We start from the raw sequence: 57671 nt of genomic DNA on the forward strand, positions 1-57671 counted from the left end.
GGCTGTTTGAGCTCAGCAGCGGAAACAACGTCACGAGTCTGCAGTTCGTTGATGAAGCGCTTGCCGTCCTGGTTGACAAGGATAGCGCCGTTACCGCGAACCGCTTCAGTGATCATTTCGCCGTTGTTGGGAACTACGGTCGGATGAGTCTGAATCTGAGTCATATCGACTGTATCGGCACCGGCTTTTTCACCGAGGATGATACCGTCACCGGTAGCGCCCGGCTGGTTGGTTGTACCAAAGCCATTGAGCTTGGGATTGATCTTTGTCAGCAGTTCCTGATTAGCGCCGAAACCGCCGGAAGCAAGAACAACAGCCTTAGCGTCAATGGTCTTAACACCATTCTTGTCCTTGTACTGAACTCCGACAACCTGGCCGTTCTTAACGATCAGCTTCTCAGCCTTAGCGTTGGTTCTGACGTCAATGCCTTTGTCCTTAGCGGCAGTAGCAAGAGTCTTAACAACGTTGGCTCCGACGAAGCCACCGCCCGCAGGACGGTGAGAACGCTTGTTAGTGGCACCGGCCATCATACCGACATCAGTCAGGTCTCCGCCGGGCAGAGAGTTGATGAAGTCAACAGAGTATCTGGCGTTGTCGGTAAGAACATGAACGAGGTCAGGATTGTTCAGGTACTTGCCGCCCTTCATCGTGTCATTGAAATGGGTTTCGATGGTGTCTTTAATACCGGCCTTTCCCTGCGGTTTGGTTTCAGCAGCGTTCAGACCGCCGGCTGCGCGGTTTGTATTGCCGCCGACAAAGGCCATTTTTTCAAGAACGATGACCTTTTTACCCAGATCATGAGCGGTCACTGCGGCGGAGAGACCGGCACCGCCGGCACCGATAACGACCACATCAGCGTGATCTGCGGCAGCTGCAGGAACAGCAAAAGCGGCAGAAACCACGGAAGCCAGAAGGATTTTTTTCATTTAGATTCACCTCGTTAATGATGTTTTTAGAAAAACAAGCTGATTTTACTCAAAATAACAGTCTGTTACTAGTATTAGCCAGGATCAGCTAACAAATATTATTCATAGATTGACTATTTTTTAGTAATATTTTTCATGCAAAAGAAAATTAATTTCAAATTATCCCTCCAAATCAAAATGTTATGACTAACAAGCAATTTGCTGGAATTTTGAGATATAGGTATAAATCCCTAGAATTATTTCATGATCCTTCTGCATCACGAGTTCTTATAAACATTAACCTTCCGCATTGCCGGGGTGTTCCGGATGACAGTGCTTTATCGGGCCTATACTACGGACATCACACTCCTAGAACACTTATCTATGCGTAAACGTTTAAAGATCGATTCTGAACTGGTGCACCTCGGCAGAGACCTTGATAAGAGTTCAGGTTATGTGAACATTCCGCCGTATGAAGGCTCAACAATCCTGCATCATGACATCGCGGATATGAAGAACCGAGTCCGTCTTCAGATGAACGGAGAACCGAGCTTCACATACGGCACAGAAGGCGGCCCGGCTCATCAGGCGTTTTATGAAGCAATGAATCAGCTCGAGGGCGGAGCCGGAACTTGGGCCTACGGCACCGGATTAGCGGGCTGCGTTACTCCGTTCTTTGCCTTCGTCCAGGCCGGCGACCACGTTCTCGTTACCGATTCGGTCTACGGCCCGACCCGAGATTTTTGTGAAACTCTTCTCAAGCGCCTCGGCGTCGAAGTGGAGTTCTATGACCCGCTGATCGGCTCGGGAATTGAAAGGCTCATCCGGCAGAACACTCGGCTCATTTACATGGAGAGCCCGGGCAGTCACACGTTGGAAATGCAGGACGTTCCTGCCATTATTGCCGCCGCGAAGAAAAAAGATGTCATCACAATGATTGACAATACGTACGCCACACCGCTGAACTTCAACCCGCTCAGGCTCGGCGCGGACGTGGTCATTCATGCGGCCACTAAATACATTTGCGGTCACTCCGACGTTCTGATGTCAACCGTCACCTGCAGTGAGAGAACCTGGCCGGAAGTTAAACGTGTGAGCAAAATACTTGGACAGTACGCGTCCGCTCAAAGCTGCTATCTCGGATTACGCGGCCTGCGCACACTGAAAGTTCGAATGGATGCGATCGGCGCGCATACGCAGGCTGTCGTCGACTGGCTCAGCCAAAGAAAAGAAGTGGAAAGCATTCTTTGGCCCGCCTACCCGAAAGATCCGGGATATGCGATCTATAAGCGCGACTTCTCCGGTCCTATCGGACTCTTTTGCTTTACGTTCAAACCCAATTTCACCGATGAGCAAATCGACAAGTTTCTCGATTCACTGACATTATTCGGTCTCGGCTATTCCTGGGGCGGTTTTGAAAGTCTGATCCTTCGATGCTACGGCAAACGCACTGTAAGAAACCGCACGGATCTGGATCGAATGGTTCGTGTTTATATTGGCCTGGAGGATCCCTCAGATCTGATCACAGATTTGGAACATGCATTCAGCGCAATTCAGTAGCTGCAGAATGTAAGGCAAAAAACTGAGAAATTTCATTCAGCACAACGTCTCGGATGGGAGAAAGCACCAACGGATTCCACGCCATTGAAAGCGGCAGAGTCGCAGGAGCATTTTTCAGAGTATGCGCGCTGACATTCGGCGGCATCCACGGATAAAAAGATTCCGGAAGGAATGCGATGCCCTGTCCGCAGCTCACAAATGCCATTTGCCGCGGCGAGGAATCCACTTCGTGCACAATGCGCGGCGTAAATCCGCCCTGCGACTCACAGAAATGAACCAGCCCGTCAAACAGCCGAGGCGCGATTGAGCGGCGGGAGAAGACAAAACTTTCGCCGCTCAGATCCTTGGCTTCAATTTCCCGATGCCGCGCAAGTCGATGCTCCTTTCCGAGTACAACAATCGGTTTTTCCATCCGCAGGACCCGCATCTTTAACCTTCGGTCGCTAAGCGAATCAAAAAAAGAAATGCCAATACTGATCGAACCTTCTGTCAGCTCAGTTTCCGTCTGAAACGAATCGATCTCCTTCACAAAAAGGGATATTTTCGGATAGTTGGCTGCCAGCTGACGCTTTAATTTTGGGATAAAGAAAATCATGGCTTCAGCGTTGGCGCCGATGGTCAACACACCGCTTGCGGCTTTTGTCATCTGATTCACGGAGTAGCTTAGAGCCTCCGCCTGGCGCAGAAACTGTTCAACCAGAGGCACCAATACAGCACCCTCCGGCGTGACCCGTACACCTCGAGGCGTGCGCTCAAGCAGCTGTACCTGAAGCCGGTCTTCCAATTCATCGAGCTGAGCGAGCAAAGGCGGCACCGACATATTCGAACGCTTCGCCGCTTTACGGATACTCTTTTCCTGAGTCACAACCGCAAACAGCATCAGCTGACGCATTGTCCTGTAATCAAAGCGTGTCTGCATAAAATTCAAAAATTCTGTGTTAAATATTTAGTATCACTCTTGAGTTTTAAGAAATCATTTCTTTTTACACTTTTCAAATAATAAATTAAAGGAAAAGAAATGGATTCAACAAACCTGATGCTTTATTTTCTGGTTGTTTTAGTCACCTGCATCACTCCCGGAGCAGGCGTTCTCTATACCCTTCAGAACGCTGTAATGTACGGAAAAAGCAGAGTATTCTGCTCTCCCACGGGTGTCGCCTTGGGCAACTTGATCATGAGCATTATCGCGGCGACCGGTTTAGGCGCGGTAATTACCAGTTCTCCCAAGCTCTTTGCCGGCCTGCAGATCGCGGGCTGCCTTCTCATGATCTATTTTGGTTATAAAAGCTGGGTTGCACCGCCCCTCAGTCTCTCTCAACGGATTGAAAGCTTTAAAGACCCCAGTCCCTCCAAAGCACGCTTTAAGATTTTCTCGAGCGCAGCGCTGCTGCAGCTCACGAACCCGATGCTGATTATTTTCCTGCTGTCTCTGATGCCGCAGTTTGTCAGTCATACGAGCTCCTATGCCTTGCAACTGACGGTACTGATCAGCATCTTTGTTGTTACCTGCTGGCTGGTTCATATTATTTACAGCTACAGCGCGGCGTATGCGGCTGGCCGCTGGATGAATGAAAAGTTTTCCAAAATCGTAAATAGAACTGGAGCCGTACTTTTCTGGCTGATTTCCGCCTCAGTGCTGGTAAAGCTTTACGCTGTCTAGCAACAAATAGAAACTCAAAATGAGTGCCGTATCGATACGGTAGTAGAAATACCTAGTTGTTTGTGCTAATATTTGTTCGTGGCAATTAAATATTGTCACTTCTCCTTGGGATTTGAGGTTGGTGATGGAATCTCCGGGGGATCTCCGAAGTTCGTTCAGAACGACCGATCCTCCACCATCACATTTAGACTGGCGCTTGAATTTATTTTTCAAGCGCTTTTTTTTTTGCCTGAAAACAGCAGACTCAGTTTCCGAATTGAGCCGTATCGGCATGTCTCTCAGCGCCTCTTTAGTATCATTGGCAAAAACCTGTTAAATCTAATATACCTGTCAGAGATCAAATGCCGAGCGCACTTCCCGGTTTGAAGGAACCATTTATTCAAAAACTCGATGAACAACGCATCCGAGTACGCAAGCTGCCGGCAATTCTGATGCCCGCATACTTTGCCTCAGGTTCTTCTCCGTACTCTGCACAGGCGGCAGCGCAGGATACTCAGACGAGTCTTGAGCGCTCGCTCTCAGAAGTCCTCTCTCTTTGTGACAGTGATGAAGTCAAGGACCATGAATCGTATTTGACCGTAAGTGCTCGAGGCGACCCGGTACTTCTCAATCATAAAAGTGACGGCACGCTCAGCCATATGCATCTGCGGCTTGCTCACCTGAGAAAAAAGTATGCCGCATCACTCAGCACGCAAGATGCGGAAGACTTTATCCGTGAGATAGTCGGAATCCAGGAAGAGTTTGCGGCCCTAGATCTGCAGCTGATCCTGAAACGGATCAATGAACAGAGAAAAAGCACCGGTTTTGAGGAACTGACCCGTAAGGATCTGGATACCGTTCTTCCTCTTGTCCCGTATTTTCAGACGTCTTTTGTTGAACATATCCTCCAAAACTACTCTTCTGAAACCATTAGGAGTTTTTATCGGATGCTCTCGGCCGCATGTCCTCATCAGCGCAGCTCAGAACGATTAACCGACATTCTGCTCAGACGCTATGACAAATTCTTCTCAAGCCGCATGAGGCAGGCGCTTAGACAGTTTAAGGCTCTCATCAAATATATCGGCCGGGAATCTCGGCTTGGCAGCACAGAAACCGTCTCCGAAGGATTTCAGCTGGCCGCCAAAACCGCATCTTCCTTCTCGCAGTTCAAAGCCTTTTGTCTTGACGACAGTTTCACGCTCAACCCTCTTGATGAATGCTTTTTTATTTGGCAGCAGGAAAAACACAAGATTCTTCCCTCATTCTTAAAAGCCTATGCAGGCGAACTGACAGAGATCATCTCCCGTTCCGAGATCGCACGGGAAAACGTCAACCTTGGCGCCGAAACTGCCTTTGAAGAAGCGAGCTTTACTACTCGCGGCGGCTCTGAAATTAAGTTGTCCGAGACAGAACTCTCCTATGACGGGAAAAACTATCTCTTAGCGGAAATAGATTCTCTCTTTTACTGTGCCTCAAACTTCAAAGCCGATCAAAACACCCCCTCCTGCAGGTTCAGACATTGGGGATTTCGCATGTCTAACGGAGAGGAAGTCCGCTTTGCTTTCGATGAGGAAAGCGAATGGCAGAGCTTCATTTATGTCTTCAGGAACATTGCGATGCTTGCCCGCATAAAAAAGTTTAGCGAGCTTCTTAAGGAAGGCGGTACCTTAAAATTCATGCAGTGCCGAATTTCTGATTTAGGCGTTGAATTCCCTCAGAAGGAACAGTTCTGGGGGCGGAAGTCTTTTAATTTCTATCCCTGGAAAGATATCCTGATCGAATTTTTCTCTCAGGAATGTATCCTTCACGGAGGCCCTCAGAAAGCCTACATCAATCTATGGAACGAACCATACATTACCGACATTGCTTCGATGCTTCGCGCCCAAAAGACGTCGCATTTTGATCGCCTGTCAGCGCAAAATCCGATTTTTCTGATCAAGAGAGATACCTCATGGAGTTAAAACCTCAGAATCGCAGCGGCTTTCAGGAAATAGCCGACATGATCCCCAATCTCTCCTTTCATCAGTCGGAGCTCGAGGTGCGCTCGGAAGAGACCCTGCCTCCTATAACCGGGAACGCGCCGGTTATGGGTCTGCCGGTAAGAAGTCAAACGCTGTCCAAAGCATTTATTTGGGATTCATTCGAACTGGAGTATTACGTTCGACCCATACAGGAAAAGCCCTTCAAAGAGTCTTTGGATTACCGCAGCGCCCTTTTTGTCTTTTCACGCGACCGCAAGAGCCATCCCGGTGATCCGATTTTAATTTCTGCGGTATTCGAAGACCCGGAGACGGAGATCCCATGTCTTGTCACTTTCACCGCTGAAGCCGCGATATTCAATAAGAGCGTCAAAGGTCTTTTTAAGGAAGAAGATGCACTTGCCGCGCTTTTTAGTGAAGTGACTAAGGCGCTTAATCCGGAAGGTCTTCCGGAAACTGCCGGCGAAACATACATTCGGCATCCTTTGTCATTTCATCGCACACCTCAGGGCGCCGAACCAATAAAAAACAAATCCGGGAAAAAATCCTCTGCGGCCTTTTGGATGGCCGTCCTAATCGGATTATTCATTATCCTTGCCACTGCTCTTTCTTTAAACGACTAATCGAGTTTTAACAATTTAATAAAAAAGAATCGCTGGATTAATTGCTCATAATGAGTCAGTGGTAAACAGACATAATTAGTGGGATTCTGTCGCGCATCCTCCCGATTTTTCTATTCAGACGAATTCGGAGTCGCTCGTCGAAAAGCAAATGCTTATCCGTAATTTTGCTTAATAATTAACGAAATAGGACAACAAAGCAATATTGGTATAGAATCCTCCTTTCGTTTAACCCAAAATTAGAAGATCATGGAAGAACTTCCAAAACAAGCTGTTAAAGAACAGCAGAAAGAAGAAACAACAATGGTTCTGTGCAGCCTGCTGAAGGAAGGCGACACATTAACCAAGAGCCATCTTTCTGATGTGATTTATGAACAATTCGGGCTGCCTAAAAAATTCTGTAAAGAAATCGTTGAGCTCTTCTTTCAGGAGTCTCTCGAATGCCTAGCTCGAGGCGAGGACTTAAAGCTTTCAAATTTTGGCGTGTTCTCAATTAAGAAGAAGAACGAGCGTCCGGGCCGCAATCCTAAGTCCGGTGAGGCTGCCGTTATCAAAGCTCGTCAAGTCGTTTCCTTCCACCCGAGCGGTCAGCTTCGTAATGAAGTCGTAGAAGGCCGTAAACATGACGCCATTCTTCAGTCCTCGATAGAAAAAGTGCTTTAATCTTTACTGTTAAAGTCTCAAGACCGACATCGTTCGGTCTTTTTTTGTCTTTAAGTTTTAACTAAGCTAAATAAATCTCATTCTCAATTTGATGAAGTAATCCATTACTCGTATCAATCGATCAAAAAACAGCTTTCGTTATTCGTTAATGATAATAATTATAATTTTCAATATTGTTTATTCTCGATCTACATATCAGTTAGTTCAAGGAATTCATATGAAAATTAAATCACTAACTGCCTCAATCCTCATTCTTGCGGCTTCTGCCGCCTCGGCAGCCGCGCCTCAGATTAAAGAACTCAACATCTCCTACGTTAAACCTCCTTTTGTACTTCAGCTTCTCGTCATGAAAGACCGTCAGATGCTTGAAAAAGAATTTGAAAAGGAAGGGATCAAAGTCAACTGGCACAACATGGGGACGAGTCCGGAAGCGGCCCGCACAATGGGTGCCGGAAGTCTTGATATCGCCGGCAATATGAACACTGCGGCTGTACTCATGCTGAATTCAGAGGGTCTGCCTGTGCGCATTCTGACAGGCACTGCTCATCCAGCCTCAAACTTTGCCATTGTGTCCAAACCCGGTACGCATCTGACAATTAAAGATCTAAAAGGTAAACAGGTAGTCGGCCCCAAAGGAACTTTCCTGCATCAGCTTCTTATCGCCGCGTTAGAGAAAGAAGGACTCAAAGAAAGTGACGTGCAGTTTGTCAACATGGGAATTCCAAAAGCTTTAAGCGCCATTATGGCCGGTCGGGCTGACGCAGCGCTTGTCGCAAGCAGCGCGCTTATCAAAGCGAACAAGTCCGGAGCCGAGACAATCGTAAACGCCGACGGACTGGTTGAGCCCACGCTTGTCATGACCACCACTCAGAAATTTGCCGAAGAACACCAGGATATCGTCAAACGCGTCAGCAAAGTCTATAAGGAAGCGCTTCAGTGGATGAAAAATAACCCGGATCAAACCGCAGAAATGGGCGCTAAAGAGCACGGAATTTCTGTTGAGAACGCTAAGACTCTCATTGAACGAAGCCACTACTTTGACAAGATGACTCAGAAAGATGTGAACGATCTCAGAGTCAACGAGAAATTTCTCAAGGATAACGGGATGATGAGAAAGCCTGTAAAAGTCGAAGAATTAGTCCTTCCGCTTGCTTTCGAATAACAGTTCTACTTTAGGAGTTTTAAATGACCAATGCTGAAGAAATTCGCGTGACAGAAAATGGCGGAAAGACCATCACCGTTATCACGCTTAACGACTGTGAAACCTATCATGGACTGAAGCGCTGCGGTGGTCTTGCCCTTTGCTTTCGCATGATGAAATATGCGCTTGATCGACTGGTGCCTGAAGGTGAAGTGGCTCAGCGCAAACTTATCACTCTAAAAACAGCTTTCCCCGGCCCCGGAATTACCGATTCAGCAGAACTTATCGGGCGCTGTGTAACCCGAAACCGTTTCATGGCTTTACCCTCAGAAGACATCTGTGCACCGGAATGCATCTTTGGAAAGCTGTATTTCGAAATCGGTTACGGAAATAAAGTCATGAAGCTGACTGCTGTCGACGGCATTGTGTCTCCGGATTTCTTAGCCGCCGGCCGTAAATTCTATACAGGCACTGCCAATGAGAAAGAAACCGAGACTTGGATCGATTTTAAGGGCAGGCTCTATGACGCGGTACTCTCATCCAACATAGAGAATCTGTTCAAGATCGAGTACTGATCAGACAGCAAAACCGCCGGCATCTGAAAGCGGTACTCTTATTCAAGCTCCTGCAGCTACAGGGGCTTTACTACTTTTACCGCTCGAATTATCAGTGATACCGTTCGAATCATTGAAAAGACTCAAGAGATCAGATCCTCCTAAGTATGAAGAAAAGACCACAAGAACCTCTTCGACTTGTGGTCTTTTTCGCAGATTTTCTTTTCTACGGTACAGCGTTGAGCATCAGACCGAAGAATTTGTGGTCAAAAGCACATATTTTTTAGATACTCCTTTAAATGGGATGGTAGCACAGCCATTATCCCTAAATAAATCCTGCTTCCAGCATAAAATTACCCTTTTTATATCTTCTTGTAGCTCTGTTCTGACACCGATACCCCATACGAAAATATTTGTGGTCTTTTTCGCATATTAAACATTAGCCCGATTTAAATAATCGATGACCCATAATGTACCAATCCTTTGATCTTTAGGCTGCAACGCTCGTGGAGTCTCTATTTCTGTGTCTTCAATCAATGTGCTTTTGACCACAAAATTTTCCTTATCTGTGTGAAAAAGACCACAGCTAATTCTTGCTATTACCGAAAGAAATATCCCAAAAAGAGCATCAGATTTTGCCCGTGACACTGTTCTTAAACAAACGCCTTCAGTCGGTGACGCAGCATAAGGCTTAGGCAGATCTGCGAACCGATGCGAGACTTCTGCTTTAAAAAATCGCTGACCGCCGCAGATGAGAACCTAATCGTCCTCTATATAATGATCTCTCTCGTCGGAGAAGAAAATGGAATCTGATCAGAAAACATCGACAAAGAAAACGCGCGGCGGTGTTCGGCCCGGCGCAGGCAGAAAAAAACTTATCGGCGCAAAAACGACCACAATTATCCTGACCGAGGAGCTGCTGACTAAATTCAAAAAACTCGGCGGCTCTAAATGGGTCAGAACGCAGATTCGACTAGCCCCGGATGAAGGCACGCCTCCTCCGGCAATTGATCGATTCTCCTCTTCGAAAATTAATCTGAATGAAATGCTGATAGATCCTCAGGAAGACACACAGCTTTACTATGCGCCTGACAACTCTATGGACAGAGCCGGAATCCATCAGCGCGATTTAATCCTCGTGAAACACGGATTCTTTCCTCGCCCCGGGCAAATTGTCCTTTTACAGCATGATGGGAAACTCACGCTAAGAAGATACTTTACGGATATTCAGCCGGAACGTCTTATCTCAGAAAGTTATGATCATTCCCTGTACCCGACTATCCCGCTGCCGCATCCGATCCTCGGCACGGTCTCATACGTTATACGGCGTCTTGAATAAAAAATTAAGGCTATGCTGAGCCTCCTAAAGGGCAAAACATAACCTTAATTCTCCAAAAACGGAACGAGCCTACGAATTATTCGTTCACAGCAACCATAACATTGGAAGCTTTAATCACAGCGAAAGCTGTCTTGCCAACTTCAAGACCAAGATTTTCTGCGCTGGTTGTGGTGATAGAAGAAACAAGCTTCCGTCCGCACTTAGTTTCGATGGTGACTTCGGTGCTGACAGGACCTTTCTTGATTTCAACAATTTTGTCTTCGATACAGTTGCGAGCGGATAATTTCATGCTTAACTCCATTTGATATAAAAGTATTAAGAGCCATCATCTTTTCGGCATTCAAAAAATCTCACGCTTCTTTCTCTGGCTATTCTCCAGGTGTAAAACACTTTGTTATGAAAGGTATTAAAGCGTTATTCAAAAACAGAACTTTTTGTTATTGTTAGATTTTTTCTAAGTCACTGCAGCAATCGAAATTCCAACAAGTCCGTACGATGTATAAATAGCGGCTCAACGGCCCCTTCTCGTTACAAATAGAAAAAATATCAGCAAATTTTAGGTGTAATTACTTAAAAAATAGAAACTACGTAAGGCTGGGACGTTTCACTTCGCTATTCCGCACATGCATTCCCACGGTTAAAGAAGATCATTACTCGTTCCTGACTTGTGGTCTTTTTCACATATTTTGAAATTCGATCCCTGATAAAGCAAAAGCGCCCGAAGGCGCCTTTGCTAAATTAAGCCGGGGAATTAATTAGGAACTTTTCCAATAACACCATCCACGTAATAATTCATCGTGGACAGATCTTTGTCGTTCATAACATCTCCGGACTTGAGCGTTTCTTTGCCTTCATTGTCTTTAATCGGACCGGTAAAGGGATGGAACTCTCCTTTAACAAGTTTTGCCTTCACTTCTTCCATCTTCTTTACGACATCTGCCGGGACTTTGTCCGTAATGCCTTCTAAAGACAATGCTCCGTCACTGTAGTGCATCCAAACCGGTGTCTTATCCCATTTACCGTCCACCGCCTGCTGCATCTTCTTCGCATAGTACGGTCCCCAGTTCAGGACCAGAGCCGCAATCTGCGCATTCGGCGCGACAGACTTCATATTGCTGTTGTAAGGGATCACCATCTTGCCGGCAGACTCCGCTGCGCTAGCGACCGCAGAAGTATTGGTGTGCTGTGTTAACACGTCCGCACCCTGTCCGATCAGAGTCTTGGCAGAGTCTGTATCCTTGGGAGGATCGTACCAGGCATTCGTCCAAATCACTTTCACCTGAATGTTCGGATTGATCGACTTGGCGCCTAACGTAAACGCATTGATGCCCTGAAGAACTTCAGGAATCGGGAAAGGAGCGACATATCCGATAATGTTGCTCTTAGTAGCACCTCCGGCGAGCATACCAGCTAAATAACGGCCTTCATAAAAACGAATGTTGTAGGTTGTCATGTTCGGAGCTGTCTTATAGCCTGTTGCATGCTCAAACTTAACGTCCGGATATTCTTTGGCAAGCTTCTGCATGTAGTTCATATAGCCGAAACTTGTGCCGAAAATCAGCTTGTTCCCGTCATTGACCATCTGACGGATCACTCGCTCGGCATCAGCCGTCTCAGGAACATTCTCAACGAAAGTAGTCGTCACCTTATCCTTGCCGACCTGTTCAATCGCATAAAGACGGCCAAGATCATGCTGCTTGGTATAACCAACATCCGCAATAGGAGCAACATATACAAAACCTACTTTCAAAGGTTCCTTGGCGTCTGCCTTCTGAGCTGCCGCAGGTTTTGCCGCGTCCGCAGGCTTAGAAGCGTCACCTTTCTTGTCGTCACAGCCGCTCAGTGCAAAAACAGAAGCGAGTGCCGCAACAGCTGCCACAAGTTTCAATGAAGTTCTCACGTTTATCTCCACCGTTATGAATGTAAGGCCGCACGTTAATGCGGAATAAAAGGTTTTCCAAGAGAAGCCGGCATATTCAGTCGAATCCATCTCGGATTTCTCGAAATCAGTGCTAAGACAATAATCGTCGCTAAGTAAGGCGCCATCGAAATAAACTGCGTCGGAATTGAAATTCCCATACTCTGCAGATTCATCTGCAGCATGGTCATACCGCCGAACAGATAGGCACCAAGGAACACACGGAACGGACGCCATGTTCCAAATGTCACTAAAGCTAGCGCAATCCATCCTCGTCCGGCAACCATCCCTTCAACCCATAAGGGTGTGTAAATAAGGGAAAGGTAGGCACCGGATAAACCAATGCAGGCTCCGCTAAACGCTAATGCGCAGCAGCGAATCAAGGGGACATCGTATCCAAGAGCATTAGCGCTGAACGGCGACTCTCCAACCGCTCGGACCACCAATCCGGCTCGAGTCTTGTAGAGGAAGAACCAAACCGCAGGGATCATCAGAAGCGACAAATAGACAATCCAATGCTGGCTAAAGAACGCTTCTCCGATAAAAGGAATCTTGTCGAGGAACATAATTCCGTCAGGGCCCCTTTCCGGGAGCACTGCTCCCTGATACGGAATGCCTATATAGGCCGAAAGTCCTGCTCCGAAGATCGCGACGCCCAAACCAGACGCCTGCTGATTTGCTCTCAGTCCGACTGCGAAAATCGCAAAAAACAGAGCAAAAGCGATGCCGATCAAAATCGCCGCTAAAAAGCCAACCGCAAAACTGCCGCTCTCCACTGCACCCATGTAGGCGACAATCGCCGCCATGAGCATAATACCTTCAACACCAAGGTTTAGAACCCCGGAGCGCTCAGCAACTAAGATCCCGAGCGCCGCTAACAAAAGCGGTGTGCTCGCATTCATCGTGGTCGCAATTAACGAGGCCGCTACACTCATGCCGCCTCCTTTTTCCAGTTACCGAAACCAACCCAGCGGAAACGACAGAAGATCATCGAGTCACACACCATAATGCAGAAAAGCAGCAAGCCTTGGAAAACCCCTGTTAAGGCGGCCGGAGTCCCCAAACGAGACTGAGCAAGTTCTCCGCCAAGATAAAAAAGCGCCATCACAAAAGCAGCTGGCACAGTTCCAACCGGCTTGAGCCGCGCGACAAAGGCCACAATAATCGCGGCGAATCCGTATCCCGGAGAAATCTTCGGAGTTAGCTGACCGATCGGCCCGCACACTTCAATCACACCGGCCAACCCCGCAAGCGCACCGGACAAAAGCAGTGCGAAATAGATCATCGCTCGATTCGAAAAACCCGCATAACTTGACGCTTTCGGCGCAAGACCCGCGACACGAACCTGGAAACCGATAAACATCTTGGACATGATCAGCCAGATTAAAAAGAGCGATATCACAACAAGTCCGCCGCCCCAATGCATACGTGTACCCGGGATCATGATCGGAAGCGTTGCTGCGGTTTCAAACATCGGACTCTGAGGGAAGCCAAGTCCTTGCGGGTCCCTAAGCGGAGATTGTACCGCCCAGGAAAGCAGAAGCTCAGCGACATAGACCAGCATCAAAGAAACCAGGATCTCGTTCACGTTGCACTTATCTCTCAGCCATGCCGTAATGCTCGCGTACAAAGCACCGCCGACAATCGACGCAAGTATCACCCAAATCATGAAGAGCCCGCTCTGATCGGGACTCGCCTGAAGCGCGACGTAGCCGCCGCAAAGCGCTCCGATAATGAGCTGACCTTCTGCTCCGATATTCCAAATATTGGCGCGGTAACAAACCACTAAACCCAACGCGCAGAGAATAAGCGGCGTCATCTTCACGCCGAGTTCGCCCCAGCCGCGAAGCGTTAAAAGTGGTTCAACACAGAATACATACAGAGAGTAAAGCGGTTCTTTGCCAACCATCGCAAAGATTGCGCCGCCTAAAGCTAAAGTGAGAATCACCGCGAGAATCGGAGAAACCGCTGCTAAGAACCGGTTCGGACGCTCGCGATTGTAAATAGCGATCGGAAAGTTCATTATGCGTCCTCCGTTTTCGGCCAAAGACCGGACATCCAGCGTCCGATCTCTTCAACCGAGATAGCCTGAGCTTTCACCTGAGGCGATATTTTGCCCTCGCTCATAACAACCAGCTCATCGCATATCTCGAATAATTCATCCAATTCTTCACTCACCACCAGTAAAGCGCTGCCGCCGCTTCGCTGCCGAATCAGGGCGTTGCGAATCAGCGCTGCCGCTCCGGCGTCTACACCCCATGTCGGCTGGTTAAGGACCAGGACCTTGGGATTATGCAGAAGCTCTCGGCCGACAATGTATTTCTGAAGATTCCCTCCGGAAAGACTATCTGCCGGAGCCTTGGAACCGCCGCATTTCACCTTGAATTTTTCAATCACCGAGTTTGTAAATCGATGAATCATCTTATTGCGCATGAAGCCCTTTGCCAAGAAGAGATTGCTTGTGAGAAGCGTGTTGGCTTCAAGACTCATCTCCGGAACCGTCGCTTCTCCAAGCCTTTCCTCAGGAATGTAGCGAAGCCCGAGCGCGCGTCTGTGCTGAACGCGAAGATCTCCGGCGGCAGAGCCGCAAATCTTCACCGCCTGTTTGGAAAGAAGAACTTCTCCCGAAATTGCCTTCATCAAATCACTCTGGCCGTTTCCTGAAATTCCCGCCACACCGACGATCTTGCCGCGCGGAACAGAGATCTTTCCAACCAACGGATACTGGCTCTTAAAGGTGACGCGTTCACCGTTAAAGGAAACCTCCAGCCCGGGCAAAGGCTTAATATCCGGTTTCGGAAGGATTTCCGGCAAATCATTTCCGATCATAAGCTTGGCAAGCTGTTCTTCAGTGTGTTCCTTAGGGTTCACGTTAGCCGCCACTTCGCCGGCGCGAATCACCGTGCAATGATCTGAAAGCTCTCGGATTTCGTTTAATTTGTGCGTAATAAAAATAATTGAGACGCCCTCGGATGACAATTGTCGGAGCGTCTTAAAAAATGCCTGAAGCGCAAGAGGAGACAATACGGACGTGGGTTCGTCCAAGATCAGAAGTTTGGGATTCGTCAGAAGCGCTCTTAAAATCTCAACGCGCTGCCTCTCACCCATCGAGAGGTCATTAACCACCGCATTCGGGTCGACCTCAATGCCATAATGAGCGCTCCTTTCGATAATCTCTTTCTCAAGCGCGTCAGGGTCTGTCCCTTTGGGCATGCCAAGAAGAATATTTTCTTTTGCGGTCAGCGTCTCAAAAAGAACAAAGTGCTGAAACACCATCGCTATGCCGAGTTCTCTGGCATCAGCCGGTGAACGGATCTGCACGGGCTTTCCGTCAAAGAATATTTCTCCTTCATCCGGAACAACCGAACCGAAAATCACCTTCATCAGGGTACTTTTCCCGGCTCCGTTCTCTCCAAGGATTGCAAGGATTTCTCCCGGCATGACTTCCAGCGATATCGAATTATTTGCAACCGTGTTTCCGTATCGCTTTGTAATCTTATTCAGTTTTAAACGTGGGGGCATCACGGACTCAATGGTTAGAGGCAAGAATTTTAACAGAATCAGCCTGTGGTCTAGGCCGATTTCTAAATAATCACTCCTGATCAGAAGCTGACTTTCTACGCTTTGCGCTCCGGCACAGAATCCAACTCTGACATGAAAAAAAACCGCTCGCTTCACGCATGTTCAAACGAATCTTTTTCGATGAAGCTACAGATCTTTCAAGTATATAAGGACCGGTCCAAACAGCTCTTCGGACCGGTCTCTTTTAGGCATCAGCGGACGATCAAAGGAACAGCATCGTGAAAACGCCGATCACGATTACAGATGCAACCGTAATCACCGCGCCGGCCTTCACCATATGCGTGATCTTCATACGCCCTGTAGAGAACACAATCGCGTTAGGCGGTGTTCCGACAGGCATCATGAATGCGCAGGATGCTGAAAGCGCGGTTACTAAAAGCAGCTGATCCGCAGGCACGCCCATCGGTTCTGACGCGGACGCTAATAGCGGCATCAAAGTCGCTGCCAAAGCCGTATTGGAAGTAAAGTTACTTGCGATCATCACGAGGAAACTGACGCCGAGAAGAACAATCCACTTCGGCAGGCCCGCAAAAACTGACGCATTGGCACTGATAATGTGACCGCACTGCGTAATCGAGAGTCCTGCCGCCATAGAAAGACCGCCGCCAAACAGCAGCAGAACGCCCCAAGGCAAATCCTTCATGTCCGTCCAAGTAAGAACTGTGCGGTCCTTATTAATCGGGATACAGAACAAAGAAATCGCGCACAGCATCGCAATGCTGGAGTCGGACAAAGAAGAGAATGGTTTGATACCGCCAAATTCAAGCGGACGAATCATCCCGCCAAACGACCAAAGCAGGATCGCAATCAAAAAGACAAGGAAAACATAGCGTTCCGCTTTACTCATCGGTCCGAGATTTTGAAGTTCTTCTTTCACCCACTCGGCTCCGCCTTCGATCTCGTTGAGAGACTTGCGGAATAAGACCTTTACCAACAGGAACCAGCAAACCGGCAAAAGGACAAGAGTCAGAGGCAGACCAACCTTCATCCAGCTTGCCAATGAAACGGTTTGACTGAAATGCTGTTCCATGAAACGCGCATAAATGCCGTTAGGCGGAGAACCGATAATTGTCGCCATACCGCCGATAGAAGCACCGTATGCAACAGCAAGCAGCATCGCCACACTGAAATTTTCTTCTTCCTCGTCAATCGGGCCGCCTCGTTTCTGCGCACGGACCAGCGAGAGTACCGCCATCGCAATCGGAACCATCATCGCAGCGGTCGCCGTATTGGAAACCCACATCGACAGAACGCCGCTTGCAACCATAAATCCGCCCACAATCGCATACGCTTTAGTGCCGACGAGCTTGAGCGTTGTCAGCGCAATACGCTTATCCAGATTCCATCGCTGTACCGCGATGGCAAGAATAAAACCGCCCATGAAAAGGAAGATCGTATTCGAAGCGTACGGCGCCATTGTTTGAGTCGGCGTCGCGATATGAAGCAGCGGGAAAAGCGGAATCGGCAGCAATGAGGTCACCGGTATCGGAACCGGCTCAAACAGCCACCAAAGCACCATCCATACAACCACAGCCAGACAGGCTTTTGCTGCTGTCGGAAATACAATCGACGCGCCATGGATATCCGTATAAGTATTAGGCAGTATCCAAAAAACAAACAGCGCGGCAAGAGGCGCCCCTAATAAGAAAAACTTTTTTACGGCCGGAGGAAAAGAGCCGATTTCTGCTTGAGACATGTTGTTCTTTCCTAAAATATCCTTCTAGGTATTAGCCAATGAGCAATATGTTAGAGAGTTTACAACTGAATATTGCATTTTTTCCTGTGATTACTACAATCAAATCATCAACTTTCTTCATTTTACTGTTTATGGACCAAGTTATCACCCAAAGGAACATTAGAACGATATCAAACTATCTCTGTCGGGCAGGGATAGTTTTCGAAGTATTTCACCACGAACCGGTTTTAACGTGTGAAGAAGGAAAAAATTGCTCAGAACGCCGGAGCGCACTGCTGCAAATCTCTGCTTCTCAGAAACAAGAAGCGATTTTTTCTTTTTGTCATTCCTCCTGATGATCGTTTCAGCGCAAAAGAAGCTTCTGAGTTTCTCGGATGCGGACATTTATCTTTCGCAGCGGAAGAAGAGCTTGCGGAGCTGCTCGGAACCTTTCGCGGAGCTGTCTGCTTACTTGGTCTGATCTTTGATAAAGAGCACAAAGTGGAGCTTATCCTCGACGAAAAGATCCTTAACTGCGATTTCATCAATTGCCATCCGTGCACTAATGATCAAAGCTGGGAAATCTCAATGAAAGAGATCACGGATCATTTACTGCCGAGTTTAGGGTACTCCTACAGAGTCTTTAAAAAATCAGATCCTTTCGCTTAAAACGTAGATTTCTCGTTTTTCCGAGCCGATATAGGACTGAGATTTAAAGAGCAGGAACTCCTTACCTGTTGCGGTTTCTTTCAGTTTCACGAGATCGCTGCCCGAGCGTTCGCTGCCTGAATCTTCCAACTCAAATTTTGTTCTCAACAAGCGTTTGAACGAAGTCCCTATATTGATAGAACCGAACTGTTCCACTGCCCTTTCGCTCGCAAGGCGGATAAATCCGTTGGAGTCCGTGATAACAATCGATTGCGGACTTGACATGATGATCTGCCGCAGGAACTTCGCATCATCACGAGTCAGCTCTAACTCTCGAGACAGACTCGAGGAAGAATGATCCTTAAGCTCTTTAATTTCGCTCTGATGGCTCTGAACTTTCCCTAAAAGCCGACAAAATGCCTTCTGAAGCTCTACGAGTTCAAGCGGGGTCTGGACTTTTTCGCTTGGGGTAGGTACCGCTCTTCCCTCTCTGACTTGCAGCATAAGGCGCGACACATTATCCGTCAGCGGCTTACACGCAAATCTTGCCATCATGAAGGAAAAAAGCAGGAGGAATAAGAAGATCAGCAGATTGGTCGCAATTAAAGAAAGCACCATAGTTTCACGATCTTCCGCACGTTTGAATATACCAACCACCCAGTCCAATCCTTCGATAGGTGCGATCACCCCGACTAGATTCGAACCGCTCGGACGGTTAACTTTAGAAACAACTTTAGGCCCTTCTAAATATTTTCGGATCTCTTCTCGGGGCATGATGGCATCCTTGTAATCCGATCTGTCATTTGCGTAAATCGGCATCCCTTTACTATCAAGGATCCAAACGACGCAATCCTTCAAACCGAGTCCGGCAACCACCTCATCGTAAAGCGCCCGAAGATTCAGAGCGGACACCGCGTAACCAACAACCGTTCCCTTTTCATTCACCGCAGGCGACATGATGTTTACGATCGGACCTGACGCAGCGCCTACCGCCTGAATAACGTCAGAGACGATTGGGAAATCCTGCCCGTTTACCAGTTTCCAATGTTCCCGCTGAGTATGGTCAACACCAATATTGCTCTCACCCTTCGGATTTCTGGGCGGGTCAAAGGCAACCGTCACTCCTTCGGGGCTGTCAAAATGCACATTGGAGAAATATGGGAGCGCATCTCTCAGACCAATCAGGATTTTATTGAGACGATAATGATTTTGCTGACCTTCTAAGGCATAAACATTGGCCGCCATGGTCACAAGACCTTTTGCGGCCAGCACTCTACCCTTAACGTTATTGCTGAGGGCAGAGGCGTCCTCCACAAGCAGCGTATTTTCTCTTTCAATCTCCTGTTCAATCATCATGTACTGCGTGTATGTCAGTACAAGCAGCGGCAGCGAAAGTGTGACTGCCATTAAATAGAACAGATATGTCCGAAAACGCATTCTTTTTTGATTAAGAAATTAGAAGGAACTCCGGCTATTGTATTTGAATTTATGTTCAAGTAAGCTACTGCGGATTCTTTCCTAAGTCCAATGCTCGTATTGGGAAATCTATAGATAAATTCGGCTGACGAGGTCACGCTGCCGCCTCATTAGTCGAAAGTGCAGCACACATATATTGAGGAAAAAATGTCACACGCGAGCATTGGAAAATTTAAAAAAAGGGAAATTTTCGAACTGACAGACGGTACGCACCGACTCGAGAAGAATCTCTATATTAGAGTACGGGCCAACGGGAAGTACCGGAATTACTTTTTCAGATATTTGGATCAAAGCGGAAAAGTTAGGGACATGGCTCTTGGAAGCGCCTCCAAAACTCCCATCATCGAAGTAAAACAAAAAGCATATTTTTTCCGAACACTCCTTTCGGTCGCCGGACAAAATCCGTCTGATGAGCCCAGAAAAAGGCCGCTTTTTAAAGACTATTCCATGCAAGTCATTGAGCTGCTTGCCGGAGTCAAACTCTGGAAAAATCCGAGTCAGCTGTCCTCCTGGAAGTCTTCTATAGCCAATTACTGCAATCCTTTTATTGGGGAAAAATTTGTCGACGAAATCACTAAAAACGACGTTTTAAAAATCCTTCATCCCATATGGATCGAAAAGACAATGACGGCGAGTCGATTAAGGGGAAGATTAGAGAAAATTTTCAGTTATGCGATTCATGACGGCTTGTATTCCGGAGCAAATCCTGCTTCATGGCGCGGAAATTTAGACATGTTTCTGCCCTCTCCCAGGAAGTGCACCGAGCAGAAACATTTTTCATCCCTAAGCTTTAGCGACTTAAGAGCTCTTATTCCGAAGCTGATGGACTCTGAAGCGACGGCAGCAAAAGCGCTCCTTTTTGGCGTATTGACAGCGACTCGATCCGTAGAATTCACTCAGGCGCACTGGAATGAGATTTCATGGAAAGATCAAGTTTGGATATGTCCGGCTTCCAGGCGCAAAGACGGGAAACTTGAGCCTTTTCGAGTCCCACTGTCAAAACAGGCGTGTGCGATTCTAATAAGTCTGAAGAAAGGTTCTAAAGGCTGTTTTATATTTTCAGTAGATGGCAAATCACCGATACGGCGGGAGACTCCGCGAAAATTTTTGCGAACTTCACTTGGACTAAGCAGTACCATGCACGGCATGCGATCTACTTTTAGGGATTGGTGCGCTGAAAATAATATTGATGCGACAACGGCTGAGAAATGTCTCATGCACTCGACCGGCAATGAAACAGTTTCTGCTTATCAAAGAAGCGATTTACTTGAACAGCGCCGAGCCATCCTGCAGCAATGGGCTGATGCTCTATTCGAGAGCGAAGAAACAACAGAAAGAAAAAGCTGATTTGTTGTAAAACAACAACGAAATATTGATTTACCATATCTTATATCAATTAAAAGTGTCGTATTTGCGCAAATACAACAGTTTTTGTTGCTCTTGCGTCACTTTTTTATCACAATGGCATTGCAGATGATTCTTGCTAGGAATTTGAACTTTCTGCAAGTTTTTAACTTCAATTGGAGTATTTCTCAAATGAAAAAAACACTTTTAGCGATGGGCGTCCTCGGCGCTTTCTCCTCTCTGGCTTTTGCCGCTTCCAACGTAACACTGTACGGCCTCATCGAAGAAGGCGTTGTTGTTTCCAAGGCTAAACACAAAGACACAATTGTCGACCTGAAAGCCGGCTTTGACTCTGGCAACCGCTGGGGTATTAAAGGTGTTGAAGAACTCGGCAACGGTTATTCCGTTGGCTTCATCCTTGAACAGGGATTCAATGCAGACGACGGCAGTGAAGGTGTTGCTGGAAAAGCCTTCAATCGTGAATCTATCCTTTATGTTAACGGCGGATTTGGTTCTGTCGCCTTCGGTCGTACTGGTGGTTTAGCTTTCGCTCAGAGCAGAGCAATTCTCTCCGGTTGGGTCTTCGGCACAGGTTACGGCTCTGGCGCTTGGAATGCAATTGACTTCGTTGCCAAGCGTATGAACAACGTTGTTTCCTACGCCTCTCCGTCCTTTGGCGGCGTCACCATTCACGCCATGTACTCTAACAGCGGCTCCAACGAATTAGCCGTTGACGACAAGAACAAATGGTCAAAGAACGGCCACTACTATGGTATTGGTGCCAAGTATGCTAACGGCCCGATTCTTTCTTCTTTAATCTTTGAAGCTACACAGAATAAGAACTCCCTCGAAGTTGATGGTAAGGAACAAATTACAAACCACAATCCGAAATATGGCATCAACTACGGCCTGTCTTGGGACTTCGGTGCGGTTACTCCGATGTTCGCTTATCAGTATGTTTGGCAGGATCAGGGCAACAAAGACCATCAGTTCGGTCTGAGCGCCAAGATTAACGCCGGCGGCGGTGCAATCAAAGTTGGTGCCCGCTACACCTTCGGTAAGAATGACGGCGCAGCTGCTGGAACAGAAGATAAACATAACGCCTGGCTTGTTGGCGCTGCTTATGAATACCCGCTGAGCAAGCGTACGATGATCAAGTCTTACGCTGGTTATGCTGACGGCGGAAAGGCCTGGAAGGACACAGCTGATACAAAATACAATGGCTATCAGGTTTATCTTGGCCTCTGCCACAAGTTCTAATCTAACTACTTGTTAGTTTGGGTATTTCTTGGGCCTCCTTCGGGAGGTCCTTGCATTTGAATACCCAGAGTTCTTTTATCGGATCAAAAACATTAAGTATCTATCCTTGTTGAGAAGGATGGAGATAACAATCCCACGATTAAGAAAATTCCTTAACCTCATGGTCTATTAATCGTCAATAACATTTTATAAGGTAAAAAAAGACCTCCCGAAGGAGGCCCTAACATCTAAATTAGCTTAAAGCTAGATTAGAAGTTGTGTGTCATACCAACAGAGAAGACATAACCGTCGAAGTTAGCAGTCTTAAGTCCGTCTCCAGAGGCTTTAATCTTCTTCAGGTTGTCAGAAGAATAACCCTTGTCGCCGTCAGCCCAGCTGGCGAAGCCCCAAACTGTTGTACGCTTGCTCAGAGGATATTCATAGGCTGCGCTGATGGAGAGAGAGCGATATTTGTCTTCACCGGTAAGATCCTGGAATTTGGAAGTTTCGTTCTTACCGAGGAGGTACTTAACACCAGCCTTAACTGTACCGCCGGCTACCGGGGCAGCTGCAGACACGCCGAAGACGTGCTGTTTGTACTGTGTATCCTGCCATGCATACTGGTAAGCGAACTGCGGAGTGATAGCACCGAAGTTGTATCCAAGACCAAGGTTGACGTTGTAAGCTGTTTCGCCGTTGCCGCCCTTGTTGTCTGCAGATTCAAAAATAAGGGTGTTGCGGTAACCGCCGAGCTGATATGCAAGACCTAAGCCATAGTAGTGGTCGTTTCTAGCCCATTCAGCTGTATCTGTGCTTGTACCATTAGAGTACATAGCATGAACGGTCATACCGGCAAAGCTCGGAGAGACATAAGCAATAGCGTTGTTAGCGCGTCCGTTATTCTTCATGAAGGAAGTCAGTGTGCCCTGTGTCTGGTAGCTTGTTCCCAGTGCCCATCCGGAGAGGATGCTATTAGACTGAGCGCCGTTAGCCAGAGTACCTAAGCGGCCGAAACCGATCTGGCCGAAACCGCCGTTGATGTAGAGCTTAGATTCACGGGAGAAAGCGCCGTTCATCTTCTGAGCGCCACTACCGTCGTCACTGTTGAAGCCGTCTTCAAGGATGAAGCCGACAGCGTATCCGTTGCCGAGTTCTTCAACGCCTTTGATACCCCAACGGGAGCCGTTGCGGAAGCCGGACTGCATGTCGACAACGTTCTTAGCTGCCGCTGTAGTTTTACCGTCTTTTGTTACTGCAGCTGCACCGCCGTCATGAGTAAAAACAGCAGAGGTATCAATAACACCGTAGAGAGTGACGTTGGAAGCAGCAAAGGCGACACCGGAAGCGCCCATAACAGCTAAAGCTAAAAGTGTTTTTTTCATTTTAGAAATACTCCAATTGAAGTTAATAAACTTGCAGAAAGTTCAAATTCCTAGCAACAATTGAAGGCACTCAAAATGTAAAGGCCTCCCGAGGGAGGCCAATATTTGAACTAATTTTTTTGCAAGATTAGAACTTGTGGACCAAGCCAGTCCCTACAGTCCAACCATTGAACTTACCGTTTTCTACATCTTTGTAGAGCTTAGCTCCGTCTGAGTAACCAGCAAAACCATAGAAGTAAGTACGTTTGCTCAGCGGATAGCTGTAACCAGCGTCAATATTCCAAGCTCTGTACTTCGTGTCAGCGCCAATAGCATTAGCGATATGCTTGAAGTCTCCATCGAGCTTGCCCAATAAGTAACGGGCACCCAATTTAGCAGTGCCTCCTGCTAAAGGTGCAGAGGCACTCAGACCAAAGGCATGTTGAGAATACACATCAGATTCCCAAGCATACTGATAGATACCCATGGCAGTTACAATACCGAAATTGTATGCGCCACCGGCAGTAACACTGTAAGCAGTCTTACGGTCCTCAAAATTCGCTTTAACAGCATCCAGCTTTTTCAGATCATCACCTTCGATCAGATCAAGTCCGAGGGTCTTAAGATAAGAATTAATTCCAGTGCCGATCCCCTTTTTTCCGCCTGTACCCTTCCCATCAAGGGCCTCAAAAATTACAGAGGCAGTTGCTGCATTACCCGCATATTTCAAACCTAAGCCGTAATAGTGTCTATTTTTAGACCATTTTTCGTTATCGGCGGAAGTACCATTAGAGTACATCGCATGAACAGTAACACCTCCAAAGGAAGGAGATACATAGGCAATAGCATTGTTCACACGGCCATTGCCTTTAGCGAAACTTGTCCAGCTGCCCTGATCTTCATAAGAGGTGCCAAAAGCCCAACCTGTGAGGATGTTGTTGGACTGAGCGCCGCCTGCAAGGCTGCCTAAGCGGCCAACTCCGATTTGACCGAAACCTCCGTTGATGTAGAGCTTGGATTCACGAGAGAAGGCTCCGTTCATGTCCTGAGCGCCGCTACCATCATCACTGTTGAAACCATCTTCAAGGATGAAGCCGACAGCGTAACCGTTGCCGAGTTCTTCAACACCCTTGATGCCCCAGCGGGAACCAGAGTCGAAACCGCTCTTCATCTGAACTTTAGTAGTGTTGTGTTTTACCTTGGAAACGACAACACTTGTATCGATAACGCCATAAAGGCTAACATTGGAAGCAGCAAAGGCAACACTAGATGCACCCATGACAGCTAAAGCTAAAAGTGTTTTTTTCATTTGAGAAATACTCCAATTGAAGTTAATAAACTTGCAGAAAGTTCAAATTCCTAGCAACAATTGATGAACCTCAAAATGCAAAAGGCCTCCCGAAGGAGGCACAAGGTCAATCTAAGTTAAACAAAACTCAGATTAGAAGCTGTGACGCAGACCAAGGTAGACCTGATAGCCGTTGTAGACGACATTCTCTGTATCTTTCCATGCCTTAGAGCCGTCAGCATAACCAGCGAAAGCTTTGACAGCAGTACGCTTGCTGAGAGGATAAACGTAAGCTGCAGCAACGTTCCATGCACGAACCTTGTCGTCGCCTTCTTTGATGCTATCATCATCGCCGAAGAGATAACGGCCGCCAACCATGAGGTCACCGCCAGCTACGCCGACCTTAGCAGAGAGACCGAACATATTTGTCTTTTTGCCATTATCCTGGTCAGCCCACTGATAAGCAAACATCGGAGTTACTGAACCGAGGTTGTATTCAAAACCAAAGTTAACAACATAAGCTGTATCGCCATTGAGCTTATTGCCTACGAGATTGTTAATACCGCCCTTGTTATCGACAGCTTCAAAGATTAAGCTGGACTTGATCGCGTGAGCCTGATACTTGGCACCGATACCATAGTAGTGGCTGTTTTTTGACCACTTGTTTGTGTCATCGCCAATACCATTGGAGTACATGGCATGGAGGCTAAGTCCGGAGAAAGAGGGTGTTGAGTAAGCAACTGCATTGTTGACGCGACTAAAGGAAGTGCCAATGGCGCTAGTCCAGGAAGCAAGACCAAAACCAGTGCCAAGAGCCCAACCGGTCAGGATAGTATTGGACTGAGCACCTGAAGAAAGTGTACCAGTACGGCCGGCACCAAACTTACCAAAACCGCCATTCACATACATGAAGGCTTCACGAGTGAACCCGCTGGAGGTTGTGTAGTTGCCGTTGCTTGTATTGCCGTCGTCAACGCCAAAACCTTGTTCAAGGATGAAGCCGACGGAATAGCCGTTGCCAAGCTCTTCAACGCCTTTGATACCCCAACGAGAGCCCTGGTCAAAGCTGGATCTCAGCTGAACTGTTGTGTCCTGATGTTTGGCTTTTTCAACCAAGACACCTTCTTCAATAACGCCATAGAGTGTCACGTTGGAAGCGGCGAAAGCCAGAGAGGAGAAAGCGCCGAGGACGCCCATCGCTAAAAGTGTTTTTTTCATTTGAGAAATACTCCAATTGAAGTTAAAAACTTGCAGAAAGTTCAAATTCCTAGCAACAATTGAAGACACTCAAAATGTAAAGGCCTCCCGAAGGAGGCCCAAGATCAATCCAAGTTAAACCAAACTCAGATTAGAAGCTGTGACGCAGGCCAAGGTAGACCTGATAACCGTTCATAGCAACATCTTCTGTATTCTTCCAAGCTTTGGCGCCGTCAGCGTAACCGGCATAAGCCTTGACAGCTGTTCTCTTAGAAAGGGGATAGATATAAGCAGCGCCAATATTCCATGCGCGGACTTTCTGTTCTTCAGCACCGATAGCGTCATCGTCGCCGAAGAGATAACGGCCGCCAGCGAGGAGATCGCCGCCACCTACAGCAACCTTAGCAGAAAGGCCGAACATATGAGTCTTTTTGCCTTCGTCCTGATGTGCCCACTGGTAAGCAAACATCGGTGTCACAGTACCAAGGTTGTATTCGAAGCCGTAGTTAATGACATACTGAGTCTTTTTCTTAGCATCGCCAGTTGCATCTTTATGATCAACTGCTTCGAGGATTAAGCTAGATTTGATCGCGTTAGCGTTGTAGAGTGCACCGAGGCCATAGTAATGGTTGTTTTTAGACCATTTGTTTTCATCGGCAGACGTGCCATTGGAGTACATAGCACTAAGTTTGAGGCCGCCGAAGCTCGGTGTCTGGTATGCAACAGCATTATCCACGCGGGAGAAGGATGTGCCAATAGCACTTGTCCAGGAAGAAAGACCGAAGCCTGTTCCGAGAGCCCAACCTGTCAGAATAGTATTGGACTGAGCGCCGGAAGAAAGTGTACCAGTACGGCCAGCACCTAAGCGTCCGAAGGGGCCAGTTACATAGAGGAATGCTTCACGGCTGAACTGTTTGCCGCCTGTAGCTTCGCCGCCGTTGTCAACATTAAATCCCTGTTCAAGGATGAAGCCGACAGCATAGCCGTTGCCGAGTTCTTCAACGCCTTTGATACCCCAGCGAGAGCCCTGGTCAAAACCGGACTTCAGCTGAACTGTTGTGTCCTGATGTTTGGCTTTCTGAACCAGCACACCTTCTTCAATAACACCATAGAGTGTTACGTTGGAAGCGGCAAAAGCCAGGGAAGAGAAAGCGCCGAGGACGCCCATTGCTAAAAGTGTCTTTTTCATTTGAGAAATACTCCAATTGAAGTTAAAAACTTGCAGAAAGTTCAAATTCCTAGCAACAATTCGGAGCGAATTCCAACGCGAAACTTCTTCAGAGGCTCGTTTATCTTAAAATGTACAAACTATTATTGTCTTTCCGGTCCATCCGATACGAACTGAAATTCTTTAAGAAGCCACGGGATACTCTGTCCCAATGTATCTTCTACTTTTTCCCTAATAATCCCTTTAATAGTTCTGCAGACTTTCGCTTGGAGATCCTCACTGCAGTTCCTGCGGGCGACTAAAAAAACTTTTCGTTTTCCCAACTCCGCGGGAGCTCTCCTGACCTGAATGTTGGAAGAACATCTAAATAAAGAAATACCTTGCGGCTGAGTGATGCTCCAGCCGATACCCTGGCTGACGAACTCATAAATCATAAAGTTACTGTCAAGCTCAAATTTATTTGCCGGTGCTCTTCTTTCAAAACCTTTAATGGCATTAAAACATCGGCTGTTCGCAGTGTACTTACCGTGATAAATAAAAGGAAGACCACAGAGCTGGAGCTCTTCCCAGCTCAATGGATCGTGAGACGGAATTGGATACCCCTTCGGGAAAAGTACGACCCAAGGCTCTAAAAATAAAAGGTTCCATTGCAGAGAGGGAGATAAAACTTCAGGCACAGATACAACTGCCATATCCAGTTCTCGCTCCATCAGGCTCATCAAAAGTTTGTCAGACGTCTCTACACTTAGCCTCAGCTGGCCAACACTGCCGTCCAAAGCCTGCGTGAGTTCCGCCCCGCAGAAAGAGGCCGCTGATTCAATTAAACCAATATCCAATACCGGTTTTAAATAATTTCTTGTTCGAAACAGCTCAACCATCCGCCGATTCTGCTCGGCATCAAGAGAGAGTTTCTTGTAAAGCGCCTCTCCTTCCTGAGTTGTTCTCAGCGGCCTTGTCTCTCTTTCAAAGAGATTAAAGCACAGGGAATTCTCTAGGCGCTTTATTGTCTGAGAAATGGATGACTGGCTCGTCTGCAGTACTTCCGCTGCGGCAGAGAAGGATTTAAGACGAGCACAAACAATAAAAATCTCACAGCTGCGAGTATAGAAACCACTGAAGTCCTTCAAGTCTGCTGTCATCCCGGCTTCCTGCCTTACCCCACCATTCGGGGATCATTATTTAAAAATAATATCACTTGTTAGTGGGGCTTCATCTCTCTCGTTGTTTTATTACTTTCTAATTAGATTGATCTTTGCCGTCGGCTGTTCTTCTCACAATAAATCAAAGAGTAACCGGTCTGCGGCACCCCTTCTCTCCCAATACCCCTTTGGGGTGTCAACCAAGGAGTAAAAATCATGTTTGCAGTTGAACTCTTAGTCGTTCTCGTTGCCTTAGCCATAGGTGCGAGATTAGGCGGTATATTTTTAGGCATCGCCGGCGGTATGGGCCTAGCAGTTCTTGCTATTTTCTGCGGCCTCGCTCCTTCTTCCCCTCCAATGGACGTGATGCTGATCATCACATCCGTCATTGTCGCTGCTGCCGCGCTGCAAGTAGCAGGCGGAATGGATTTCCTGGTAGGTGTCGCAGAACATATCCTTCGGGCAAATCCGAAATACATCACTTTCCTGGCCCCGATGGTTTGTTATCTCTTCACAATCATGGCTGGAACCGGAAATATCGCTTTTGCCTTGTTGCCTGTTATCGCTGAAGTTTCCAGAGAAACAGGTGTACGCCCCGAAAGACCGATGTCTATCTCCGTCGTGGCGAGCCAGCAGGCAATTACAGCAAGCCCCGTTTCTGCAGCAATGGCAGCGTTAATTGTCCTATTGACTCCGCATGGAATCGGCATGGGGCAAATCATGCTTGTCTGTATTCCGGCTACAATCATCGGATGTCTTTTAGGCGCTCTTGTCGTTCTGAAACGCGGCCCCGAACTGGCTGATGATCCTGTTTATCAGAAACGCTTGGCTGAAGGTGCCATCGAGTCCGTCAAAAAACATAAAGCCCAGAAAGTCTACCCAACTTCTGCAAAAATCTCCGTTTGGCTTTTTCTTTTAGGAACTGTCATCATTGTCCTTTTCGGAACAATCCCGAGCCTCAGGCCTGTCTATCATATGGGTGATAAAGTAGTTACGCTTTCAATGACCCATATCATTGAAATCCTCATGCTCGTCGTCGCCGGCATCATCGTCCTTGTCTGCAAGCCTAATATCGATAAGATCGCAAAAAGCTCTGTCTTCCAAGCCGGTATGACAGGCGTTATCTGTATTTACGGTTTGGCTTGGATGGGTGACACGCTGATTTCCGCTTACCTGCCTCAGCTCCAGGAATACTGCAAGAACTTCTTCCAAGAATACCCCTGGACTTTCGCAATCGTTCTGATGGCAGTTGCGTCTGTCGTTCTAAGCCAGGCCGCAACAACTCGCCTTATCTACCCGCTTGCGATTACTCTCGGTTTATCTCCGGTTGCACTCGTCGCCTGCTGGCCTGCCACCGCCTGTCTGTATATCATCCCGACTTATGCCACAATCGTCGCCGGTGTCGCATTTGATTCAACAGGTACTACAAAAATCGGCAGATTCGTAATCAACCATTCTTATCTCCTTCCCGGTATGGTTACGACAATCACCAGTGTCGCCGCTGCATTCTTAATCGCGCCGCTCGTTCTGCAATAAAAAGGATTGGATTAAACATGAATCCCATAAACAACTTAACCGACCTCACCGTAACTGAATTCTGCGAAGTTACAGCCTCCGAAGCTCCAACCCCGGGCGGAGGAAGTATTTCCGCCCTTTCAGGAGCGTTGGCTGCATCTTTAGCTGAAATGGTCGCAAACCTTAGTCTTCCTAAGGACGGTTCGCCTTCTCCGGAATTTTTGGCCATTAAAGAGAAAGCAAACTCTCTGCAGAGTCGTCTTCTCATTCTCGTCGAAAAAGATGCAGCGAGCTTTGACAGTGTTATGGCTGCATTTAAACTGCCAAAAGCAACGGAGGAAGAGAAGCTGCAGAGAAAAGAGAAGATTCAGGAGGCTCTTAAACTCGCCTCTAAAGTTCCGCTGGAGGTGGCACTTGTCTCTACCGAAATCTTTGAACTCATTCCCACGCTGCTCGAGGGTAACCAAAACGCAATCACCGACGCAATGATCGCAGCAATGAATGCGAGAAACGCAGTTCTAGGAGCTCTCCTAAATGCCCGTATTAACTTAGGCTCTATCAAGGATGATGCCTATGTAAAAGCAGCCCTTCGAAACATAGAGGAAAGCGAGAAAATGGCTCGTGAATCCGAGGAAGCCTTACTGGCAATCGGGTATAAGAAACTTTCTAAGGAGTAAAAAATGTCAAAAGTTATCGAATGTATTCCAAATTTTAGTGAAGGAAAGAATCAGGCAGTCATCGACAAGATCTCTGAAGTTGCCGCCTCCGTTCCCAACGCGCGCCTTATTAACGTCAATGTGGACCCTGCTTATAACCGCTGCGTTCACACGATCATCGGGGAACCTCAGGCAGTCTTAGAAGCAACATTCAGAGCATGCAAGGCCGCTGTAGAAAACATCGACATGAATCACCATAAGGGTGAGCATCCGCGCATCGGTGCGATTGACGCAAGCCCGATCATCCCGATCGAAGATGTAACAATGGAAGAATGTGTCGAATACGCAAATCAGTTGGCCGAAAGAGTCTCCTCTGAACTGAAAGTACCGGTCTACCTCTATGAAAAAGCGGCTAAAAAACCGGAACGCGTTAAACTCCAGAACGTCCGTCACCCGGAATATGAAGGCCTCTGCGAACTCATCTCTCAGCCGGAATGGGCTCCCGACTACGGCGAAGCCAAAATGCACCCAACTGCAGGCGCTATGCCTCTTGGCGTAAGAGGCCCGATGGTTGCCTTCAACATCACGCTCAACACTCCGGATGTAAAGATTGCAAAACACATTGCCCAGTCCTTCCGTGAGGCAAAAGGAGGTTATGAGGATGCTCGAGCAATTGGCGTTTACATCGCTGAACGCAATGTCTGCCAAGTCAGCTGCATGATTAATTACAAGATTGTTCCACTTTACAGAATTATCGAAATGGTCAGAAGCGAAGCAAGACGCTACGGCCTCAGCATTATCGGCACTGAAGTCTGCGGAATGGTCCCTTTCGACGCTCTGATGGACTGTTGCGAATTCTATATGCAGCTCGAAGGTTTTGATCGCAAGAAACAGATCCTTTAAGAGGCTAATCATGGCTGTCAGACTAAACTCAAAAACAGACCGTATCGTCCACTCATGGGCAGGCGGAAGCACAGAGGAAGTCCTGCTTCTGCCGGAAGGCTCCACATGGGAAAACAAGGATTTTAAAATCCGTGTTTCTTCCGCTGTCTGCTTCGGAGGCTCTTCACTCTTTTCTGATTTCACGGGCTTTACCCGTCATATCAGCCCGAGAAAAGGTGTGCTTCAAATGGAGCATGTCTTGCAGTCGGGAGAGAAAAAGTCCGTGCATCTCGAGCCCTACGAGATAGATATCTTCCAAGGCGCCTGGAAAACAACATCTGAGGGGGCCTATGAGGATTTCAATCTTCTTACGGATAACTCCTTCTCCGGTGCAGTTCAGGCTGTCAAAGGATCAGCTGAATTCTCTTTCGATCCCAAAAAACAGTATCTGGCAGGATTCTTCTGCACCGCTGATACCGTATTTCACTGCTCCGGTGTTTCGCTAGAAGGATCTCTTTCACTTCACGAAGGAGACTTCCTCTACTTCCTTAGCGAAGACACAGACACAGCAGAGTCTGCTTCCATCTCCCCGAGAAAGCCGGATGCTCCGTGCGGATATTGGATAACGGTCCGTCATAGAAATTAATCAGAAGCCGCAATTGCTTAGCCGAAGCCTCTTTCCATGAGGCCTTCGGCTTTTTAATAAATCTTTATCTCGCGGCAAAGCCAAGGGGCTAAGGGACTAAGTCGGGTTTCGCTCTTTTGGACAACCAGACTCGACAGTGACTTTTTAATCGTTTCCCGTATTGTTCGATCTGATAGATGCGGACAAACCAACTGAACCTTACGGCTCGGCATAGCGACAGGAGCTTTTAAAATTTTCACCGTCGTTAGCGGTCCGCTTTCAAAAAGGCTCCACGGCTGAAAAAAACTCCATCCCAATCCGGCGGAAATCATTTGGAAAATCGCTCGATTGTTATCCGCTTCCAACATGTAGGGAAAATTAAGAGAAAAGCGGTCTGTAAACCTCTGTATGGCAATCCCGTCCGCTGTAATCTTGGAATGATGGATAAACGGGATACCCGCTCGGAGCAGAGTAGCCCAACTGTCAATCACTTCAATAGGGGAATCGATCGGAAGCATCAGTACCAGCGGAGACGAGAAAATCGGCTCCGGATCAAAATATTCTCCGGAGTAAAGTTCTGAGGAAATAATCGCCGCATCGAGCCCTCTGTTGGAAATCTGCGCCATCAGCGTTTCCGATGTAGCGACCTTAAGTCTCAGCTGACCGCATAAAGGTTTGAGTGACTTTACAAGGGAGGCCGCAGCAAAATCCGCGATTGATTCTATTAATCCGATGCGCAGAATCGGACGAATAAAGTTGTCACTGCGAATACGCTGCAGCAGTTCAGAGAACTCCATTCGGTATCGCTGGAGCAATTCCATCACCGCGCTTCCCTCCGGTGTGAGGCGAAGCGGTCTTGTCGAACGCTCAAACAGATCAAAACCCAGTTTATCCTCAAGAAATTTAACGGAAAGGGACACCGAAGGCTGTGTGACAGAGAGCGTCTCTGCAGCTAAAGAAAAAGATCCGACTTTCGCAGCACACATAAAAACGGTAACGTGTCGTGCCATAACAGAGCTGCAAAGATCCCAATTCGACTGATGCTTCTTCATAAGTCAAAATCAATACTAAACATAATATTTTGATTATAAATATATTCTTTTTCTTATGTTAGGGGCAGTCTGATCATTGTTCTCTCTAAACTCCCTCATAGGAAAAAATGATTACAGCCAAAGAAATCTCAGACTTTGTAGAAGCCAACCGAACCGAAGCCATCGAATGCCTTCAGGAGCTCCTGAGGACCCCTAGCGTGACCGGAGACGAAGAGCCAGTCAGCTTCGTCTTTGAAAAGCGCATGAAGGACAGCGGCCTCAATGTGGATCGAATCGAAGCGAAGCCTCACCGTCCGAATCTGCTTGCTTTGTGGGAAGGCAGTCAAAAAGGAAAAACTTTCGTTTTTAACGGTCATATGGACGTGTTTCCTCCGGATCCGGAGGACCCCGGTATGTTCGGCCCGTGGTCGGGAAAAGAGCATGAAGGCTGCATCTACGGCAGAGGCGCTTCTGATATGAAAGGCGGAGACGCCGGCGCACTCATGGCGGTTATCTTCCTAAGAAAAATGGGGTTTGAGCCCAAGGGTAATGTGCTTTTAAGCTGGATGTGCGACGAGGAGTTCGGAGGCGAGCTTGGCGTTCAATATCTGCTCAGCAAAGGCTATCTGCGCGGCGATTTTGGTATTTGTATGGAGCCGAGTGACGGAATGCTCGTCCCTCAGCACGGCGGAATTTTGAGAGGCTACATTTCTTATACATCCGAGCCCGGACATACCGCGCTGCTCTCAAAGGGAAAACAGCACTTCAAAAAGCCGTCACAGCTATCGGGGAACTGGAGGTGCTCAACAGCACCCTGATTACACGTCCCTCCTCGAAAGGACTGCCGCCTCCGCACCTCACCATTGCCGTTATGAACTCCGGCAAGGCAGCTAATGTCTACCCGTCTGAGGCGACATTCTGGTTCGATCGACGCTTAGTCCCGGGAGAAAACCATGACGAAGCATTGAAAGAGATTACTGATGTCTTGGACGCTCTGAAGAAAGAAGACGATTCCTTTGACTATCAGCTCACGGTCACCTCAAGACGCCCGCTTCTGGACATCCCAAAGGATGATCCGTTTATCCAGCTGGTCGCCAAGTCGTACAAGGAAGTCATGGGTAAAGACGTGGAAATGGTTGCTGAACCCTGGGGCTCAGACGCCGCCTGGATCCGTAAAGTGACTCACATGCCGATTCCAAACTTCGGCGCCGCTAACGGCGAAAATGAAATGGGCAAAGCCAACGAAAAGATCAGCACGCAGAAATATCTTGACTTCATCAAGGTCTATATGATGACGGTAGTCAACGCTCTTAGTTAAAAGAACGATAAGGACACAGGCCTTCAGTCTTCATTGAAGGCCTTTTTTATCAACTGTACCTGAGGCGATCCCATTAACGTTTTTAATCCCGTGTTATAAGCTTTATATATGGTTATTGTTGTTTGATAACCGATACACAAAAATGAGACTGTCTTAAACACAAACCAAGGAAATCATAAATGATTCAAGGCAACAACAGAGGCAAAATCAAACAGCCTCCCGCAGCGGAAGTCATCAAGTACGTTATCGAACCGAGCATCAGCGCAGAAGAAGCGGAACGTTCGTTCCAAAATTATGTCCAGTGCAATAAAGCGCACGTCTTAATGCTGGAAAAACAAGGCATCATCAAAACGGATGTCGCCGCAAAGATCCTTGAAGTCGCTGAAGAAATGACAGCAATGGGTGACACCCCGAGCTTCCCGCTTCGCCCTGAGCTGGAAGAAATGTATTTCAATATGGAAAACTACCTGATCTCGAAGGTAGGCATTGAAGTCGGGGGCCAGCAGCACACCGCCAGATCCCGCAACGATCTTTACGCCACAGTCTGCCGTATGGATGTGCGCAAGCTTTATCTGGAAATCTGCCGTCTTTATAACGAGATGCGAAAGACAATCGAAACCGTTGCCCGCAACAATACAGACGCCGTCATGGCCGGATATACGCATCTGCAGCCCTCTGAGCCGATCACATTCGCCCAGTATTGTTCTGCGATCCTCAATGGAATGTCTCGTGACTACACCCGCATCGAAAACGCCTGGAATCAGCTGAATCTCTGTCCACTCGGTGGCGGATCAATGGGGTCCACTACCTGGAGCATTGACCGTAATTTCACATCTGATCTGCTTGGCTTTAACGCTCCCCTCGGCAATTCGATTGATGCCGTCGGCTCACGCGACTATATTCTCGAAATCCTGTCGGCTTTTGGGATTGCGGCCAATACTTTTACCAGACTGTGCCAAGACCTTTACGTTTGGGCAACCCCGGACTACGGTTATGTAGAAGTCGCCGATGAAGTTGCGGTTTGTTCCTCTATCATGCCGCAAAAGAAAAACCCGTGGACTCTTGAGCATGTTAAAGGCAAATCCTCCAATGTTGAGGGCTGCTGTGTCGCTGCATGGATGGTTATGAAGAACACTCCTTACACTCACAACAACGAAAGCAGCGGAGAAGGACCCACATTACTTTGGACAGCTTTCAACGAAATGAAGGCCTGCATTGAATTGCTCAATGTAACCTTCAGAGGAATCAAGCTTAACAAGAAGCTGATGGTTCAGACCGCAACGAACAATTTCTGCACAATGGCAGAGCTTGCTAATACCCTCGTTCGTGCCGATGGAATTTCGTTCCGTACAGCACATGACATCGTTGCCCATGTAGTCAACCACATGCTTGAACACAACAAGAAAGCCAGTGAAATTGATGTTGCCGTAATTGCTCCAATTGCAAAAAATCTTTTTGGTATTGACACTAAAGTCACAAACGAACAAATTCAGCTTGGTCTTGACCCGGTGAAAAACGCTTACTCCAAGAATTCTCTCGGCGGTTCCGCTCCGGAAGAAGTCGTTCGTCAACTTGATGAACTTCATCTAGGGATTCAGGAAAACGAAAAAATCGTTGAGCAGCGCTACGGACAGCTGAACGATGCGAAGGAAAGAACTGAAGCTAAGATCCAAGAACTTTTTGCTCGCTCTAAATAATTGACTCTCCCAGAGTGCCCGGCTCTCTAGCTGGAGAGTCGGGTCTTACTTTATTCAAAGAGGAAATCATGTTTTCTTTCTGCATCCCAACCGAATTCGTTTTTGGCGTCAATGCCTTAAAACATGTCCATGAATTAAAACTGCCCGGAAGCAAAGCTCTTATTGTCATTACCAACGGCAAATCTGTACGCGTCAACGGTTACCTAGCTGAGCTTGAGCATCAGCTGACCCAATCAGGTATCTCTTTCTCCGTTTTTGACGGGATCGGCCCAAACCCGACAAAAGACAGCATCATGGCAGGCGCAGCTCAAGCAAAAAAAGAGGCTTGTGACTTTGTACTTGCGCTTGGCGGAGGCTCTCCAATGGATAGTGCTAAGGTTATCGCTCTCATGGCAACAAACCCGGGTGATCTTTGGGATTACTGCATCCGCGGCACTGGAAAAGGAATGCCGATTCAGCACAAACCGCTGCCAATCGTCTGTATAACAACAACAGCGGGGACAGGATCCGAGGCTGACAACAGCGGGATGGTCAACAACATCGAAACCAATGAAAAATACGGTATTGGTCACCCAAGCATGTTCCCAACACTGTCAATTGTTGATCCCGTACTGATGACAAGCGTTCCGCCGCTTCAAACAGCATTTCAGGGTCTCGACACGTTCTACCATCTAGCTGAAGGCTATCTCTCCAAAAAAGCCAATCTTTTTAACGAAATGTTCTCTATCACGGGAATTGAAAACGTTGGCAAGTATTTGGTTCGCTCTGTGAAAGACGGTAAGGATCTCGAAGCAAGAGAACACATGGCCTTTGCCAATACATTAGGTGGTCTCGTCATGTCGACAGGCAAACTTTTAAGTCAACATTCTCTTGAACATATTCTCAGCGCTTACCATCCTAACCTTCCTCACGGAGCTGGTTTAATTCTGATCTGCCGGGCTTACTTTGCGCACTTTATCCATAAAGGATGCTGTCCGGATCGATTCATTCGCTTGGCAATAGCGCTTGGGGAAAAAGATGCCTCTAAACCGGAAGATTTTCTTGAAGTTTTGGAAAAACTCCTGCAAAACTGCGGAGTTGCAGATATCAAAATGAGCGATTACGGTATTACATACGAAGAGCTCGAACACCTCGCAGTCGAAGCGAGAAAGGTTATGGCCCCTCTTTTTGAGAATGATCCGTCTCTCTTAACACCGGAAGACTGCATCCAAATTTACCAAGCATCCTACAGCTAATCTGTCTATACGGCGGTTCTCACTTGAAGTTTCGACGGAACCGCCTTGTTATTGCTGAATCCAGTAAATATGCTGGCCAAGCTCCGGCTTTAACTCTCTGATTTCCGGAGAAACTTCCTGCTCAAAAATAACCTTCATTTCATCTGAAATCAGCTGTGCAAGCGGTTTAAATGTACTCTCGCGATAAGTTAGGAAAAAAGATCTTGTCGCGCTCCTATTCCCGAAATCCAAAAAAGAAACATTCCCAAGATGCTTAGAGGCAACGATCGCTGCCAAAACCGGAATAATCGACCATGCGGCGCCTTTGGCAACCACTCCAAGATGCGCAATACATGAATCAACTTCCATCGTTGTCAGCCGTCTCAGTTCCATCGACCTGAGAACTCTTTCTGTTTGAAAGTAATCCATCGTGTCCATGCCCGTTCTAACATAAGGAGTGGTTTCAAGGTAATGTCTGAGATCAACCCAATTTCGAGGATTAAGTTTTTTACATATGTCGCGGTTCACCGTCAAAAGAAAGTCTTCTCTGAAAAGCGGAATAGAGCGAACACCCTGTTCTCTTTCAAGTAAGTCACTGGAAAGTGCGATGTTGATCTCGTTTGACTTAAGGCGTCCAACTACCTGAGGAGTAGAGCCGCCCAACACTGTTAAATGTCCGACGTGTCGATTTAAAGACGTTATGAGACTTGCTCCGAAGTTACTCATGATCGCTTCAGAACATCCAAGGCGCAAATCAGGATTCTTCCCCTTAGCGGTCCGATACATATCCGCCACAATAGAATCCATCATTTCAATAACACTGCCTCCTCGGTTATAAAGTACAGTCCCTTCAAGAGTCAGCTTCATTGGTCGAACATCTCTATCAAAAAGAGCCATCCCTAAACCAGTCTCAATCCTCTTGATAATACTGGAAACCGCAGGCTGCGTCAGACCAAGAACAGAGGCTGCACGGGTCATGTTGCAATCCTTTGCTACTTCCATGAAGACTTTCATTTGTCCTAATTCAAGAGAGAAATTTCGCATTGCCTAACCTCATATCATTAAAAATTATAGCGAGGCAGTAATTATCTGAGTCATGCCTTTGCAACATAAGAAAAACCGATAGTTCACATTTAATCTTATTTATCTTGTTTGGTTTTTCCAAGCAAAAAATAGAAAATTCTTTCCATGCTCAATCAACCTAATCCCAGGAAAATATGAAAACTCGTATAGAAAAAGACTGTCTCGGTGAGATGGAAGTCCCGGATAACGTTTACTACGGCATCCAAACCATGCGTGTCATGGGTGTTTCCGGCTTACTTGGAGAAAAAGTTATTAAATATCCCTACCTGCATCAATGCCTATTTCAAATGAAAAAAGCCTCTGCCCTCGCAAATAAAGACGTAGGCGCACTTGAGGCGGAGAAAGCGGATGCCATTGCCTGGGCCTGTGACCAGGCGTTAACAGGGAGGTATGACGATCAGTTCCCGCTGGATATGTACCAGGGTGGAGGCTACACCTGTGTAAATATGAACGTCAACGAAGTTATTGGCAACCTTGCCAATGAGTACCTCACCGGGCACAAGGGACAGGATGCGATTCACCCGAACACACACGTCAACATGGGGCAGTCCACCAACGACGTAGTCACGAGCGCGGAACATCTTTGCATTTATCCGGCTCTTGATAAGCTCGCCCCAGAACTTGATAAACTTGCAGAGGCCTTTGCTCAAAAAGCACTTGAATTTGCAGACGTAATTAAGGTCGGACGCACATGCCTGCAGGACGCAGTCCCGTTGACTTTGGGGCAGGAATTCGGTGGGTATGCGGAATTCTGCAGACGTCAGGCCGCCAATATCCGCAGCCTAAGAGAGGAATGTTTCAGCCTCATCGTCGGTGGCACCGCTGTTGGTACCGGACTTGGCGCTGCGCCCGGATACCAGGAGGCCTTCTACAAGCACCTTTCCGCTCAGCTCGGAGAAGACGTGAAAAGCGCTACGGATCTATTTGACGGCATGCAGAATGATGACTTTTGCGTAAAGGTATCAGCTGCGGTCAAACAAGCTGCCTGCGGAATTTCTAAGATCGCAAAAGACATCCGCCTGATGAGCTCCGGCCCTCGCGCCGGTTTGGGTGAAATTTCCATTCCTTCACTCTCCCCCGGCTCCTCCATCATGCCGGGCAAAATTAATCCTATCCTGCCTGAGCTCGTAAGTCAGGTTGCTCAGCAAACTTGCGGCAACGACGTAGTCATCAGCATGGCCTTTGAGCAAGGAGAACTGGAAATCAGCGTTTGGGCTCCGACTCTTTATAAGAATCTGTTCGAATCGTTTGATCTCCTGACCAAAGTAATCCCGCTCTTTATCGATAAGTGTGTCAGCGGAATCACTGCCAATCGGGAAAAATGTGCACAGGAAGCAAGAGAAACCATCGCTCTTGCAACCGTTGTTGCTGCAACCTTAGGCTATCCCGAAGGGGTCAGAGTCGCAAAATACGCGCAGCAGCATAATTTAGCGGTTGCAGATGCAGTCCTGAAAATGGGAGTCATGACTAAAGAAGAAGCCGATTCCCTGCTTGACCCTGCATTATTGGTGAACCCGGAGAGAATGGCTGAAGCCATTGCACAGTGGAAAGCTGAAAAAAGACACGCTTAAATTATCAAGTTTGATTCTCCCCCTTTTTGTCCTTTACTGATATCCATAGGACCCTCCACTTCGGAATCTATTCTGATTCCGAAGTTTTTTCATTATTTTCATAAAAAAGTGAGGCCTGTCTAAAAGACAGGCCCGCGGCTTTTTGGAATCAGATGACCAACTTAGTACTTGCCGAACATTTCAGCAATCTTTGCGGGGTCATTCGTCTTGGTTAACCCGAGCTGCAGAAGAATTCTAGCCTTCTGAGGATTAAGAGTTCCAGCATGAACAAAACCTGCTTTATCCCAAGCTTCTGTCGATTCAATCGTCGGACCGTTCGGAACACGTGCAGCCCGAACTACGACAATACCTTTTTTGGCTGCATCGTAGAGTGCCGCTTCAGCATTCTCATGAATCGAACCGTTGCCCGTTCCTGCATGCACAACGCCTTTTGCTCCGTTAGCAACTGCAGCTTCTGCCATCTTGCCATCGTCGTTGACATGTGAGTAGATAATATCAACACGCGGAAGATCTTTAAGCTCGGAAACATCAAACTCTGTGTCCTTGGTATGCTTACGGGTTGTCGCCTTGTAAAAAACGGGACGGCCATTTTCAAAGTAACCAAGGTAACCAAGTTCAGGACTTTGGAATGTGTCCACTCTCAGCGTATTGGTCTTCTGCACGTCACGGGCGCCGTTAATCACATCGTTCATTGCAATCATAACCCCACGACCTTTGGCGTCCTTAGAGGCCGCCAAATTAACCGCATTCAGAATATTAACCGAACCGTCTGCAGAAATTGCTGTGGCAGGGTGCATGGCTCCGATCAAAATAACCGGTTTATCCGACTTAGTCACAAGATTCAAAAAATAAGCTGTTTCCTCCAATGTATCCGTACCATGGGTAATAACAACCGCATCAACATCCGGTTTAGCCAAAAGCTCATTCACTCGCTTAGCAAGCTTGAGCCATATCTCATGAGTCATCGATTCAGAGCCAATATTGGAAATCTGCTCCCCTTGGACGTTGGCAACCTTATGAATTTCCGGTACTGCATTCAAAAGCGTCTGAATCCCAATTGCTCCTGCCTTATAACCGGTCATTTGAGTATTGCTCGCGGCCGAGCCTGCAATGGTTCCACCAGTTGCAAGAATACAGACGTTTGGCAGCTGTGCCTTTGCTACGTGCTGTGTAGGTGCCTGCGCGAAACACGAACCAGCAACTCCGGCAATAAAGGAACTACTTACAAAAATTGCGGCGAGGGTTTTCTTCATCATAATTTTCTCCTGAGAAAAGGCAATTCATCATGTCACTATTTGTAATGCAGTTAAACCAAAATTGATTTAATTTATACTTTCAATAAGATTCGTTTATCCCTGAAGCGCATTTTCCATGCAGGTTCTGAATTGGGTAAATTTTCATAAATCGAGAAAGTTCCGGAGTCCTCGAACGAACAAGATCGGAAAAAGCCCCTGTTAAAGCTTGCTCCACACATCTCTTTACGCATGCTTTCACAAACTCAGACGGTTCTTTTTGCCATCGGACCCAATAAGTCCGCTTTATATCCATTCCGGGCAGTTTATAAAGACTAACGTCTGCGAGAAAGAAACCGGAACTCCATAAATTAGTGGGCGTGATGATGGACCATCCGTTAAGTTGGCTCACAAGTCCAACCAGCAAATAACTGGTTGAAACTGAGACCTGCTCACTGACCTCCAGGTTGAGAGAGCGAATAATTCGACGAACCTGAACTCGGTCCGAACTCTCTTGGTTATACTCAATGAGCGGATGAGAGGCGGTAAAGCGCTTTAAATCGTCGAGCGTGTTAATTGATTCAGTTCCTCGCCGAGCAACAAGAATATAGTCCTCTTCAAGAAGCGCCCAACCATAAAAATCTTCCAGTTCCCCCGGCGCAAGCGGAGAAAACAAAACATCAATTCTGTCATCGTTCAATAACTTGACCATCGGTTTTGTCAGGCCTGAGGCAACTTCCAGATCTTCGACCTCTTTTTCCAGAGCTGCAATAAGCCAAGGGCCAAAAGAACCAGCTGCAGACTCCCCCAGACCCAGACGTAAAGAACTCACACGTTCCCTTTGATCTTCCATTTTCCGGAACAGCCGTTCATTTTGCTCCATGAGATAGGAACCTAACTCCGCTAGTCTTCTTCCGGAGGCAGTCAGCACCAGAGGTCGCGTATCTCTCTCAAATAATTGAGTTTTAAGAGTCTGTTCTAAAGCCTTGAGATTCTGACTCACTGCAGAAGAAGAAATGCCAAGAATTTTAGCTGCCTGCTTCAAATAGCGCTCCTGCGCCGTCACAAGAAATATATGCAGCTGCACCAAGCTCAAAATTTTATCTTTCTCCATCAAAGATCCGCCCCAGTCTATGGCCTTTTAACATGTTTACATGATCATTTGTACTTTTATATTGAGTTAAGTATTACTTAATTTAAACACTTTTCTTTCTTATCATAATTGATAACATCAAAAGATTATCTGAAACTATGAGCTCATTAAACAGAATCCCCCAAGGAGTCAAAGTATGAGCAAATATCGCATTGAACGAGATTGTCTTGGCGAAATGGAAATTCCTGATAACTGCTACTACGGAATACAAACAACTCGCATGATGGGCGTATCCGGATGTGCCAACCTTCCGGTTAGTTTCTTTCCTGACATGCATAAGGCATTAGCCCAAATCAAAAAAGCAGCAGCCCGAGCAAACAACAAAATCGGTGCCATGAATGACGATATCGCAGAAGCTATCGCTCAGGCCTGTGACGAAATCATCGAGGGAAAGTTCGCAGATCAGTTTCCTCTTGATATGTGGCAAGGCGGAGGCTATACCTGTGTCAATATGAATATCAATGAAGTAGTCGGCAACAGGGCTAATGAAATCCTGACCGGGAAAAAAGGTTCAGACAGAGTTCACCCAAATACACACGTCAACATGGGGCAATCTACAAACGATACGATTCCGTCGGCTACTCATCTTGGCATGATTGCTCGCTTTGACGAACTGGTCCGCGAATTAGGGTTGCTCTCAGTGTCCCTTCGAGCAAAAGAGAGAGAATTTAAAGATGTAGTCAAGGTCGGCCGTACCTGTCTCCAAGATGCCCTTCCCTTAACACTTGGTCAGGAGTTTGGGGGATATGCGTCTGTCATTGAGCGTCTTAAAGGCCAGGCAGTTTCAATGCGCGCAGGCTGCTTTGAAATAGTCATGGGCGGTAGCGCTGTTGGAACCGGATTCAGTGCAGAACCAGGCTATATGGACGCATTTTATGCAGAAATCAGCGAACAATACGGGCAAACCATCACACCGATGAAAGACCTGTTTGACGGATTCCAAAATGCAGACTTCATCGTAGAAGTTTCTGGTCTGGTTAAAAAAGTTGCCATGACACTTTCAAAGATCAGCAAAGACTTGCGCATCCTCGGCTCCGGCCCCCGTTCAGGACTCATGGAAATCAACCTCCCTGCACTTTCTCCCGGCTCCTCCATTATGCCTGGAAAAATAAATCCAACCGTTCCGGAAATAGTTATTCAAATCTCTCATCAGGTTGCGGGCAACGATGTTGCTATTTCGATGGCCTATGACGAGGGAGAACTTGATTTAAATGTGTGGGATGCAACATTCTACAAATGCCTCTTTGAAAGCTTCCAACTCGTGAACGCAGAGCTGCCGATACTACGCAAACACTGCATAGATGGAATTACAGCAAATAAGGAACGCTGTGAGAAAGAGGCAAATGCCTCAATTGCACTAAGTACCGTGGTTGCGGCAGCACTTGGCTATCCACTTGGAGTGAAAGTCGCTCATTACTGCGAAAAAAACAATTTATCCGTAAAAGAAGCGGTCGTCAGAATGGGACTTATGACTTCGAAGGAAGCAGACAAGCTCGTCAATCCTATGCTCATGACGAACCCTAAGGCAGCTGCTCAAGCTGTCGCAGAATTCAAGAAAGAGAAACATCTGATTTAGCCGCATATTCGTATACAGGCCGCTGAGCTTACTTTTCAGCGGCCTATTATTATTTACGACTAATCTTACACGAGTAAAAATTAATTTTAATTGTGCTCCTATTTAGAGTTCCTTATTCTGGCTTCATGCCAAACCAAGGAGCATGAAATGCCAAAGAAAATTCATAATCTGCCGATTACCGGTATTGCCAGTTTCGCAAAGTACCCTATTTGTACCGATCTTGACCAGCTTGATGATGTAGACGTTTGTGTCATGGGGATTCCCTACGACATGGGTGCACCCTACTTGAGCGGAACCAAATTCGGTCCACGCCGTATCCGCGAGGTTTCCTGCCACTACGGCAGAGGCGATGCCGGTTTCTGGGATCCCGAAAGACTGACTCAGTACCTTGAGGCTCCTGTGAAAGTAGTCGACGGCGGCGACGTTGATATGGATCCAATGGACTTCCACGCCAGCTTTGATAATGTCCGCGAAGCGGCGCGCAAAATTATCTCCAAAGGTACTCTTCCGGTCTTTATGGGAGGAGATCACTCGGTAACGATCCCAACTGCACAGGCCTTGGATATGTACGAAGATCTCTGCGTTGTCCAGTTTGACGCTCACCTTGACTTCGGAAAAAGAACGTGGACAAACGGCTCTCCGATGAGAATGATCTCCGAGATGCCCCATTTTACTAAAATGTGCCAGATTGGTATGAGAGGCCTCGGAAGCAATACAAGAGAAGATTTCCAAGCTGCTTATGACTACGGTTCTGTCGTCATTCCCTCTCGCAAAGCGCTTTCTCTTGGTGCCGAGGAAGTCATTAAGATGATTCCTGAATCAAAGAACTACTTTGTGACGATTGATATCGACGGCTACGACATGAGCACTGCACCGGGCGTAGGCTCCCCCTCTCCCGGAGGCTTAAACTACAATTTTGTTACTGACGTGCTTGAAGGCATCGCGAAAAAAGGCAATATTGTCGCATTCGACCTAGTCGAAGTTGCCCCCCAATACGATCCGTCTGGAATTACCGCCCGCCTTGGCGCTATGACAATGCTGGCTTTTATGGGATTCATAACGAAGGAAAAAGAAAAGAGAGGCGAACTCAAACACCAGCAAAAAAAATAATCTGATTATTCCCCTATAAGTCGCTAAGACGACATAATTTCCATCGATGGAGAGCGGTCCCAGCGCTCTCCATCTTTCTATTATTTAACGAAGAAATAATGCCTCCAAGCGATAGTTAAAAAAAGTTTTGACCGCACTCTTTTTAAGCTCTAATGACTCCTTATCACGAGTGGAAAAGACAAGGAAAGATACGTGGGTAAATAAAATTTACTGCCATGAAAAACTTCGGGGATCGCTCAAAAATAAATCTCTTCTGTATCTAAACTCACAAGAGCACGATAACTCGGACCGATCGTTTTGAAACAGGGCGTCCAAGGTCCTTCGAAAATCTGATAAAGGTTTCATTTGAAAAGGACTAAAAATGAAGGATCCTCTTGCCTACGCTGAATTACTTCTTCAACGGACGAAATCAGCGTCCTCTTCACAGTATCAAGTAGTTCATCCGAATAATTCCTGCGGGCCACTAAATATAGCCGACGTGTTTGGAGGCCCGTCGGAGGTGCAGCAATCTTCATGTCTCGTATACCTCTTTCCGAACCCAACAGTCCAAAAAAATGTGTAAAAGACCATCCCAGTCGGTTCGCAACTAGCGCATAGACAAAATAATTGCTCTGCGCTTCATATATCTTTGGGTACATAAGATTGTGCTGCAGCATAAAATCCTGCATCATCGATCCATCAGCTGTGTCTGCGGAATGATAGATAAGAGGAAGCCCCATTACTGACATCGACTGCCAGCTTAAGTCCTCTGGAACCTCGAATTCTTTGGGAAATATCAAGAACCAAGGGTCCTCATAAAGAAAAATCTTTTTTACATCTTTGTTGCTTTCTTCCCCGGCAATTACTCCAACATCCACATCTCCATTCAAAACAGATTTGAAGAGGCTGCCGCTTGGTCCCGATAGCAGAGAAACCACTCCTAATTTGTCCTTTAGTTCCTGACAGACCTCAGGGGCGACAAGACTGCCGACTGATTCAATCATTCCCAAACGAATCGCTGGTTTGACCCAATTGCGCATCCGAATTCTCTGAAGCATTTGGCGAATATCTTCATCGCTTTGCTTTATGGAAGAATACAGTTCCAACGCATCCGATGTAGGCTGAAGCGGCCGTGTATCCCTTTCAAATAAGGAAAATCCCAACCGCGACTCCAACAGAGCAATTGTCTGAGAAACCGATGACTGAGTGACGTCGAGTCTTTTTGCCGTCTCCGAAAACTTTCGTGTCTCGATCGCAACTAAAAACACGCTAAGAGCTCGAGAAAAAAGAGAATCCTGCGATAATTTATGGGTATCCTTTTGTTTCATCTCGTCAACTTATGCTGATTGAACCAAGAAAATAGCTTTACTCTATAAGGGGAAGCGTTGTCAGAAAAAATGCCTAGGTAGCGGCTTCCCTTCACGCACCATATTTCAGCTCCTTTAGGCAGAGCCTCGTCAAATCTGCGCTTTTCTCCATCCCGAATGAACTCATCTTTCCCCGGACGAAGAACGATCAACGGACAGGTAACCTGGGAAATAATATCAATTGGCTGTATATCCGTAGCTTTCAAGAGTCGCGCGCAGATATCTCCGATAACCGGACCATAACGATCCCGAATCCAGCCGCGCTGCGTCGCATAAACCGACTCTAAAACTACGGCAGCCACGTCTCGTTCATGACGGCTATAAAAGCGAAGCAATGCATCAGCGCCTACTCCTTGACCAAGAAGTATGGCCTTTTTCTTTCTTACAGAACATCCGCAAACCTTCTCCCAAACTAATTCCGCATCCAGAAGCATCCCTTCCAGGCTCAGCAAACCTTGGCTGCGGCCGCTTCCTCGATAGTCAAACATCACGACCGGTAGGCCGCCTTCGGCAAGAAAAGCCACTTGCTGCATGTTGTAGCTCATGTTGAATTGAGCAGAATGGAAGAAAAATACGAAAGGACTTTCATCAGAAAAATTGCTTAACCCCTTCGGAAGCAGAACTTCATAGGCTATGGCTTCGTGCTCCTTCAGTCTCTCCGTGTTCCTGATTTCGCAGCGAACAGCACTCAACCCATACAGAGAAGCGTGCCAGTACTGCATTGAATCCGTTCTGAAGAACATTGCTTCAACAACGTCTGAAAGAAAGCCCATAAAACCTCCCGAGAATATTGTTTTAGCAGGGGATAAATCCTCCATATTCCCGATTATCGGAGATTTCTCTTTAATAATAATTCTAATTTAGAATTATTATTATGCTTTTTATTCATTATTATTTTTCTCTTGAAGTATATAGTGATCAACAAATCAATAAATTCCAAGAGAGAACAATGAGAATAGAAAAAGATGCGCTAGGTGAAATGAATCTCCCTGATGACGCTTACTATGGAATTCAAAGCTTGCGCTGTGCTGAAAACCATAACGTCACGGATCACACTTTCCGAGAACTTCGACAAATTCAGACTGCCTTGGCCGAAATCAAAATGGCCTGCGCGGCGGCAAACTACCGAATTGGAGCTCTTTCTCAGGAAAAAGCAGAAGCAATTATCCACGCTTGCGAAGAAATGCGCCGGGGAAATTTTGCTGACCAATTCCCAATCAACATATGGCGTTCTCACGGAACCGGTGCAAATATGAATGCCAATGAGGTTCTTGCAAACCGAGCCAACGAGCTGCTAACTGGCCACAAGGGATACGATACTGTTCACCCCAACACCCACGTCAATATGTGTCAGTCCTCAAACGATGTATATCCAACTGTGCAGTCGATTGTATTTTATCGAATGATCGGAGATGTGCTCGACAGCGTAGAACTTTTAGAAAACAGCCTTGGACGGCGAGCTCTAGAGTTTAAAGATGCTGTTCGCTTGGGAAGAACCTGCCTTCAGGATGCCGTCCCAAACACTTTCGGTCAAGTGTTTGGGGGATGGCAGCACATGATTTGGCGCCTTCGTGTTCGGCTTCAGGATTTTAGAGAAGGCTGCCGCTCTGTACCGCTCGGAGCAACGGTCCTCGGAACCGGCATGGGACAGATGCCCGGATATGGAGAGGCAGTCATGAAGGAGCTTTCCTCTGTTCTCGGCTGGCAAGTTTATTGGCCTGTGTGGGACAAAGAAGTAATTGAAGACAGCGCTGTTTTTGACAGTATGCAAAATTGCGATGAGACCATGGTACTTGCCGGTCTGCTTAAAGCTTTATGCTGCGCTGCCGCCAGAATCGCTAAAGATCTCTGCGTCTACGCTTCTGGTCCGGATCATGGATTTAACGAAATCTTCCTTCAACCCTACGAAGGTCGACGGCCGTCTTTTATTCCCGAACTGATGATCGAACTCATGCAAAGAAGCGTCGCATTTGATCAAGTTGCAACACTGACCGTTAATGAAAACGACGGAGATGAAGCAATCAACGACAGCGCAAGTTTTGTCAATGCGATGGAACTTCTTGAGTCAATGAAAAATGCTTTTGCCCTATTCTCCGTCCACTGTATTGATACTTTGAAGATTAACGAATCACATGCAAAAGAAAATGCTGAAATGTCAACTTCATTAGCAACAATGGTAAGTGCACTTTTTGGTTACGAGATCGGAACCAAAATTGCTCACAAAGCTTGGGAAGAAGGCATTTCCTGCAAAGAAGCGGCATTGAAAGAAGGATTAATTTCATCGGAAGTTGCCGATGAACTCTTTGACCCGCTTAAGCTCACTAATAGGCATGAACTCACAGCAATGTTCCAAAAATACGGCAATTTCAGAAAAATCAAGTAAAAAGGGAAAAGAAAATGGAACTTCCAACCCAAAGTTCATTGAACATCGGACCCAGAAAACTGTTAGATTATCCGGAGTACTTTCATCGTCTGCTCAGATGCTTGGAGACCTCGATCTCTAGCATTTCAACTGACCCTGTTTTCCTACAGCAGCAGCTCGAGCTTTTTGAACATGCCAAGGCCAATGAAAAAGCGATACTCCTTTCTCTCACAGAAGATGTGTTTGGGAATCTCGGAGAAGAAAGCCCTCGGATACTGTTGGAGCACATTTTCATCTCCTTTGGCGCTCAGTGTTCCCATGAACAAACTTTCAAAATAATAGCTGCATATATCCGCCAGTTCAGCATTCAAATCGATTTGCAGGCGCGAGCACTATGCGTAGACGATCTGCAGAATCTTCTTCTCGAAGAGACGAAACATATGTCTGATACGCTAAATATGCTCTCTAAACGCTTTGAGAAAATTGACGGCCCGATTCGGTCACATCTTATGGAGGCGGGAAAAACTGCATCTCTGAGTAAAACATTTGATATTTACGCTGCAGGCGTTCGTCAATCAATGCAAATGATCCGCCAGGCGAGCAAGAGCTATGGAGCGAACTGTGACCCGTATCAATGTGATTACCTTAATGATTCCTGCACACTTCTTTGTGTGCACGCTTCGATGCAGTCTCTTTCCACTCAATTGTGGCGGCTCGCAAGCGACCTAAGATTGAGAGCCACCGGTCCAAGAGGAGGATTTAAAGAGATCATTCTCCCTGCAGTAGCGCCTGGTTCTTCCATTATGCCGGGTAAACTTAATCCTGTTATGGCAGAAATGGTTTATTCAACCTCAGACCAAGTCGATGCAAATCACGCATCAATGTCTATGGCGATCAAGTCAGGCTGGCTTGAAAGCGCTGCGAGCAGCGGCATCATACTTCGGAATTTTATTGAAAGCAGTCGCCTTCTGAGAAGAACTATCAGAAGTTTCACAGACAAGTGCCTTGTAGGAGTCGTCCCAAACACCAAAAATAGAGTTATCTCATGAGCGCTCAGACTCAGTATCTAAAAGGGATCCTTCTTGTTCTCATCAGCGCTGTCTGCTTCAGCGTCAGCGGGACACTGCAAGCCCTTGCTCCCGAAGAAGCGACCCCATTTGTTATCACGGAGATGCGAATGATCATTGGAGCGGCTTTCCTTTTCCTTTGGTGTCTTTGCTTTGGCAAACTCCCTGCCTGGGGAGTTCGTATCCCATGGAGGCCGCTTTTCATCTGCGCGTTCTTTTTGCTTATTGGACAACTCTGCTTCTTCAGCGGCATGAAATTTCTCGGCGTAGCTGCTGGAGCAGTCATCTCGATTGGTTCAGCTCCGATATTTGCGGCTCTTTTTGCCTGGATTTTCTTCCGGATCACTCCGTCGTTTATTTGGGCTGCCGCAACTACGGCTGCAATCACTGGAGTAGTACTTATCAATGGTTTTAATCTGGATTCGTCCCGATTAACCTTTATCGGAATTCTTCTCTTGGACGGTCTGACTTACGCCGCTTATATCACCTACTCCAGCCGGATAAATTTCAATATAGACTCCGATTTTTGCGTTATGCTGATCCTATCCATCATCGCAATCGCTTTAAGTCCGGTTCTTTTCCTTTACCCGACTGAATGGGTTATCAGTTCATGGAGAGGTTTCGGTGTTTGTCTCGGCCTTGGCGTATTCACCGGAGGAGTGGCATTTGCTTTTCTAACAGCAGGCGCAAGACTTATAAGCTCAAATACTGCCTCAACTCTTTGTCTGGCTGAACCACTCGGAGCAGTCTGCTGGGGAATCTTCCTTCTAAAAGAGCAATTAAGCATCTCTAATCTAGTCGGGGTCATGCTAATCCTTTGTGCCATCATCCTTCTTCTCTTTGACAAAACAGAACAAAAAGAGCCCTCTGTCGCTTAAGATAAGAGAAAATCTTACTTTCCCGACAACGTCTCTATGGCCAAAGGTAATCCTTCTTTTACTGACAGCTTTTACGCATCAGAAGTGAACTGGAATATTTTCCTTGCGCTTGCACACTTCCGAAGCTATACAAGAACTGCTGCGTACTTCGGCTCTTCACAGTCGACAATAACAAAGTCGATCCAAAAGATGGAGAAGCATTTAGGATTTGAATTAATTAATAGAGAGAAGAGGCCTGTTTCGCTTACTCCTGAAGGACTTGCTCTGAGAGATGAACTCCTAAGTGCTTCAAAGCGAATCAACGGTGCACTGAATAAGATTTATCATAACCGACGCATCGCAATCGCACTGCGCTTTGGATGCGTTGAGAGCGCCTGTCGCTTTGTCATCCCCGACATTGTGATTAAAATGGGCCCAAAACTGGCAAAGTTCTCTCAGACTACGGGAAACTCACTGATCCTGCTTGAACAGCTTTTAAACGGTGAACTCGACATCGCTTTAGTTGCGTCAGATTTCTCGGATTGCGAAAACATCAGTCGAATTGAGGTATATCGTGAACCCTCTATTCTAGTCTTCCCTAACTCTGTCCCGGATCAAGACAATTGGACGTGGGAAGAGTTAAAAAAGTTACAAATCCCTCTGATTTTTTCTTCAGAAACTAGTGCTGCAGGCAAGCTTAACCGAAGTTTTCTTTCCCGAATGAAACTCTCTTTTGATAATCACTGCGAAATTGATTCAGACGAAGCGATGATAGGACTGATTGAGGCAGGATATGGCTGGGCAATCACGCGGCCTTCCACACTTTTCGCAGCACATCACCCACTTAGAAGTATTCGTGTAAAGAGGCTCCCTCCTCCAGGCTTTGACCGTCGGCTCTTTCTCATCGCAAAACAGGACAGCTTTAGTGAGGAACTCTCTGAAATTACAGCCATCTGTAAATCGAGTTTAGAAAACAAACTCAAAACCGCGGCAGAAAAACTGTTTTCTGTCACTTCACGCTAGAAGATTAGATATTCTTAACTTATCGTAAACATGCCGTTACGTTGATTGAATCCTCGCGACCCTCACTATATCTTGGGTGTGCTGTCTGAACCTTCAATGCATAAAAGGCAGCTTAAACAGACATAAGGCATTTTTATAGGGACGACTTATTTTCTTTTATTCCTAATGCCGTCTAAACCTAAAAAACCGAGGATTAAAAGGTACGGTACTTCCGTTTTATTCAGCGAATTTACCGGACCTTAACCCTCACTCAAATCAACCTACGGAGGATGAAGCCGGACCCAAGACGACTTCGAACTTACTATGATTACTTTAATTGAACTACTAATCGTGTTTGCCGCGATTTTCATGGGTGTACGACACGGCAGTCTCGCGCTTGGCTTCTGGGGCGGACTTGGCCTGATCGTTCTCGCCGTCGGTTTCGGAGTTTTCCCAACAGCTCCTCCAATCGACGTTATGCTGATCATCTTGGCAGTTTGCATGTGTGCTTCCTGTATGGAAGCCGTTGGCGGACTTGAAATTTTGGTCCGCATCGCTGCTCGTGTCATTCGGGCTAAACCAAAAATGGTTGGAATTATTGCTCCGGTTGTCAGCTTTTTCTTAACGTTCTTTGCTGGTACCGGAAATGCCGTTTACGCCATTCTTCCGGTTATCTACGAAGTCTCCTATAACGCGGGGGTTCGCCCTGAGAAGGCGATGGCAGGCGCAGCCGTTGCAGGTCAGGTCGGTATTACCGCAAGCCCGATTGCTGCGGCCATGGCAGCCATGATTGGCCTCTTTGCACAGAATGGCCACGGTGAAATCGGCTTAGGCTCTATTCTTATGATCACTTTCCCTGCCTGCTTGATCGGCGTTGTTGTTGGTTCTGCTATCTGCATGCTTTTCGGAAAAGACCTGAAGAACGATCCTGCCTACCAGGCCCGCCTCAAGGCTGGTCTCGTATTACCTCCTGAACCGATCTCCAATCACAAGCTTCCGCCTCAGGCAACTTATTCTGTCTTTATCTTCCTTGGCGCTATCATCGTCATCGTTCTAGCTGGTTTCTTCCCAGAATTGCGAGTTCTTCCAGGACAGACCAAAGCTGTCGGGATGTCACTTGTCATTGAATCAGTTATGCTCGCCGCTGGCGCCATCATGATGCTTTTGTGCAAGCCTGACGTTAAAAAGATCGTTAAGAGCCCTGTTCTTGAAGCCGGTATCGTATCTCTGGGCTGCGTGTTTGGCGTCGCCTGGATGGCAGACTCCTTCATTGCTGCTAACAAGGACGTCTTTATGTCTGTTGCCGGCCAGCTCGCTCAAGCAGCCCCCTGGCTCTTTTCCTTCATCCTTGCCGGTATGTCTGCATTGCTGGCCAGTCAGGGAGCTACAACCAGAGCCATCATGCCTCTTGGCTTTGCTCTCGGAATTAACCCCTGGTACCTCATCGCAATGTTCCCGGCTGTTAACTGCCTGTTTATCCTTCCGACCTCAGGTCCTGCGCTTGCCGCTGTTGGTATGGATAGATCCGGAACCACTTACATCGGAAAATACGTGATTAATCATTCATTCCAGCTTCCCGGAATTTTGATGGTTGTCATCGCTGTTATCTCAGCATTCTGCCTCGTTTCACTCGTTGCATAGCATTCTGAGATAACTACTTGAGCCTGGTTTATACCAGGCTCTGTTTTTTCGTTAAATTGAGCCCTCGTGAAGTTGAATATGTTCAAGAAGCGCCGGACACACTTTCTCCATCTCAGGAAGAATTTCTTTCTTAAAAATCCGGCAAATAAATCGATAAATCTTTCTGGAAATTATCTCGAAGACAGGATCATTATAAAGGACGTAATACCTGCGTGTCGCCTCATTAGTAAGTCTAATAAATTCAACCTTGTCAATATATTCCCTCGCCATCCACATACTAAGCGGCGGCAGAATCGACCAACCTTTTCCTAATGCAATCAGATTAATCATCGCAAAATTTGTATCAACCTCAATCCTTCTCGTGTCCATGAAATGCAAGGATCGATAAATCCGTTCAGACTGAACAAAATCAAACGTCTCTTTTCCAAATCTCAGATAAGGCAAGTTACCGACTGCAGAAATAAGATCTTGAGTACACAAAATCTTCCTGCGTTCCGCCAGAGGCTTGGGAAGAATAAATAGAAACCTTTCTGTTAAAAAATGAATAGCATGCGTCTCATCCAAGTCCTCCATAGGATCAGAAGAAAGAGCTATATCTATATTTTTTAGTCTCAACAGGCTGGAAACAAAAGGCGTTGATCCGCACTTACCGGATAAATTTTCCGTGATCTCAAGAAGGTCATTCATTAGCAAAGGACTAACACAAGCTCCCATACAATCAGAGAAACCAAGCCTAACATCAGGCTTTTTCCCTTCGATAGAATTTTGGACTGACCGAGCTAGATCATCTAACTGTTCCAAAATCAAAAACGCTCTATTCCAAAGAAGCCTTCCAGCAGTGGTGAGCTGCATCGGACGTCTATCTCGATCGAAAAGAGCAGAGCCTAACTTATTCTCAATTTTCTTTATTGCCGCAGAAACCGCAGGCTGGCTGATTCCGAGAGTGTCAGCAGCGCGAGTCATATTGCAGTCCTTTGCAGTCTCAAGAAAAATTCTGAGAGAGGGAATATCTAGATTAGTCTCTTTAGCCATGATCTCAACCTAACAGGGAAAAATAGACAAAAAATTCCTCACGTTATCACTTCCTCAAATTTATTTGAGGAACAAAGCTGATTACATAAAAATAAGGCCATTTTATGAAGGTCGATCAATGTTTTATATATCGCTTCATCACTTCAGACCGTTTCGCTAATTTCTCCTTCGAAAGGAGAAAAATATGCTTTTTGGGGTCAGTCTTGGACTAAGCGCCTGTGTGCTGTGGGGCTTTACCTATCTACTACCGCTTTTGCTTCCTCAGTATCCAACTACATACATCTCAATCGCAAGGGCCGTTGCTATGGGACTCACTGCAGTCGTTGGCTTATATCTGCAGCGGCAGTATCTCGCTAAAGTCACTCGATCAGATTGGAAGTGCGCCTTTTGGCTAAGTTTAGTAGGCAATCTTATTCAGCCATGGTGTTTGTTCACTGCAGTTCTTTACTCGGGTGTTGCACTTGCCGCAACTTTCTTTGGCCTTATCCCTGTCCTTGTCGCTTTGATTGCAAATGAAAGGGATCGTAAAAAAGGCAAACTCTTTCTTCCGGTAAGAAGACTAACGATCCCGCTGGCCATGATGCTGGCCGGACTATTCCTCTCAAACTTTGACGGACTTATACAAACGATATCAAATTTCGAGGAGCATCCGAATTTTTTTATCGGAATAATTTTCGCCAGCGCCTCAACAGCGATGTGGACATGGTATCCCATTCGCAATGCCGACTGGCTGTTGGATCACGCGCAGATCAGCCCGGTCTTCTTTGCTAGTATGCAGTGTTTTCTTCTCCTGCCTTTTGGTATCTTAGCCTACATAATTTTATGGTGCGCCTCGGGAGATCTAGAAGGTTTTTTAGGGCCTAAACCGATTGATTTCATCGGATGGTCCTTGTTTGCCGGCATCGTATGCTCCTTTGGTGCCACCGCACTTTGGAACGCTATGTGCCAAAAAGTCCCAACCGCAATCGCTGGGCCCATGCTTGTCTTTGAAACGATCTTCTCCGTAGTGTGGGGATGCGTTTATGCAAGCGAATTACCAAGTCTCACGCTTTTCGTCGGAATGGTTTTATTGGTAAGCGGAGTGGTCTATGCGCTGACGCTATTCAACTCACTTCAGAAAAATGAGATAAGCGACCTTAACCGCTCGGAGCTGTAAGTCCATAAAAATTACCCGGCGTTTAGCTCTCACTATTCGCCGGGAAATGTTTGTCGGAAAACGCGTCTCGTTTTCCGACTTCTTCTTATTGTTACCCTAGTAACTTACTTGTGATATCCGCACTTGGGGCAGGCGCCATGCTCGTCAAGCATGATACCGCAGAGCGGGCAGCGGTCTTTAGAGCCGTGTGTTGCAAACTCCTGTGTCGCCGCATTAACACCGCTTGTAAATGTGATCTTGGCAATGTTGAGCTTGTCTTTGAGAAGGTCGTAAACAATCTTAATCATGCCTTCAACGGTCATGGTCTCTTTGGTCACCACCAGTCGGCATTCCGGATAGCAGGTGATCAAATCAGTCTTGATCGCTTCACCTTTCATTGTGTTGGTCGGAGCGCCGTTGCGAATGCCCTGCTCTTCATAAACATTGAGAATCGCTGGAAGAAGCGGATCATCCTCTCTCAGGATCAAAGCGTGGTCAAAGTTCTTCAGAACCGCCCAAGCAGTTTTCTGAATCTCATTACAGGGGAAAACCATGTTGACACCCGGTTCAACAGAATCCTCGACTTCGATTGTCAATACACCGGTATGGCCGTGCAGATACTGCGCCTCTCCCTGGAAGCGATAGAAACGGTGAGCATACTGAATGTCAAAACTGGTGATACTTCTCATTTTTAATCCCAAAAAAAAAGAATTGATGTTATTGTTTTTTGCCTTCGGTTTTTTCTTCAGCTTTCGCGGCACACTCTTTGCAGAGGCCGTAAAACGTCAGATCATGACCAAACAGCTTAAAACCGGAGTTGTCACGAACCGATTCTTCCAAGTGATCCAAATAAGGAAGCTCCAAATCACAGATTGCGCCACACTTAATGCACCGGGCATGGTAGTGATTGGTCTGAATGTGGTCATACCGCTCTGCAGAACCGCTTATACGCCGAAGCTTTATCTCTCCGCTCTCCGAAAGCTGCTTCAGATTGCGATAGACCGTCGCTCGACTGACAGAAGGGTTAGTACTCGCAATATGCTGATAAACCTCATCGGCCGTCGGATGGTCCTTTAACTCCCGAACCGCGTCCAGTACAAGCTGTCTTTGAATCGTATTCCTCATCTAAACCTCACTTGCTTCGAATCAAAATTCGTTAATTGAATTCTATCTTATTTGAGACAATATGTTATTTAGGATAAATTATCGTTTGTATCAGATTGTAATAGTTTTAGAAAATCCCTGTGTGTCTCAGCAGCGTTACCGCTAAAGGCACCGTGAAAGAAGACACCACGGTCGTGATAATCATGGCATTGGCAATAACATCTTCTGCGGCTTGGAACTGCCTGCACATCAGGTACACATTGACGCCGATCGGAAGACATCCTAAAAACACCACTGAAGTGGTTTCTACAGGCCCTAACCCGATCAGAACGGCTAGCGTATAAATCAGCAGCGGATGAAGAAAAAGCTTAATTCCGCTCAATACAAAGCTCTTCTTTATACCCGGGCCTAAACCGTATTCGGCTAAGCCCATTCCCACCACAATCAAACTCATCGCGGTTGCCGAATTGCCGATCAGCCGAATCGGCTCGTCAATGACATACGGAATCTTCAAACCGGTAAGACTCCAGAGAACGCCCAAGAAAATAGAAATAATCAGCGGATTTTTAAAAACGGAAAGAACCGTTCTGAAAAAACTTCTCCACGTCAGATGTCCGGTTTGAAGCGCGAACTCGACCGTAATCGAAACCAATGTCCAAAGTATCATAGCGTTCATGGAGAGAACAGCTGAAATGGACGGAGTGACCTGCTCGCCAAGCATGGTAATCGCCAGAGGAAGACCGAGAAGCCCGTTATTGGAAAACACGCACCCGGTTCCGAAAATCGCTGAACCGACCGCTGACATCCCCAGAACCTTCCGAGCAATAAAACGGCCGACAAAAAACAGAATAAAACAAGCACCAAAGTATGCAATCAATAACCGTAAATCCGCATGCCCTTCCTGCACAAAAATATTGGATAGAAGTCGAAAGAGCATTGCCGGAAGAGCAATGTTGAACGCAAATTTAGCTAAGACATTGCTCGCTGTCTTATTAAAGCCGAACCAGCGAGACAAGGCATAACCGAG

Annotated in this window: 52 protein-coding genes (1 of these 52 running past the window's edge); 28 read left to right on the forward strand and 24 right to left on the reverse strand. The window is 46.9% G+C overall.

Annotation, left to right across the window (positions count from 1 at the left end):
- Nucleotides 1–926: FAD-dependent oxidoreductase (locus E5987_RS04885; RefSeq protein WP_160334977.1), on the reverse strand; the 926-nt coding region annotated here is incomplete at its 3' end.
- Nucleotides 927–1289: 363 nt separating this feature from the next.
- On the opposite strand from E5987_RS04885, the gene metC reads away from it, so the two are divergent.
- Entirely contained in the window at nucleotides 1290–2465 is a 1176-nt protein-coding gene (gene metC, locus E5987_RS04890) for a cystathionine beta-lyase (RefSeq protein WP_160334978.1), read from the forward strand.
- On the opposite strand, the gene E5987_RS04895 is transcribed toward metC, so the two are convergent.
- A complete protein-coding gene (locus tag E5987_RS04895; RefSeq protein ID WP_237178731.1) occupies nucleotides 2449–3384 on the reverse strand; it encodes a LysR family transcriptional regulator in 936 nt (311 codons plus the stop codon). The two genes, metC and E5987_RS04895, sit on opposite strands and share 17 nt — an antisense overlap.
- Before the next feature lie 99 nt (nucleotides 3385–3483).
- Between E5987_RS04895 and E5987_RS04900 the strand changes: the two genes are divergently transcribed.
- The 7 genes from E5987_RS04900 (at nucleotide 3484) to E5987_RS04930 (ending at nucleotide 10400) form a co-directional block, all read left to right on the forward strand.
- Nucleotides 3484–4125 (forward strand): LysE family translocator, encoded by a 642-nt coding sequence (locus tag E5987_RS04900; RefSeq protein ID WP_160334979.1) that lies wholly within the window; start codon nucleotides 3484–3486, stop codon nucleotides 4123–4125.
- Between the two features lie 341 nt (nucleotides 4126–4466).
- Nucleotides 4467–6065: a hypothetical protein gene (locus E5987_RS04905; protein ID WP_160334980.1), complete on the forward strand. Its 1599-nt coding sequence runs from the start codon at nucleotides 4467–4469 to the stop codon at nucleotides 6063–6065.
- Entirely contained in the window at nucleotides 6056–6706 is a 651-nt protein-coding gene (locus tag E5987_RS04910; protein ID WP_160334981.1) for a hypothetical protein, read from the forward strand. Before E5987_RS04905 ends, E5987_RS04910 begins: the two co-directional genes overlap by 10 nt.
- A 246-nt stretch (nucleotides 6707–6952) precedes the next feature.
- On the forward strand, nucleotides 6953–7366 hold the full coding sequence (locus E5987_RS04915; protein ID WP_160334982.1) for an integration host factor subunit alpha: 414 nt from the start codon (nucleotides 6953–6955) through the stop codon (nucleotides 7364–7366).
- A 217-nt stretch (nucleotides 7367–7583) separates the two neighbouring features.
- Entirely contained in the window at nucleotides 7584–8528 is a 945-nt protein-coding gene (locus tag E5987_RS04920; protein ID WP_160334983.1) for an ABC transporter substrate-binding protein, read from the forward strand.
- Nucleotides 8529–8551: 23 nt separating this feature from the next.
- Nucleotides 8552–9082 carry a hypothetical protein gene (locus E5987_RS04925; protein ID WP_160334984.1) on the forward strand — a complete coding sequence of 177 codons (531 nt, stop codon included), beginning with the start codon at nucleotides 8552–8554 and terminating at the stop codon, nucleotides 9080–9082.
- Nucleotides 9083–9863: 781 nt separating this feature from the next.
- On the forward strand, nucleotides 9864–10400 hold the full coding sequence (locus tag E5987_RS04930) for a LexA family protein (RefSeq protein WP_160334985.1): 537 nt from the start codon (nucleotides 9864–9866) through the stop codon (nucleotides 10398–10400).
- Between the two features lie 76 nt (nucleotides 10401–10476).
- Here the strand turns inward: E5987_RS04930 and E5987_RS04935 are convergent, their stop codons facing one another.
- From E5987_RS04935 to E5987_RS04960, 6 genes are all read right to left on the reverse strand, one after another.
- Nucleotides 10477–10689 carry a TOBE domain-containing protein gene (locus E5987_RS04935; RefSeq protein ID WP_160334986.1) on the reverse strand — a complete coding sequence of 71 codons (213 nt, stop codon included), beginning with the start codon at nucleotides 10687–10689 and terminating at the stop codon, nucleotides 10477–10479.
- 462 nt (nucleotides 10690–11151) lie between these two features.
- Complete coding sequence (locus E5987_RS04940; RefSeq protein WP_443094412.1) at nucleotides 11152–12306, reverse strand: BMP family ABC transporter substrate-binding protein; 1155 nt, start codon at nucleotides 12304–12306, stop codon at nucleotides 11152–11154.
- A 29-nt stretch (nucleotides 12307–12335) separates the two neighbouring features.
- A complete protein-coding gene (locus E5987_RS04945; RefSeq protein WP_160334988.1) occupies nucleotides 12336–13253 on the reverse strand; it encodes an ABC transporter permease in 918 nt (305 codons plus the stop codon).
- On the reverse strand, nucleotides 13250–14341 hold the full coding sequence (locus E5987_RS04950) for an ABC transporter permease (protein ID WP_202074552.1): 1092 nt from the start codon (nucleotides 14339–14341) through the stop codon (nucleotides 13250–13252). The genes E5987_RS04945 and E5987_RS04950 overlap by 4 nt, the downstream gene beginning before the upstream one ends.
- Nucleotides 14341–15840, reverse strand: coding sequence for an ABC transporter ATP-binding protein (locus E5987_RS04955; protein ID WP_160334989.1), 1500 nt, complete (start codon nucleotides 15838–15840; stop codon nucleotides 14341–14343). The genes E5987_RS04950 and E5987_RS04955 overlap by 1 nt, the downstream gene beginning before the upstream one ends.
- 262 nt (nucleotides 15841–16102) lie before the next feature.
- The gene (locus E5987_RS04960) at nucleotides 16103–17596 is read right to left on the reverse strand and encodes an SLC13 family permease (RefSeq protein WP_160334990.1); all 1494 of its coding nucleotides are present in this window, start codon (nucleotides 17594–17596) and stop codon (nucleotides 16103–16105) included.
- Between the two features lie 234 nt (nucleotides 17597–17830).
- Between E5987_RS04960 and E5987_RS04965 the strand changes: the two genes are divergently transcribed.
- Nucleotides 17831–18244, forward strand: coding sequence for a YbaK/EbsC family protein (locus E5987_RS04965; protein ID WP_160334991.1), 414 nt, complete (start codon nucleotides 17831–17833; stop codon nucleotides 18242–18244).
- Here E5987_RS04965 and E5987_RS04970 read toward each other — a convergent pair.
- Nucleotides 18227–19630, reverse strand: a complete 1404-nt coding sequence (locus E5987_RS04970) for a hypothetical protein (protein WP_160334992.1) — start codon at nucleotides 19628–19630, stop codon at nucleotides 18227–18229. The two genes, E5987_RS04965 and E5987_RS04970, sit on opposite strands and share 18 nt — an antisense overlap.
- Before the next feature lie 216 nt (nucleotides 19631–19846).
- Here E5987_RS04970 and E5987_RS04975 point away from each other — a divergent pair, with 216 nt between their 5' ends.
- Together E5987_RS04975 and E5987_RS04980 are read left to right on the forward strand one after the other, a co-directional pair.
- Entirely contained in the window at nucleotides 19847–21046 is a 1200-nt protein-coding gene (locus tag E5987_RS04975; RefSeq protein ID WP_160334993.1) for a tyrosine-type recombinase/integrase, read from the forward strand.
- A gap of 189 nt (nucleotides 21047–21235) precedes the next feature.
- Nucleotides 21236–22303: a porin gene (locus tag E5987_RS04980; RefSeq protein ID WP_160334994.1), complete on the forward strand. Its 1068-nt coding sequence runs from the start codon at nucleotides 21236–21238 to the stop codon at nucleotides 22301–22303.
- 248 nt (nucleotides 22304–22551) lie between these two features.
- Here E5987_RS04980 and E5987_RS04985 read toward each other — a convergent pair whose 3' ends face one another.
- The 5 genes from E5987_RS04985 to E5987_RS05005 all read right to left on the reverse strand — a co-directional run bounded on the left by E5987_RS04985 (nucleotide 22552) and on the right by E5987_RS05005 (nucleotide 28435).
- Complete coding sequence (locus tag E5987_RS04985) at nucleotides 22552–23664, reverse strand: porin (RefSeq protein ID WP_160334995.1); 1113 nt, start codon at nucleotides 23662–23664, stop codon at nucleotides 22552–22554.
- Between the two features lie 127 nt (nucleotides 23665–23791).
- Nucleotides 23792–24952, reverse strand: a complete 1161-nt coding sequence (locus E5987_RS04990; protein WP_160334996.1) for a porin — start codon at nucleotides 24950–24952, stop codon at nucleotides 23792–23794.
- A 132-nt stretch (nucleotides 24953–25084) separates the two neighbouring features.
- On the reverse strand, nucleotides 25085–26149 hold the full coding sequence (locus tag E5987_RS04995) for a porin (protein WP_160334997.1): 1065 nt from the start codon (nucleotides 26147–26149) through the stop codon (nucleotides 25085–25087).
- A 130-nt stretch (nucleotides 26150–26279) separates the two neighbouring features.
- Nucleotides 26280–27317, reverse strand: a complete 1038-nt coding sequence (locus tag E5987_RS05000) for a porin (RefSeq protein ID WP_160334998.1) — start codon at nucleotides 27315–27317, stop codon at nucleotides 26280–26282.
- A 122-nt stretch (nucleotides 27318–27439) separates the two neighbouring features.
- Nucleotides 27440–28435 carry a LysR family transcriptional regulator gene (locus E5987_RS05005; protein ID WP_160334999.1) on the reverse strand — a complete coding sequence of 332 codons (996 nt, stop codon included), beginning with the start codon at nucleotides 28433–28435 and terminating at the stop codon, nucleotides 27440–27442.
- Between the two features lie 216 nt (nucleotides 28436–28651).
- Between E5987_RS05005 and E5987_RS05010 the strand changes: the two genes are divergently transcribed.
- Genes E5987_RS05010 through E5987_RS05025 form a run of 4 tightly spaced genes read left to right on the forward strand, consistent with a single transcriptional unit; the run spans nucleotide 28652 to nucleotide 32134 of the window.
- Nucleotides 28652–29971, forward strand: a complete 1320-nt coding sequence (locus E5987_RS05010) for an anaerobic C4-dicarboxylate transporter family protein (protein ID WP_160335000.1) — start codon at nucleotides 28652–28654, stop codon at nucleotides 29969–29971.
- Nucleotides 29972–29988: 17 nt separating this feature from the next.
- Nucleotides 29989–30627, forward strand: coding sequence for a cyclodeaminase/cyclohydrolase family protein (locus tag E5987_RS05015; RefSeq protein WP_160335001.1), 639 nt, complete (start codon nucleotides 29989–29991; stop codon nucleotides 30625–30627).
- Between the two features lie 3 nt (nucleotides 30628–30630).
- Nucleotides 30631–31509, forward strand: coding sequence for a glutamate formimidoyltransferase (gene ftcD / locus E5987_RS05020; RefSeq protein ID WP_160335002.1), 879 nt, complete (start codon nucleotides 30631–30633; stop codon nucleotides 31507–31509).
- A gap of 10 nt (nucleotides 31510–31519) precedes the next feature.
- On the forward strand, nucleotides 31520–32134 hold the full coding sequence (locus E5987_RS05025; RefSeq protein WP_160335003.1) for a HutD family protein: 615 nt from the start codon (nucleotides 31520–31522) through the stop codon (nucleotides 32132–32134).
- Nucleotides 32135–32187: 53 nt separating this feature from the next.
- Here E5987_RS05025 and E5987_RS05030 read toward each other — a convergent pair whose 3' ends face one another.
- Complete coding sequence (locus tag E5987_RS05030; protein ID WP_160335004.1) at nucleotides 32188–33123, reverse strand: LysR family transcriptional regulator; 936 nt, start codon at nucleotides 33121–33123, stop codon at nucleotides 32188–32190.
- A 149-nt stretch (nucleotides 33124–33272) separates the two neighbouring features.
- Here E5987_RS05030 and E5987_RS05035 point away from each other — a divergent pair, with 149 nt between their 5' ends.
- The 4 genes from E5987_RS05035 to E5987_RS05050 all read left to right on the forward strand — a co-directional run bounded on the left by E5987_RS05035 (nucleotide 33273) and on the right by E5987_RS05050 (nucleotide 37394).
- Complete coding sequence (locus E5987_RS05035) at nucleotides 33273–33962, forward strand: M20 family metallopeptidase (protein ID WP_160335005.1); 690 nt, start codon at nucleotides 33273–33275, stop codon at nucleotides 33960–33962.
- Entirely contained in the window at nucleotides 33929–34462 is a 534-nt protein-coding gene (locus tag E5987_RS05040; RefSeq protein ID WP_338143619.1) for a M20/M25/M40 family metallo-hydrolase, read from the forward strand. Before E5987_RS05035 ends, E5987_RS05040 begins: the two co-directional genes overlap by 34 nt.
- Nucleotides 34463–34641: 179 nt before the next feature.
- Entirely contained in the window at nucleotides 34642–36159 is a 1518-nt protein-coding gene (gene argH, locus E5987_RS05045) for an argininosuccinate lyase (protein WP_160335007.1), read from the forward strand.
- A 68-nt stretch (nucleotides 36160–36227) separates the two neighbouring features.
- Nucleotides 36228–37394: an iron-containing alcohol dehydrogenase gene (locus tag E5987_RS05050; RefSeq protein ID WP_160335008.1), complete on the forward strand. Its 1167-nt coding sequence runs from the start codon at nucleotides 36228–36230 to the stop codon at nucleotides 37392–37394.
- A gap of 48 nt (nucleotides 37395–37442) precedes the next feature.
- Here the strand turns inward: E5987_RS05050 and E5987_RS05055 are convergent, their stop codons facing one another.
- Nucleotides 37443–38417, reverse strand: a complete 975-nt coding sequence (locus E5987_RS05055; RefSeq protein WP_160335009.1) for a LysR family transcriptional regulator — start codon at nucleotides 38415–38417, stop codon at nucleotides 37443–37445.
- Between the two features lie 173 nt (nucleotides 38418–38590).
- Between E5987_RS05055 and E5987_RS05060 the strand changes: the two genes are divergently transcribed.
- Nucleotides 38591–40027: an aspartate ammonia-lyase gene (locus E5987_RS05060; protein ID WP_160335010.1), complete on the forward strand. Its 1437-nt coding sequence runs from the start codon at nucleotides 38591–38593 to the stop codon at nucleotides 40025–40027.
- 161 nt (nucleotides 40028–40188) lie between these two features.
- Here the strand turns inward: E5987_RS05060 and E5987_RS05065 are convergent, their stop codons facing one another.
- Entirely contained in the window at nucleotides 40189–41280 is a 1092-nt protein-coding gene (locus E5987_RS05065; protein WP_420901718.1) for a type II asparaginase, read from the reverse strand.
- Nucleotides 41281–41362: 82 nt separating this feature from the next.
- A complete protein-coding gene (locus E5987_RS05070) occupies nucleotides 41363–42373 on the reverse strand; it encodes a LysR family transcriptional regulator (RefSeq protein WP_160335011.1) in 1011 nt (336 codons plus the stop codon).
- Between the two features lie 175 nt (nucleotides 42374–42548).
- Here E5987_RS05070 and E5987_RS05075 point away from each other — a divergent pair, with 175 nt between their 5' ends.
- Together E5987_RS05075 and E5987_RS05080 are read left to right on the forward strand one after the other, a co-directional pair.
- Entirely contained in the window at nucleotides 42549–43988 is a 1440-nt protein-coding gene (locus E5987_RS05075) for an aspartate ammonia-lyase (RefSeq protein ID WP_160335012.1), read from the forward strand.
- Between the two features lie 147 nt (nucleotides 43989–44135).
- The gene (locus E5987_RS05080) at nucleotides 44136–45098 is read left to right on the forward strand and encodes an agmatinase (protein WP_160335013.1); all 963 of its coding nucleotides are present in this window, start codon (nucleotides 44136–44138) and stop codon (nucleotides 45096–45098) included.
- A gap of 341 nt (nucleotides 45099–45439) precedes the next feature.
- Here E5987_RS05080 and E5987_RS05085 read toward each other — a convergent pair whose 3' ends face one another.
- Both E5987_RS05085 and E5987_RS05090 read right to left on the reverse strand, forming a co-directional pair.
- Nucleotides 45440–46405 carry a LysR family transcriptional regulator gene (locus E5987_RS05085; RefSeq protein ID WP_160335014.1) on the reverse strand — a complete coding sequence of 322 codons (966 nt, stop codon included), beginning with the start codon at nucleotides 46403–46405 and terminating at the stop codon, nucleotides 45440–45442.
- Nucleotides 46402–47217, reverse strand: coding sequence for an alpha/beta hydrolase (locus E5987_RS05090; protein WP_160335015.1), 816 nt, complete (start codon nucleotides 47215–47217; stop codon nucleotides 46402–46404). Before E5987_RS05090 ends, E5987_RS05085 begins: the two co-directional genes overlap by 4 nt.
- A gap of 176 nt (nucleotides 47218–47393) precedes the next feature.
- Between E5987_RS05090 and E5987_RS05095 the strand changes: the two genes are divergently transcribed.
- From E5987_RS05095 to E5987_RS05115, 5 genes are all read left to right on the forward strand, one after another.
- Nucleotides 47394–48827 (forward strand): lyase family protein, encoded by a 1434-nt coding sequence (locus E5987_RS05095; protein WP_160335016.1) that lies wholly within the window; start codon nucleotides 47394–47396, stop codon nucleotides 48825–48827.
- Between the two features lie 14 nt (nucleotides 48828–48841).
- Nucleotides 48842–49855, forward strand: coding sequence for a lyase family protein (locus E5987_RS05100; RefSeq protein WP_160335017.1), 1014 nt, complete (start codon nucleotides 48842–48844; stop codon nucleotides 49853–49855).
- Nucleotides 49852–50751 (forward strand): DMT family transporter, encoded by a 900-nt coding sequence (locus tag E5987_RS05105; protein ID WP_160335018.1) that lies wholly within the window; start codon nucleotides 49852–49854, stop codon nucleotides 50749–50751. The genes E5987_RS05100 and E5987_RS05105 overlap by 4 nt, the downstream gene beginning before the upstream one ends.
- 36 nt (nucleotides 50752–50787) lie before the next feature.
- A complete protein-coding gene (locus E5987_RS05110; protein WP_160335019.1) occupies nucleotides 50788–51753 on the forward strand; it encodes a LysR family transcriptional regulator in 966 nt (321 codons plus the stop codon).
- A gap of 303 nt (nucleotides 51754–52056) precedes the next feature.
- Nucleotides 52057–53373, forward strand: coding sequence for an anaerobic C4-dicarboxylate transporter family protein (locus E5987_RS05115; RefSeq protein ID WP_160335020.1), 1317 nt, complete (start codon nucleotides 52057–52059; stop codon nucleotides 53371–53373).
- Between the two features lie 51 nt (nucleotides 53374–53424).
- Here E5987_RS05115 and E5987_RS05120 read toward each other — a convergent pair whose 3' ends face one another.
- Nucleotides 53425–54405, reverse strand: a complete 981-nt coding sequence (locus tag E5987_RS05120; protein ID WP_160335021.1) for a LysR family transcriptional regulator — start codon at nucleotides 54403–54405, stop codon at nucleotides 53425–53427.
- Nucleotides 54406–54589: 184 nt separating this feature from the next.
- On the opposite strand from E5987_RS05120, the gene E5987_RS05125 reads away from it, so the two are divergent.
- Complete coding sequence (locus E5987_RS05125) at nucleotides 54590–55561, forward strand: DMT family transporter (protein WP_160335022.1); 972 nt, start codon at nucleotides 54590–54592, stop codon at nucleotides 55559–55561.
- A 104-nt stretch (nucleotides 55562–55665) separates the two neighbouring features.
- Here E5987_RS05125 and E5987_RS05130 read toward each other — a convergent pair whose 3' ends face one another.
- From E5987_RS05130 to E5987_RS05140, 3 genes are all read right to left on the reverse strand, one after another.
- Complete coding sequence (locus E5987_RS05130; RefSeq protein WP_160335023.1) at nucleotides 55666–56229, reverse strand: 6-pyruvoyl trahydropterin synthase family protein; 564 nt, start codon at nucleotides 56227–56229, stop codon at nucleotides 55666–55668.
- A 28-nt stretch (nucleotides 56230–56257) separates the two neighbouring features.
- The gene (locus E5987_RS05135; RefSeq protein ID WP_160335024.1) at nucleotides 56258–56665 is read right to left on the reverse strand and encodes a Fur family transcriptional regulator; all 408 of its coding nucleotides are present in this window, start codon (nucleotides 56663–56665) and stop codon (nucleotides 56258–56260) included.
- Nucleotides 56666–56771: 106 nt separating this feature from the next.
- Nucleotides 56772–57671 carry the 3' portion of an AEC family transporter gene (locus tag E5987_RS05140; protein WP_160335025.1) on the reverse strand. The gene runs 72 nt beyond the window's last position, so only the last 900 of its 972 coding nucleotides appear in the window; its start codon lies beyond the right edge, outside the window; it ends in the stop codon at nucleotides 56772–56774.

Origin of the sequence: Parasutterella muris, from assembly GCF_009767915.1 — a bacterium.
In the GTDB taxonomy this organism is placed as follows: Bacteria; Pseudomonadota; Gammaproteobacteria; order Burkholderiales; family Burkholderiaceae_F; genus Parasutterella; species Parasutterella muris.

Bases quoted from the DNA above. Each gene is read 5' to 3' on its own strand.
- E5987_RS05015 (WP_160335001.1), top strand. From the start codon at position 29,989: ATGAATCCCATAAACAACTTAACCGACCTCACCGTAACTGAATTCTGC.
- E5987_RS04920 (WP_160334983.1), top strand. From the start codon at position 7,584: ATGAAAATTAAATCACTAACTGCCTCAATCCTCATTCTTGCGGCTTCT.
- E5987_RS05025 (WP_160335003.1), top strand. From the start codon at position 31,520: ATGGCTGTCAGACTAAACTCAAAAACAGACCGTATCGTCCACTCATGG.
- E5987_RS04945 (WP_160334988.1), bottom strand. From the start codon at position 13,253: ATGAGTGTAGCGGCCTCGTTAATTGCGACCACGATGAATGCGAGCACA.
- E5987_RS04900 (WP_160334979.1), top strand. From the start codon at position 3,484: ATGGATTCAACAAACCTGATGCTTTATTTTCTGGTTGTTTTAGTCACC.
- E5987_RS04915 (WP_160334982.1), top strand. From the start codon at position 6,953: ATGGAAGAACTTCCAAAACAAGCTGTTAAAGAACAGCAGAAAGAAGAA.
- E5987_RS05115 (WP_160335020.1), top strand. From the start codon at position 52,057: ATGATTACTTTAATTGAACTACTAATCGTGTTTGCCGCGATTTTCATG.
- E5987_RS04995 (WP_160334997.1), bottom strand. From the start codon at position 26,149: ATGAAAAAAACACTTTTAGCGATGGGCGTCCTCGGCGCTTTCTCCTCT.
- E5987_RS05135 (WP_160335024.1), bottom strand. From the start codon at position 56,665: ATGAGGAATACGATTCAAAGACAGCTTGTACTGGACGCGGTTCGGGAG.
- E5987_RS04930 (WP_160334985.1), top strand. From the start codon at position 9,864: ATGGAATCTGATCAGAAAACATCGACAAAGAAAACGCGCGGCGGTGTT.
- E5987_RS05075 (WP_160335012.1), top strand. From the start codon at position 42,549: ATGAGCAAATATCGCATTGAACGAGATTGTCTTGGCGAAATGGAAATT.
- E5987_RS04960 (WP_160334990.1), bottom strand. From the start codon at position 17,596: ATGTCTCAAGCAGAAATCGGCTCTTTTCCTCCGGCCGTAAAAAAGTTT.
- E5987_RS05080 (WP_160335013.1), top strand. From the start codon at position 44,136: ATGCCAAAGAAAATTCATAATCTGCCGATTACCGGTATTGCCAGTTTC.
- E5987_RS05010 (WP_160335000.1), top strand. From the start codon at position 28,652: ATGTTTGCAGTTGAACTCTTAGTCGTTCTCGTTGCCTTAGCCATAGGT.
- E5987_RS05030 (WP_160335004.1), bottom strand. From the start codon at position 33,123: ATGGCACGACACGTTACCGTTTTTATGTGTGCTGCGAAAGTCGGATCT.
- E5987_RS04910 (WP_160334981.1), top strand. From the start codon at position 6,056: ATGGAGTTAAAACCTCAGAATCGCAGCGGCTTTCAGGAAATAGCCGAC.
- E5987_RS04895 (WP_237178731.1), bottom strand. From the start codon at position 3,384: ATGCAGACACGCTTTGATTACAGGACAATGCGTCAGCTGATGCTGTTT.
- E5987_RS04980 (WP_160334994.1), top strand. From the start codon at position 21,236: ATGAAAAAAACACTTTTAGCGATGGGCGTCCTCGGCGCTTTCTCCTCT.
- argH (WP_160335007.1), top strand. From the start codon at position 34,642: ATGATTCAAGGCAACAACAGAGGCAAAATCAAACAGCCTCCCGCAGCG.
- E5987_RS04975 (WP_160334993.1), top strand. From the start codon at position 19,847: ATGTCACACGCGAGCATTGGAAAATTTAAAAAAAGGGAAATTTTCGAA.
- E5987_RS05120 (WP_160335021.1), bottom strand. From the start codon at position 54,405: ATGGCTAAAGAGACTAATCTAGATATTCCCTCTCTCAGAATTTTTCTT.
- E5987_RS05085 (WP_160335014.1), bottom strand. From the start codon at position 46,405: ATGAAACAAAAGGATACCCATAAATTATCGCAGGATTCTCTTTTTTCT.
- E5987_RS04905 (WP_160334980.1), top strand. From the start codon at position 4,467: ATGCCGAGCGCACTTCCCGGTTTGAAGGAACCATTTATTCAAAAACTC.
- E5987_RS04990 (WP_160334996.1), bottom strand. From the start codon at position 24,952: ATGAAAAAAACACTTTTAGCTTTAGCTGTCATGGGTGCATCTAGTGTT.
- E5987_RS05060 (WP_160335010.1), top strand. From the start codon at position 38,591: ATGAAAACTCGTATAGAAAAAGACTGTCTCGGTGAGATGGAAGTCCCG.
- E5987_RS04925 (WP_160334984.1), top strand. From the start codon at position 8,552: ATGACCAATGCTGAAGAAATTCGCGTGACAGAAAATGGCGGAAAGACC.
- E5987_RS05130 (WP_160335023.1), bottom strand. From the start codon at position 56,229: ATGAGAAGTATCACCAGTTTTGACATTCAGTATGCTCACCGTTTCTAT.
- E5987_RS05125 (WP_160335022.1), top strand. From the start codon at position 54,590: ATGCTTTTTGGGGTCAGTCTTGGACTAAGCGCCTGTGTGCTGTGGGGC.
- E5987_RS05095 (WP_160335016.1), top strand. From the start codon at position 47,394: ATGAGAATAGAAAAAGATGCGCTAGGTGAAATGAATCTCCCTGATGAC.
- E5987_RS05050 (WP_160335008.1), top strand. From the start codon at position 36,228: ATGTTTTCTTTCTGCATCCCAACCGAATTCGTTTTTGGCGTCAATGCC.
- E5987_RS05090 (WP_160335015.1), bottom strand. From the start codon at position 47,217: ATGGGCTTTCTTTCAGACGTTGTTGAAGCAATGTTCTTCAGAACGGAT.
- E5987_RS05110 (WP_160335019.1), top strand. From the start codon at position 50,788: ATGGCCAAAGGTAATCCTTCTTTTACTGACAGCTTTTACGCATCAGAA.
- E5987_RS04935 (WP_160334986.1), bottom strand. From the start codon at position 10,689: ATGAAATTATCCGCTCGCAACTGTATCGAAGACAAAATTGTTGAAATC.
- E5987_RS04985 (WP_160334995.1), bottom strand. From the start codon at position 23,664: ATGAAAAAAACACTTTTAGCTTTAGCTGTTATGGGCGCTTCCGGTGTC.
- ftcD (WP_160335002.1), top strand. From the start codon at position 30,631: ATGTCAAAAGTTATCGAATGTATTCCAAATTTTAGTGAAGGAAAGAAT.
- metC (WP_160334978.1), top strand. From the start codon at position 1,290: ATGCGTAAACGTTTAAAGATCGATTCTGAACTGGTGCACCTCGGCAGA.
- E5987_RS05035 (WP_160335005.1), top strand. From the start codon at position 33,273: ATGATTACAGCCAAAGAAATCTCAGACTTTGTAGAAGCCAACCGAACC.
- E5987_RS05005 (WP_160334999.1), bottom strand. From the start codon at position 28,435: ATGACAGCAGACTTGAAGGACTTCAGTGGTTTCTATACTCGCAGCTGT.
- E5987_RS04970 (WP_160334992.1), bottom strand. From the start codon at position 19,630: ATGGCAGTCACACTTTCGCTGCCGCTGCTTGTACTGACATACACGCAG.
- E5987_RS05055 (WP_160335009.1), bottom strand. From the start codon at position 38,417: ATGCGAAATTTCTCTCTTGAATTAGGACAAATGAAAGTCTTCATGGAA.
- E5987_RS04955 (WP_160334989.1), bottom strand. From the start codon at position 15,840: ATGCCCCCACGTTTAAAACTGAATAAGATTACAAAGCGATACGGAAAC.
- E5987_RS05070 (WP_160335011.1), bottom strand. From the start codon at position 42,373: ATGGAGAAAGATAAAATTTTGAGCTTGGTGCAGCTGCATATATTTCTT.
- E5987_RS05000 (WP_160334998.1), bottom strand. From the start codon at position 27,317: ATGAAAAAGACACTTTTAGCAATGGGCGTCCTCGGCGCTTTCTCTTCC.
- E5987_RS05105 (WP_160335018.1), top strand. From the start codon at position 49,852: ATGAGCGCTCAGACTCAGTATCTAAAAGGGATCCTTCTTGTTCTCATC.
- E5987_RS05065 (WP_420901718.1), bottom strand. From the start codon at position 41,280: ATGAAGAAAACCCTCGCCGCAATTTTTGTAAGTAGTTCCTTTATTGCC.
- E5987_RS04950 (WP_202074552.1), bottom strand. From the start codon at position 14,341: ATGAACTTTCCGATCGCTATTTACAATCGCGAGCGTCCGAACCGGTTC.
- E5987_RS05100 (WP_160335017.1), top strand. From the start codon at position 48,842: ATGGAACTTCCAACCCAAAGTTCATTGAACATCGGACCCAGAAAACTG.